At 71.3% G+C, this 57,671-nt stretch carries 43 protein-coding genes and 2 pseudogenes (2 of these 45 cut by a window edge); 32 read left to right on the forward strand and 13 right to left on the reverse strand.

Annotation, left to right across the window (positions count from 1 at the left end; genetic code table 11):
- The 16 genes from ABZ321_RS21475 to ABZ321_RS21550 all read left to right on the forward strand — a co-directional run.
- Nucleotides 1–2,028, forward strand: partial view of a PQQ-binding-like beta-propeller repeat protein gene (locus ABZ321_RS21475; protein ID WP_354893715.1) — the 3' portion only. It extends 183 nt beyond the left edge of the window; 2,028 of the gene's 2,211 nt are visible here — the last part of the coding sequence; its start codon lies beyond the left edge, outside the window; its stop codon occupies nt 2,026–2,028.
- A 1,763-nt stretch (nt 2,029–3,791) separates the two neighbouring features.
- Nucleotides 3,792–4,640, forward strand: coding sequence for an ABC transporter permease subunit (locus tag ABZ321_RS21480; protein WP_354893717.1), 849 nt, complete (start codon nt 3,792–3,794; stop codon nt 4,638–4,640).
- 117 nt (nt 4,641–4,757) lie between these two features.
- The gene (locus ABZ321_RS21485) at nt 4,758–5,549 is read left to right on the forward strand and encodes an ABC transporter ATP-binding protein (RefSeq protein ID WP_344513355.1); all 792 of its coding nucleotides are present in this window, start codon (nt 4,758–4,760) and stop codon (nt 5,547–5,549) included.
- Nucleotides 5,549–6,358: an ABC transporter permease gene (locus ABZ321_RS21490; RefSeq protein WP_344513353.1), complete on the forward strand. Its 810-nt coding sequence runs from the start codon at nt 5,549–5,551 to the stop codon at nt 6,356–6,358. The genes ABZ321_RS21485 and ABZ321_RS21490 overlap by 1 nt, the downstream gene beginning before the upstream one ends.
- Before the next feature lie 51 nt (nt 6,359–6,409).
- Nucleotides 6,410–7,561, forward strand: coding sequence for an ABC transporter substrate-binding protein (locus ABZ321_RS21495; protein ID WP_344513351.1), 1,152 nt, complete (start codon nt 6,410–6,412; stop codon nt 7,559–7,561).
- A gap of 122 nt (nt 7,562–7,683) precedes the next feature.
- Nucleotides 7,684–8,475 (forward strand): IclR family transcriptional regulator, encoded by a 792-nt coding sequence (locus tag ABZ321_RS21500; protein ID WP_354893722.1) that lies wholly within the window; start codon nt 7,684–7,686, stop codon nt 8,473–8,475.
- A gap of 50 nt (nt 8,476–8,525) precedes the next feature.
- Nucleotides 8,526–10,010, forward strand: coding sequence for an NAD-dependent succinate-semialdehyde dehydrogenase (locus ABZ321_RS21505; RefSeq protein ID WP_354893725.1), 1,485 nt, complete (start codon nt 8,526–8,528; stop codon nt 10,008–10,010).
- A complete protein-coding gene (locus ABZ321_RS21510; RefSeq protein ID WP_354893728.1) occupies nt 10,007–10,834 on the forward strand; it encodes a nitrilase family protein in 828 nt (275 codons plus the stop codon). Before ABZ321_RS21505 ends, ABZ321_RS21510 begins: the two co-directional genes overlap by 4 nt.
- A 90-nt stretch (nt 10,835–10,924) precedes the next feature.
- Nucleotides 10,925–11,488: an amino acid synthesis family protein gene (locus tag ABZ321_RS21515; protein ID WP_344513343.1), complete on the forward strand. Its 564-nt coding sequence runs from the start codon at nt 10,925–10,927 to the stop codon at nt 11,486–11,488.
- Nucleotides 11,485–12,852 (forward strand): aminotransferase class III-fold pyridoxal phosphate-dependent enzyme, encoded by a 1,368-nt coding sequence (locus tag ABZ321_RS21520; protein ID WP_354893731.1) that lies wholly within the window; start codon nt 11,485–11,487, stop codon nt 12,850–12,852. Before ABZ321_RS21515 ends, ABZ321_RS21520 begins: the two co-directional genes overlap by 4 nt.
- A 15-nt stretch (nt 12,853–12,867) precedes the next feature.
- Complete coding sequence (gene hydA / locus ABZ321_RS21525) at nt 12,868–14,286, forward strand: dihydropyrimidinase (protein ID WP_354893734.1); 1,419 nt, start codon at nt 12,868–12,870, stop codon at nt 14,284–14,286.
- Between the two features lie 17 nt (nt 14,287–14,303).
- On the forward strand, nt 14,304–15,311 hold the full coding sequence (locus tag ABZ321_RS21530; RefSeq protein WP_354893737.1) for an LLM class flavin-dependent oxidoreductase: 1,008 nt from the start codon (nt 14,304–14,306) through the stop codon (nt 15,309–15,311).
- Nucleotides 15,308–16,024, forward strand: a complete 717-nt coding sequence (gene npdG, locus ABZ321_RS21535) for an NADPH-dependent F420 reductase (RefSeq protein WP_344513334.1) — start codon at nt 15,308–15,310, stop codon at nt 16,022–16,024. Before ABZ321_RS21530 ends, npdG begins: the two co-directional genes overlap by 4 nt.
- Entirely contained in the window at nt 16,021–16,851 is an 831-nt protein-coding gene (locus ABZ321_RS21540; RefSeq protein WP_344513332.1) for a nitrilase-related carbon-nitrogen hydrolase, read from the forward strand. Before npdG ends, ABZ321_RS21540 begins: the two co-directional genes overlap by 4 nt.
- Before the next feature lie 769 nt (nt 16,852–17,620).
- Nucleotides 17,621–18,037: an MscL family protein gene (locus ABZ321_RS21545; RefSeq protein WP_344514000.1), complete on the forward strand. Its 417-nt coding sequence runs from the start codon at nt 17,621–17,623 to the stop codon at nt 18,035–18,037.
- A gap of 9 nt (nt 18,038–18,046) precedes the next feature.
- A complete protein-coding gene (locus tag ABZ321_RS21550) occupies nt 18,047–18,493 on the forward strand; it encodes a transposase (protein ID WP_354893741.1) in 447 nt (148 codons plus the stop codon).
- Between the two features lie 234 nt (nt 18,494–18,727).
- On the opposite strand, the gene ABZ321_RS21555 is transcribed toward ABZ321_RS21550, so the two are convergent.
- Complete coding sequence (locus tag ABZ321_RS21555) at nt 18,728–19,516, reverse strand: hypothetical protein (RefSeq protein ID WP_354893744.1); 789 nt, start codon at nt 19,514–19,516, stop codon at nt 18,728–18,730.
- 541 nt (nt 19,517–20,057) lie between these two features.
- Between ABZ321_RS21555 and ABZ321_RS21560 the strand changes: the two genes are divergently transcribed.
- The 4 genes from ABZ321_RS21560 (at nt 20,058) to ABZ321_RS21575 (ending at nt 28,628) form a co-directional block, all read left to right on the forward strand.
- Nucleotides 20,058–20,654 carry a hypothetical protein gene (locus tag ABZ321_RS21560; RefSeq protein WP_354893747.1) on the forward strand — a complete coding sequence of 199 codons (597 nt, stop codon included), beginning with the start codon at nt 20,058–20,060 and terminating at the stop codon, nt 20,652–20,654.
- 104 nt (nt 20,655–20,758) lie between these two features.
- The gene (locus ABZ321_RS21565; protein WP_344513990.1) at nt 20,759–22,822 is read left to right on the forward strand and encodes a flotillin family protein; all 2,064 of its coding nucleotides are present in this window, start codon (nt 20,759–20,761) and stop codon (nt 22,820–22,822) included.
- 2 nt (nt 22,823–22,824) lie between these two features.
- Nucleotides 22,825–27,753: a DNA repair ATPase gene (locus tag ABZ321_RS21570; RefSeq protein WP_354893750.1), complete on the forward strand. Its 4,929-nt coding sequence runs from the start codon at nt 22,825–22,827 to the stop codon at nt 27,751–27,753.
- A 191-nt stretch (nt 27,754–27,944) separates the two neighbouring features.
- A complete protein-coding gene (locus ABZ321_RS21575) occupies nt 27,945–28,628 on the forward strand; it encodes an STAS domain-containing protein (RefSeq protein ID WP_344513986.1) in 684 nt (227 codons plus the stop codon).
- A gap of 120 nt (nt 28,629–28,748) precedes the next feature.
- On the opposite strand, the gene ABZ321_RS21580 is transcribed toward ABZ321_RS21575, so the two are convergent.
- From ABZ321_RS21580 to ABZ321_RS21605, 6 genes are all read right to left on the reverse strand, one after another.
- Nucleotides 28,749–29,627 (reverse strand): NAD(P)H-binding protein, encoded by an 879-nt coding sequence (locus ABZ321_RS21580; protein WP_354893753.1) that lies wholly within the window; start codon nt 29,625–29,627, stop codon nt 28,749–28,751.
- A gap of 232 nt (nt 29,628–29,859) precedes the next feature.
- On the reverse strand, nt 29,860–30,903 hold the full coding sequence (locus tag ABZ321_RS21585; protein WP_354893756.1) for a 2-hydroxyacid dehydrogenase: 1,044 nt from the start codon (nt 30,901–30,903) through the stop codon (nt 29,860–29,862).
- Entirely contained in the window at nt 30,900–32,315 is a 1,416-nt protein-coding gene (locus ABZ321_RS21590; RefSeq protein ID WP_354893759.1) for an FGGY family carbohydrate kinase, read from the reverse strand. Before ABZ321_RS21590 ends, ABZ321_RS21585 begins: the two co-directional genes overlap by 4 nt.
- On the reverse strand, nt 32,302–33,081 hold the full coding sequence (locus tag ABZ321_RS21595; RefSeq protein WP_344513978.1) for a DeoR/GlpR family DNA-binding transcription regulator: 780 nt from the start codon (nt 33,079–33,081) through the stop codon (nt 32,302–32,304). The genes ABZ321_RS21590 and ABZ321_RS21595 overlap by 14 nt, the downstream gene beginning before the upstream one ends.
- Nucleotides 33,078–33,695, reverse strand: a complete 618-nt coding sequence (locus ABZ321_RS21600) for a histidine phosphatase family protein (protein ID WP_354893762.1) — start codon at nt 33,693–33,695, stop codon at nt 33,078–33,080. Before ABZ321_RS21600 ends, ABZ321_RS21595 begins: the two co-directional genes overlap by 4 nt.
- A complete protein-coding gene (locus ABZ321_RS21605) occupies nt 33,692–35,170 on the reverse strand; it encodes an FGGY family carbohydrate kinase (RefSeq protein ID WP_354893765.1) in 1,479 nt (492 codons plus the stop codon). Before ABZ321_RS21605 ends, ABZ321_RS21600 begins: the two co-directional genes overlap by 4 nt.
- A 234-nt stretch (nt 35,171–35,404) precedes the next feature.
- Between ABZ321_RS21605 and ABZ321_RS21610 the strand changes: the two genes are divergently transcribed.
- From ABZ321_RS21610 to ABZ321_RS21650, 9 genes are all read left to right on the forward strand, one after another.
- Complete coding sequence (locus ABZ321_RS21610) at nt 35,405–36,406, forward strand: inorganic phosphate transporter (protein ID WP_344513972.1); 1,002 nt, start codon at nt 35,405–35,407, stop codon at nt 36,404–36,406.
- On the forward strand, nt 36,331–37,032 hold the full coding sequence (locus ABZ321_RS21615; RefSeq protein WP_354893769.1) for a DUF47 family protein: 702 nt from the start codon (nt 36,331–36,333) through the stop codon (nt 37,030–37,032). The genes ABZ321_RS21610 and ABZ321_RS21615 overlap by 76 nt, the downstream gene beginning before the upstream one ends.
- Nucleotides 37,033–37,258: 226 nt before the next feature.
- Nucleotides 37,259–38,599 (forward strand): ABC transporter substrate-binding protein, encoded by a 1,341-nt coding sequence (locus ABZ321_RS21620; RefSeq protein WP_354893772.1) that lies wholly within the window; start codon nt 37,259–37,261, stop codon nt 38,597–38,599.
- 12 nt (nt 38,600–38,611) lie between these two features.
- Nucleotides 38,612–39,298, forward strand: coding sequence for a glycerophosphodiester phosphodiesterase (locus tag ABZ321_RS21625; protein ID WP_354893775.1), 687 nt, complete (start codon nt 38,612–38,614; stop codon nt 39,296–39,298).
- Nucleotides 39,298–40,092, forward strand: coding sequence for an inositol monophosphatase family protein (locus ABZ321_RS21630; protein WP_354893778.1), 795 nt, complete (start codon nt 39,298–39,300; stop codon nt 40,090–40,092). Before ABZ321_RS21625 ends, ABZ321_RS21630 begins: the two co-directional genes overlap by 1 nt.
- Nucleotides 40,089–41,054 (forward strand): sugar ABC transporter permease, encoded by a 966-nt coding sequence (locus ABZ321_RS21635; protein ID WP_344513963.1) that lies wholly within the window; start codon nt 40,089–40,091, stop codon nt 41,052–41,054. Before ABZ321_RS21630 ends, ABZ321_RS21635 begins: the two co-directional genes overlap by 4 nt.
- The gene (locus tag ABZ321_RS21640; protein WP_344513962.1) at nt 41,051–41,866 is read left to right on the forward strand and encodes a carbohydrate ABC transporter permease; all 816 of its coding nucleotides are present in this window, start codon (nt 41,051–41,053) and stop codon (nt 41,864–41,866) included. Before ABZ321_RS21635 ends, ABZ321_RS21640 begins: the two co-directional genes overlap by 4 nt.
- Entirely contained in the window at nt 41,863–43,416 is a 1,554-nt protein-coding gene (locus ABZ321_RS21645; protein WP_354893783.1) for a hypothetical protein, read from the forward strand. Before ABZ321_RS21640 ends, ABZ321_RS21645 begins: the two co-directional genes overlap by 4 nt.
- Nucleotides 43,417–43,429: 13 nt before the next feature.
- Nucleotides 43,430–46,057 (forward strand): phospholipase D-like domain-containing protein, encoded by a 2,628-nt coding sequence (locus tag ABZ321_RS21650; protein ID WP_354893786.1) that lies wholly within the window; start codon nt 43,430–43,432, stop codon nt 46,055–46,057.
- Between the two features lie 85 nt (nt 46,058–46,142).
- Here ABZ321_RS21650 and ABZ321_RS21655 read toward each other — a convergent pair whose 3' ends face one another.
- The 3 genes from ABZ321_RS21655 to ABZ321_RS21665 form a co-directional block, all read right to left on the reverse strand.
- Nucleotides 46,143–47,093 carry a cation diffusion facilitator family transporter gene (locus ABZ321_RS21655; protein WP_354893789.1) on the reverse strand — a complete coding sequence of 317 codons (951 nt, stop codon included), beginning with the start codon at nt 47,091–47,093 and terminating at the stop codon, nt 46,143–46,145.
- A 153-nt stretch (nt 47,094–47,246) separates the two neighbouring features.
- Nucleotides 47,247–50,033, reverse strand: a complete 2,787-nt coding sequence (locus ABZ321_RS21660) for a tetratricopeptide repeat protein (protein WP_354893792.1) — start codon at nt 50,031–50,033, stop codon at nt 47,247–47,249.
- On the reverse strand, nt 50,030–51,109 hold the full coding sequence (locus tag ABZ321_RS21665; RefSeq protein ID WP_354893794.1) for an effector-associated domain EAD1-containing protein: 1,080 nt from the start codon (nt 51,107–51,109) through the stop codon (nt 50,030–50,032). The genes ABZ321_RS21660 and ABZ321_RS21665 overlap by 4 nt, the downstream gene beginning before the upstream one ends.
- A gap of 202 nt (nt 51,110–51,311) precedes the next feature.
- Here ABZ321_RS21665 and ABZ321_RS21670 point away from each other — a divergent pair, with 202 nt between their 5' ends.
- Both ABZ321_RS21670 and ABZ321_RS21675 read left to right on the forward strand, forming a co-directional pair.
- Entirely contained in the window at nt 51,312–52,415 is a 1,104-nt protein-coding gene (locus tag ABZ321_RS21670) for a trypsin-like peptidase domain-containing protein (RefSeq protein ID WP_344513951.1), read from the forward strand.
- Between the two features lie 194 nt (nt 52,416–52,609).
- On the forward strand, nt 52,610–54,433 hold the full coding sequence (locus ABZ321_RS21675) for a DUF4118 domain-containing protein (protein ID WP_354893798.1): 1,824 nt from the start codon (nt 52,610–52,612) through the stop codon (nt 54,431–54,433).
- Nucleotides 54,434–54,586: 153 nt separating this feature from the next.
- Here ABZ321_RS21675 and ABZ321_RS21680 read toward each other — a convergent pair.
- From ABZ321_RS21680 to ABZ321_RS21690, 3 genes and pseudogenes are all read right to left on the reverse strand, one after another.
- A pseudogene (locus ABZ321_RS21680) lies at nt 54,587–54,961 on the reverse strand (MaoC/PaaZ C-terminal domain-containing protein); the annotation flags it as partial.
- Between the two features lie 63 nt (nt 54,962–55,024).
- A pseudogene (locus ABZ321_RS21685) lies at nt 55,025–55,429 on the reverse strand (MaoC family dehydratase N-terminal domain-containing protein); the annotation flags it as partial.
- 23 nt (nt 55,430–55,452) lie between these two features.
- On the reverse strand, nt 55,453–56,469 hold the full coding sequence (locus ABZ321_RS21690; RefSeq protein ID WP_344513948.1) for an LLM class F420-dependent oxidoreductase: 1,017 nt from the start codon (nt 56,467–56,469) through the stop codon (nt 55,453–55,455).
- Nucleotides 56,470–56,796: 327 nt separating this feature from the next.
- Here ABZ321_RS21690 and ABZ321_RS21695 point away from each other — a divergent pair, with 327 nt between their 5' ends.
- Nucleotides 56,797–57,671: the 5' portion of an ABC transporter substrate-binding protein gene (locus tag ABZ321_RS21695; RefSeq protein WP_344513946.1), read on the forward strand. The gene runs 343 nt beyond the window's last position; 875 of the gene's 1,218 nt are visible here — the first part of the coding sequence; the start codon lies at nt 56,797–56,799; its stop codon lies off the right edge, out of view.

Below are 57,671 nucleotides of genomic sequence, written 5' to 3' on the forward strand. Positions count from 1 at the left end.
TCCCTGCCTGAGCGCACCGAGTGGGTGGGCTGGGTGTACCAGCAGATCGCCGCAGCGGACCCGCAGCTCGTCTGCCACGTCGGGGACATCGTCGAGCACGGTTCGGCGGAGGAGTACGACACGTACCTGTCGACCGTCCCGGTCGCCCTGCGGCCGCGAATCCGGTACGTGCCGGGCAACCACGACTGGCGGTGGGACAGTACCGCCGGCGAGCGCTACGGCGCGCTCTTCGGACCCCGCCGCTACTCCTTCGACTTCGCCGGAATGCACTTCGTCGCCCTGGACCCCAGCCACCTGCTGCAGGAACCGGGCGGGTTCGGCGAGTCGGGCATCAGCTGGCTCACCCGGGACCTGGACCGGGTGCGGCCGGGTGTGCCGATCATTCTGCTCTGCCACTTCCCGTTCGGCGGCGACAACTACTACGTCAGCGACCAGGAACGACTGCTGGAGCTGCTGGACCGCTACAACGTGCGGGCGATCTTCGCCGGGCACATCCACACCGAGGAGGTGCAGCGGTTCAACGGCCTGACCCAGCTGGCCGTCGACGACACCCGTGGTACGCCGATCTACTACTGGGTGGAGCGGGTGGTCAGCACGGCGGGCCCGATGCTGACGGTGACCGCCGTGCAGCGAGGCGCCGACGGCGCCCCGGTGTCGCGGCCGGTGCTGGAGATCCCGCTCGCCGGCCCCCGCACGGCGGTCGAGGAACGACCGCAGTCGGTGCGGCTCGCCCAGTCCGGTGCCGCGCTGGCGGTGTCGGTGCGCCTCAACCCTCATGCCCGCGCGGCCAGCGTGCAGGCACAGCTGTTTCCCCAGCACACGTACGGGCTGAAGGACGCCGGCCAGTGGCGTGACCTGCCCGGGGACGCCTCCGGCCGCGGCTATGCCGGCACCCTGGACATCGCCGCGCTACCACCCGGCGAGCACCGGATGACGGTCCGGGTCACCAACCCGGAGGGCGCCTGGTACGAGCAGAACCGCACCTTCACCCTGCCCGACGCCGACCGGAGGCTGCGCTGGCACGAACAGCTCGGCGCCCCGGTGCAGGCCGGGCTGGCGGCCGGCGACGGCCTGCTGGTCGCCGCGACGGTCGACGGCACCGTGATCGGGGCGCGGCCCAGCCGTGCCAAGCTGGGGCGCCGCTGGCAGACCCGGATCGGGCCGGTGCACGGCCGGCCGGCGTTCGCACCCGACGGCCGAACCGTCTACCTGCCGTCGGATGATCACCACTTGTACGCGCTCGACCCGGCCAGCGGCAGAACGCGGTTCATGTACGACGCGGGAGCCCCGGTGCTCGGCAGTCCGCTCGTGACCACGATCGGCGGCCGCCACGTGGTGATCTTCGGCGCGGGCGAGGCACGGCACGCCATCGACGCGGCGACAGGCGCCCCGGTGTGGACCGTGTCCGGACAGGGCATGTTCACGGGGCGCGCGGCGAGCGACGGCACCCGGGTGTACGCGGGTGGCGGCCTCGGCTACGCGTACGCGCACGACGCCCGCACCGGTGCGGTGCTGTGGGAGTCCTCCACCAACACCCGCACCACCGCCTACAGCCGCCTCATCTACGGCCCCTGGGCAGACACCCTGATGGTCCTGCCCAACGGCCTGGTCCTGGTGTCCACAGTGGCCAACGCGTTCGCGCTGGACCCCGCCACCGGCGAACAGCGCTGGTCGCGGGCCGGCTCGTTCATCTATGCCCCGAAGGCGCAACTCGCCGGCGGTGACCTGCTGATGTTCGACGACGGGGCGCGCACCGCCGCCCGGGTGGACCCGTCCACCGGCCAGGCGCGGTGGACCGCGGACCTGGTCGCCCGCCCGGTCAACACCGGCGCGGCGGTGCACAACGGCGTCGCCTGGGTGCCCGGCACGACGGGACTGCTGGTCGGCGTCGACGTGGCCAACGGGGCGATCCGGGCCCGCCTGCAACTGACCACCACGGCGTACTGCTACAGCCCGCCGGTGGTGGTCGACGGAACGCTGCTCGTCGGTGACCAGGACGGCCAGTTGTACGGCGTCGCCGTGGACTGAAACGACCCGAGTGGCTCCCCGCATCCAGGCGCGGGGAGCCGCTCGCTCCGTCAGGTACCTGGAGCCGGGACAACCGCTGGCGAGGACGTGCGATGGACGATGTGGCGATCAGGGACCTGCTGGCCGCCCGGTGGACAGACGGCGCGCGGTGCTACCGGAATGCGGGCCAGTGCTCCGGCCTTCAGGCCGGGGGTGAAGGCCCGCGCTGGGAGGGCCGCCAGGCCCGAGCAGTGCCTTAGCCGGGACGGTTCTTCTGTTATAAAATCATCCTTCTTGAAGAAGATGAAAATGCGATGCGAGTGCGACTGGCCAGACTGTCGGACCTGCGCCCCAAGCAGGAGATGTACACCCATTCGGCGTGCTTGAAAGAACGGCTTCCCGGCGGTTTCGATGTCTGGTGGGAGTAGGAATACATCCACCAATGAAGGATTGCTCCGGGGAGGCCCAGTGGCTGGGCTTCCCGGACGTCGAGTCCCTGAGAAGGTGCTTGAGATGGGTGTCGCACGGCGTGTCCGGCTGGTTGACGGTTCTGCCGGGGACGCCCCCTGTCGGGTGCGGTTCGCCGATGTCGGACGCCGCTGCGGGATGCCGCTGAACTGGCGTGACACCTGCAGCGGGGGGCGGATCTCCACCGACTGGCTTTGTTCGCATCGAGGGTTCAGGGGTTCGAGTCCCCTGAACCGGAGGTAGTGCTCCGCCGCTCGGGCGCTTCACCGCGAGCACTCAGGGTTACCTGGACGGTCGAGTCGGCTTCATGGCGAGCACCGCGATTGTTGCGACTGCCTCATGCGTGTCTGCCCACACGAAGTCGATGGTCTCGAGTAACGCGTAGTCCACCGACTTGTAATCGGAAGGTTGGGGGGTTCGACCCCATCACCGACCCGGGCACTACCTCCGAATGGGTGGTGTCCAGCGGGGCTCACGCCGACCTGGACCGGTGTGCCGCCGGGCTGGAGCCTGCTGGCCAACCCGGCCACCGCGCAATGGGTGCACGCTGACGACGAAGGCAGCCAGGTCGTGCTCCAGGGGGCCTCCGGGCAGACGGCGATGTTCACCCGCACGGCGCCGGGCTACTACCAGGCGCCGCCGGCGTGACAACCGCCTCGCCGACATCCGCGACGCGCTCGCAGACGCCGCTGTCGCCGTCGGCACCCCGGCCGGCACCGCTGTCGCCTGCCCGGCCGGCAGCACCGGACTGTCGGTGACCCCGGTCGACACGCAGATCTGCTACGACAGCACCGGGCGCGTCGCCACGGTCATCCAACCGGCAGCCCGGGGGAGGACGTGGCCCCATCGCCCCATCGCCCCACCGGCCGGCCCGCGGCGCCCCCACACCGGCCGGCCCGCGACCCCGTCGCACTGACCTCGGTGGCCCCAAAGGTGCCCCGGCCGAAGAACGGCACCCCCTCGGCCGATCCCCGGCCCAGCCGAACGGCCGACGCGAAACACGTCCGCACCAGGCGGAAACTCGCAGGTCACCCACGGTAGGAAGGTCCGCCGAAGCGCGTGAGATCCGCGTTGCCGGATGCATTGACGTGGCCTGAGTCACGGCTCTATCGTGAACCACCAGTTCACTCAGTGATCCGATCCAACGGTTCACTGAGTGAAACACTACCGCCGGACGACGGCTCCCGAGAGGTTTCGGAGAGTGCCTGCACATGACCGCGACAAAGATCGTTCCGCCGCCGCCGTCGGCCGAGACGGGGCGCGCCCAGCGCGGGCGGCAGCAGCTGGCGCAGGGTCGGTCCCTTCGCGGACCTAACGTGAAGAAGCACGTCATCAACATCGTCGGCTCGATCGGCGTCCTCGCGGTGCTGGCCGGGCTCTGGGAGGGTTACAAGGCGCTGGGCCAGGCGTTCGACGACGTCATTCCCGGCACCCGGATCGGCTTCCCGGTGGCCACCGACGACCTGTCGATGCCCCACCTCTCGGCGATCGTGGGCTCGCTGGTCGAGCCGGCCCGCCGCGGCGACCCGACGACCCTGGCCGCATACCTGATCGGCGAGACGACGGTGACGCTGCGCGAGGCCCTCTACGGCCTCGTCGCCGGCTCCGTGCTCGGCCTGCTGCTGGCGATCGTGTTCCTCAACGTCGTCCCGGTCAGCAAGGGCCTGATGCCGTGGCTGGTGGCCTCCCAGACGGTGCCGCTGGTGGCCATCGCCCCGATGATCGTGATCTGGGGCGGCAAGGCCGGCGCCCCGCCATGGATCGCCGTCACCGGCATCGCCGCCTACCTGGCCTTCTTCCCGGTCACCATCAACACCCTGCGCGGGCTGAAGTCGCCGCAGAAGGTGCACCTGGAGCTCATGCACAGCGTCGGGGCCAAGCGCCGCCAGGTGCTGTGGTGGCTGCGCATCCCAGCGTCGCTGCCGTTCGTGTTCTCCGGGCTCCGGCTGGCAGCCACGGCGAGCGTCGTGGGCGCCATCGTCGGCGAGCTGTCCGCCGGCACCGGCCGCGGCATCGGCCGGTCGATCCTGACCTTCGCCTACTACTACTCGAACGGCCCCGAGAAGCTCTACGCCGCTGTCCTCGTCTCGGCGGTCGCCGGCATCGTCTTCGTGCAGCTGCTGGGCCTGATCGAGCGCTTCGCGCTGCGACACCGCCATGCGTGAGCACAAGCAGAAGCCTTTGGCTCGGACCGCCTCACCTGCGGATCGTTTCTCCCGCCAGACATCCCGACGCCCGTGGGGCAAGACCGCACCGAACCTCACAATTGCCTGGAGTAGCTGATGACTGAGCCCGCCATCATCTCCGTCCGCGGAGTCAACAAAGAGTTCAACAGCGGCGGCAAGCGCTCGGTGACCGCGCTTCAGAACATCGACCTGACGATCGAGCGCGGCGAGTTCGTGTCGCTGCTCGGCCCGAGCGGCTGCGGCAAGAGCACCCTGCTGCGCGTGCTGGCCGACCTCACCGAGCCGACCAGCGGCACGGTGACGCTCAACGGCAAGACGCCCCGCGCCGCGCGGACCGACCGTGATTACGGGATGGTCTTCCAGCAGGCCGGCCTGTTCGACTGGCGCAGCGTCCAGCGCAACGTGGAGCTGCCGCTACAGGTCGCCGGGGCCGGCAAGCAGGCCCGCCGGGCGAAGGCGCAGGAGATGCTGGAGCTCGTCCGGCTCTCCGAGTTCGCCAAGCACTTCCCGTGGCAGCTCTCCGGCGGCATGCAGCAGCGGGTGGCGATCGCCCGCGCGCTCTCCGCCGACCCCGCGATCCTGTTCATGGACGAGCCGCTGGGCGCGCTGGACGAGATGAACCGGGAGCGGCTGCAGGGCGAGCTGCTGCGGATCTGGGCCGACACCCGGACCACGGTCGTGTTCGTCACGCACAGCATCTCCGAGGCGGTCTTCCTCTCCTCGCGGATCGTCGTCATGTCGGCCCGCCCGGGCCGGATCGCCGCGAGCATCGACGTGGACCTGCCGTACCCGAGGACCTCGGCCACCCGTAGCACCGAAGCGTTCTTCGCCAAGGTGACCGAGGCCCGCACGGCCCTGCACAGCGAGCTCGCTGAGCAGGCTGCCTGATGGCCGTCACCCAGGCCGTCCAGCCGTCCCGGCTGCGGGCCCAGCTCGGCCGCGTCCTACCGGTCGTCGTCACCGCCCTGGTGATTCTCGGCGCGTGGCAGCTCGCCGTCATCGTGTTCGACGTCCCGTCGTTCATCCTCCCGACGCCGACCGCGATCCTGTCCGCGTTCGCCGGCCAGTTCGGCACGATCATGTCGGCCTCCCGGATCACCGTCGAGGCGGTCCTGCTCGGCCTGCTCATGGGCGTGGTCTGGGGCGTCGTGCTGGCGCTGGTGCTGAGCCGGTTCCCGAGCATGTCCGGGCCCGTGCTCACCGTGGCCGTCATCATCAACTGCGCTCCGATCGTGGCCCTGGCCCCGATCTTCAACAACTGGTTCGGCGTCACCAGCCTGGTCTCCAAGGCCGGCGTCGCCGCCGTGATGGTGTTCTTCCCCGTTCTGGTCAACACGACCCGGGGCCTGCTCCAGGTCTCACCCCTGCACCTGGAGCTCATGCAGTCGCTGGCGGCCAAGCCCCGGCACGTGGCGCTGATGCTGCGACTGCCCAACGCGCTGCCCTTCCTGTTCAACGCGTTGAAGCTCGGCTCCACCCTCGCCGTCATCGGCGTGATCGTGACCGAGTACTTCGGCGGCCCGAGCAACGCACTCGGCGTCTACATCGCCTCGCAGGCGTCGCTGCCCCGGTTCGACTACGCCTGGGCCGGAATCCTCGTGGCGAGCGTGCTCGGCCTGGCCATGTTCGGCGTCGTCTCGCTGCTGGAGCGCCTCCTCATGCCCTGGCACTCCTCGCTGCACGACGAGAACCCGTAGGCGCCACACCCCCTCAGAAGCCCCCAAACTCTTCTCTGCTTTGGAGTCACCATGTTCCTTCGTAGACGGCCGGGCCGGTTGGCAGCCGGTCTGAGCGCCCTCACCGCCACCGCGCTGCTCGCGACCGGCTGTGGCGGCATGTCCGACAGCGGCACGCAGGCCGCGTCCGACGCCGGCAAGGACTGCCAGTCGAAGACCAAGGTCCGCGTCGTGCTCCAGTGGGTCGCCCAGGCCCAGTTCGCCGGCTACTACGCGGCGAAGGACAAGGGCTTCTACGACGCGGCGTGCCTGGACGTGACCATCCAGGAGGGCGGCGTCAACATCGTCCCCCAGCAGGTCCTCTCCTCCGGCAATGCCGAGTTCGCGGTCAGCCACGTCACCAAGACGATGGCGACCCGCGAGCAGGGCGCCGACCTCGTCAACATCGGCCAGGTCTTCCAGCGCGGCGCGTACCTGCAGGTCGCCTGGGCCGACTCGGGCATCAAGACCCTCGCCGACCTCAAGGGCAAGAAGACCGGCAGCTGGGGCTACGGCAACGAGCTGGTGCAGTACGCGGCGATGCGCGGCGCGGGCGTCGAGCCGACCAAGGACACCCAGATCATCCAGCAGCCGTTCGACATGTCGCTGCTGCTCAAGCGCGAGGTCGACAGCGCACAGGCGAAGACGTACAACGAGTACGCCCAGCTGCTGGAGACCAAGAACCCGAAGACCGGCAAGCTGTACCAGCAGTCGGACTTCACCGCGATCAGCCTGCAGGACGCCGGCTACACCAGCCTCGAGGACGGCATCTACAGCCGCGGGGACTGGCTCAAGGACCAGGCCAACCAGGACACCGCGGTGAAGTTCCTCAAGGCGTCGTACCAGGGCTGGGCCGCCTGCCGCGACGACCTCAAGGGCTGCGTCGACATCGTGCTCAACCACGGCAGCGCGCTGGGCGCCGGTCACCAGACCTGGATGCTCACCGAGGTCAACAAGCTGGTCTGGCCGTCGCCGAACGGCATCGGGGCGATGGACCAGAAGTCGTGGGACTCCACCATCGACATCGCGATCAAGGGCGGCGTGCTCAAGAACAAGCCGGACAGCAGCGCGTTCCGCACCGACCTGTCCGACAAGGCCCGCGAGGAGCTCAAGGCGGCCGGCGCGGACGTCGTGGGCAGCTCCTACAAGCCCGAGACGCCGACGATCACCGAGGGCGGCAAGTAGCCGCGGGGGTGCCGGACGGGGGTACGGCCTCGTCCGGCACCGTGGCGGCCCGCCGCGCCTGCCAGGATGGCATCGAAAAGAATTGCCGCTGACGATGGCATGCGGATAACGGGAGGAACTCGATGGCATCTGGTGAAGCCGGCCTGGTCCGGCGCACCATCTGGCTGCTGCGCGCGGTGGCCGCCCACCCCGAGGGCGTCGGCCTCAGCGAGGTCGCGCGCGAGGCGGGCATTCCGAAGGCGACCTGCTACCGGGTGCTGACCGTGCTGGAGCGGGAGAGCTGGCTGACCCTCGACCCGGTGACACGGCGCTACCGCGTCTCCCTCGGCCTGCTGTCCATCGTGGGCGGCCTGCTCGACGGCGGCGGTGCCTATGGCCACATGCGTGACGTCCTGCGCGGCCTGGCGGAGGAGACCCGGGAGACGGCGGGCTTCGACGTCCTGCTCGCCCCGAAGGTGATGGTCGTGGCCCAGGTGCCGGGACCCTCGCTCATCGGCCAGACCCTCAAGCCCGTGCCGCGGACGCAGCCCGTGTGGGCCACGTCCACCGGCAAGGTGCTGCTGGCCGCGCTCGACCCGGCCGAGGTCCGCGCCGACTTCGCCGAGGAGTTCGCCGCGTCCGCGCCGCCGGAGGTCGGCGACCTGGACTCGTTCATGGGCTCGCTGGCGGCGGTCCGCGCCCGCGGGTTCGCGTTCGCCTACGACGAGCTCGAGGTCGGCGCGGCCTCCGTGGCGGCGCCGGTGCGAATCCGGGGCACCACGCCGTACGCGGTCTGGATCGGCGGCCCCACCTACCGGCTCACCCGCGAACGGATCGACGAGGTGGCGGAGTCGGTCATGAAGGCCGCCCGGCAACTCAGCGAGCTGCTCAGCAATACCGACATCGAGCTGCCCAGTGGGCTAGGCCGGCTGTAACGCCGGCGATGGACCGGACCGGGGACGACCGGCCGGTGGAGGAGGAAGCAATGGCCTCATTTGACGAGGCGCTGGCCGCGGCGACGGCGGCGGCCGGCCGGGTGCCGAAGGGCCTGTACATCGACGGCGAGTGGCGGGCGGCCCAGGGCGGCAAGGCTCTGGCGGTCGAGGACCCGGCGACCGGCTCGGTGATCGCGGAGGTCGCCGACGCATCCGTCGCCGATGCGCTCGACGCCCTGGCCGCCGCCGACCGGGCCCAGCACGCCTGGGCCGCCACGGCACCGCGCGAGCGCGGCGAGGCGCTGCGCCGGGCGTTCGAGCTGATGGTCGAGCGCCGCGACGACCTGGCCGGGCTGATGACCCTGGAGATGGGCAAGGCCTTCGCCGAGTCGCAGGCCGAGGTCAGCTACGCGGCGGAGTTCTTCCGCTGGTTCGCCGAGGAGGCCGTCCGCATCGACGGCGGCTACCTGCCGGCCCCGGCCGGTGGCTCCCGGGTGCTGCTCATGCGCCAGCCGGTCGGCCCGTGTCTGCTCATCACCCCGTGGAACTTCCCGATGGCGATGGGCACCCGCAAGATCGGCCCCGCGCTCGCGGCCGGCTGCACGGTCGTGGTGAAGCCGGCCAAGCAGACCCCGCTGTCGATGCTGGCGCTGGTGGCGATCCTTGAGGAGGCCGGCGTCCCGCGGGGCGTGGTCAACGTGTTCACCACGGCCCGCTCGGGCGAGGCCAGCTCGGCGCTGCTCGACGATCCGCGGCTGCGCAAGGTGTCGTTCACCGGCTCGACCGAGGTGGGCCGGACCCTGCTGGGCCAGGCCGCCCGGCGGGTGCTGCGCACGTCCATGGAGCTCGGTGGCAACGCGCCGTTCCTGGTCTTCGACGACGCCGATCTCGACCTCGCCATCGAGGGGGCCGTCCAGGCCAAGATGCGCAACGTCGGCGAGGCCTGTACCGCCGCCAACCGCTTCTATGTCCAGCGCTCCGTCGCGGAGCGGTTCGTCAGCGGCCTGGCCGAGCGCCTGGGCCGCCTGCGCGTCGGCCACGGGCTCGACCCCGCGACCGAGGTGGGCCCGCTCATCGACGGCAACGCCGTGAAGTCGGTCGGCGAGCTGGTCTCCGACGCGACCGCGGCCGGCGCCCGGGTCGTGACCGGGGGAGCGGCCGTCGGCGGCGACGGCTACTTCTTCGCCCCGACGGTCCTGGCCGACGTGCCCGGCGACGCCCGGACGGTCCGCGAGGAGATCTTCGGCCCGGTGGCCCCGATCGTGGTCTTCGACGCCGAGGACGAGGCGGTCGGCCTGGCCAACGCCTCCGAGTACGGCCTCGCCTCCTACGTCTTCACCGAGAACCTGGGCCGCGGCCTGCGCGTCAGCGAACGCCTCGAGAGCGGCATGGTCGGTCTCAACCAGGGCGTCATCTCCAACCCGGCGGCGCCGTTCGGCGGGGTGAAGCAGTCCGGCCTCGGCCGCGAGGGCGGCCGGGTCGGCATCGACGAGTACCTGAACATCAAGTACACGGCCGTCCGGGCGAACTGGTGACCGGCTTCGTCCTGGCCGGCGTGCAGTGGGAACCGGTCCTCGGTGACGTCGAGGGCAACCTCGCGGCCTCGTCGGCCTGGATCCGGCGGGCCGCGGCCGAGGGGGCCCGGCTCGTCGTCCTGCCCGAGGCGTCCTCGGCCGGCTACGTGTTCGAGGACCGGGCGGAGGCGGCGAAGTACGCGGAGCCGATACCCGACGGCCCCACGAGCACCGGTTGGGCCGCGCTCGCGGCGGAGCTGGGGATCTGGATCGTCGGCGGCCTGACCGAGCTCGACGGGGACCGGGTCTACAACTCCGCGGTGGTGCTCGGGCCGGACGGCCACCTGGGCACGTACCGCAAGGCCCACCTGTGGAACGACGAGAAACGCATCTACGACCCGAACACGGCCGGCTTCCCGGTGTTCGACACCCCGCTGGGGCGCATCGGCGTCGGCATCTGTTACGACGCCTGGTTCCCCGAGATGTTCCGCAGCGCGGCCGTACAAGGTGCGGATCTTCTCGTGCTGCCGTCGAACTGGGTGCCCGTGCCCGGGCAGCCCGACACCGGGCCGGCGATGGCGCACCTGATGTGCATGACGGGCGCACACAGCAACCAGTTCTTCGTCGCCGGCATCAGCCGGATCGGCGTCGAGCGCGGGCAGGAGTTCGTCGGGCGGTCCGTGCTCGTGGGCCCTGACGGCTGGCCGTTGGCCGAGCCCGCGAGCCGCGACCGCGAAGAGCTGGTGCTGGCCGAGGTCGACCTCATCGGCACCCGTCGGCAGCGCCGGGAGAACCCGTTCAACCAGCCTCTGGCTGACCGGCGCACCGACCTCTACTCGAGCTGAGCCTCGAGTCCTCGCGGCTCTTGACAGCCCCCCGCAGTGTCTACAGTATTTGAACCGACGGTTCGTTCAATGAACCACAGAGGAGTAATCGTGATCAGGGTCCGGAAGATCGTTCGCCACCTCGAGGAGACCTGGCTCGAGAACGGTCAGGACGTGCAGCCCCGCCACCGCGTCGCGTTCGTCGGGGTCGTCATCGAGAACCCCTACCCCAGCGAGTACGTGCAGGATCTGGTGACCCTCGCCGACGAACTGGGCGAGGAGATCGGCAGCCTCATCGGCCCGGCCTGCGTCGAGCTGCTGGGCGACGAGGTCGAGGCATTCGGCAAGGCGGCGCTCGTCGGCATCGACGGGGAGCTCGAGCACGGCTCGGCGCTCATTCACAACCTGCGGTTCGGCAACATGTTCCGCAACGCGGCCGGCGGCACCGAGCTGCTCCCGGCGGCCGAGAAGGTCGGGCTCACCGGCAGCCCGATCGACATCCCGCTCAAGCACAAGCTGGACTCGAAGACCCGCTCGCACCACCAGACGGTGACGCTGCAGGTCGCCGACGTCCCGCGGCCCCGCGAGATCTTCGTGATCGTCGCCGCGGCCAACGCCGGCCGCCCGCTCGCCCGCCTCGCCACCTTCGGCGCCGAGGTCAAGGCCGGCGCATGACCATCACCGAGCACCAGATCGACACCGGCGCCTGGACCGCGGAGCGCGTGAAGGCGGTCGACAAGGAGTACGTCATCCACTCCTGGTCGGTGCAGGGCTCGCTCGACCCGATCCCCGTCGCCGGCGGCTCGGGCTCGTGGTTCTGGGACTACGACGGCCGCAAGTACCTGGACTTCCAGTCGCAGCTCGTCAACCTGAACCTGGGCCACCAGCACCCCCGCCTCGTCGAGGCGATCCGCGCCCAGGCCGAGGAGCTGTGCTACATCGGCCCCGGCTTCGCGGAGCGCTCGCGGGCCGAGCTCGCCGAGATGATCGCGAACCTGACCCCCGGCGACCTGAAGATGAGCTTCTTCACCACCGGCGGCGCGGCGGCCAACGAGAACGCGGTGCGGCTCGCCCGCCACGTGACCGGCCGGCACAAGATCGTCGCGCGGTACCGCTCGTACCACGGCGCCACCGCCGGTGCGATGTCGCTCACCGGCGACCCGCGCCGGTGGGCCGCGGAGCCGGGCATCAGCGGCGTGGTGCGGATGCTCGACCCGTACACGTACCGCTGCCCGGCCGGGCACCCCGACCCGTGCCCGGTCTGCTCGGGCGGGCCGCACCTCGAGGAGCTCCTGCAGTACGAGAACCCCGAGACCGTCGCCGCCGTCATCGTCGAGCCGGTCACCGGGACCAACGGCCTGCTCTACCCGCCGGACGGGTACCTGCAGTCGCTGCGCGAGGTCTGCGACCGGTACGGCATCATCCTGATCTTCGACGAGGTCATGGCCGGCTTCGGGCGCACCGGCGAGTGGTTCGCCTGCAACCACTGGAACGTCACGCCCGACATCCTCATCACCGCCAAGGGCCTGAACTCGGGCTACGTCCCGCTCGGCGCGATGACGGTGAACGAGCGGATCTCCGACTGGCTGCGGACGAACATGTTCTGGGGCGGCATGACCTACGCCGGTCACCCCCTCGCGTGCGCGTCCGGCGTGGCCTCGCTGCGGATCATGCAGGACGAGGGCATCGTGGACAACTCGCGGGCGATGGGCGAGCGCCTCGGCGCCGGCCTGGCCCAACTGGCCGAGCGGCACCCGAGCATCGGCGACATCCGCGGCCGCGGCCTCTTCTACGGCGTCGAGCTGGTGAAGAACCGCGCGACCAAGGAGCCGCTCGTCCCGTTCAACGCCAAGGGACCCGCGGCCGCCCCGGTCGGCAAGCTGCTCAAGGCCGCGATGGAGCGGGGCGTGTACCTCACCGCCAACTTCAATGTCCTGCGCCTCACGCCGCCGCTGGTCATCAACGCCGCCGAGATCGACCTGGCGCTCGGCGTGCTCGACGAGGTCCTCGCCCTCGCCGACGAGCACTACCAGGGCTGAACTGGAGAGATTGCCATGGGATCGACACTGATTCGCGGCGGTACGGTCGTCAACGCCGACGCGGCCATCCGCGCCGACGTGCTCGTACGCGACGGCCGGATCGTCGCGCTCGGTATCGGTTCGGACTGGACCGCCGACACGGTCATCGATGCGACCGGCATGCTCGTCATCCCGGGCGGGATCGACGCGCACACGCACCTGGAGTACCCGATCGACGGGTTCACCACCAGGACGGCCGACGACTTCTACACCGGGACCGTCGCCGCCGCGCACGGCGGCACCACGACGATCCTGGACTTCGTCAAGAAGGAGCCGGACCGGTCGCTGTACGACACGTACCTGCGCCGCCGCGACGCGGCCCTGGAGCGCTCGGTCGTCGACTTCGGTCTGCACGCCATCGTCCCGCCCCGCGCCCAGCAGCCCGACGTGCTCGACGACCTGCGCCGCCTCGCCGGCGAGGGGGCGGCCAGCTGGAAGTTCTTCATGGCCTACCCGGGCACCCAGATGGTCGACGACGGCGAGCTGCTGGAGGGCTTCGACCTCGCCCGTGAGCTCGGCGTGCTGCCGATGGTGCACGCCGAGAACGGGCACATGGTGGCCCGCGAGACTCAGCTGCTCATCGACCGCGGGGACACGGCCGAGCACTTCCACGCGACCGCCCACGGCCACGACTCCGAGGCCGAGGCCGTGCACCGCGCGATCGTGCTCGCCGAGTCGGTCGGGGCGCCGCTGTACGTCGTGCACGTCTCCAGCGCCGCCGCGGCCGACGAGATCAGCCGGGCACGGGCCGACGGCCGCCGGGTGTGGGCGGAGACCTGCCCGCAGTACCTGCAGGTCGCCTACGAGGACTACGAGGGCCTCGGCGAGAAGGCAGCCGCCTACCTGTGCTCGCCGCCGATCCGCGAGCGCAGCAACCAGGAAGGCCTGTGGAAGGCGCTCGTCACCGGCGCGATGGCGACGGTCGCGACCGACCACGCGGGCTTCTGCCTGCACCAGCCCGACGACCTGCCCCCGCAGAAGCTGCGCAGCCCCGGCTACTTCCCCAAGGTGCCCAACGGGGTGCCCGGCATCGAGGACCGGCTCATGGTGCTCTGGGAAGGCGGCGTGGCGAGCGGCCGCTTCGACGCCTGCCGCTTCGTCGACCTGGTGTCGACCCGGCCGGCCAAGCTCTTCGGCCTGTTCCCCCGCAAGGGGATCGTCGCCGTCGGGGCCGACGCCGACCTGGTCGTGTGGGACCCCGCCGCCGACCACGTCATCACCACCGAGAACACCCACATGCGCACCGACTACAACCTCTACGACGGGATGCGGGTGACCGGCAAGCCGGTCCACGTCCTGTCCCGCGGCGACCACCTGGTCGACGCCGCCGGCTCCTTCTCCGGCGCCGCGGGCCGCGGGGTCTTCGCCGAGCGCGGCGCGCCGCACCTCTTCTGAACGGAGCGTTCTTCGCAATGAAAATTCCTCTTGGCATCCATGTCGGCGAGCGGCTCAGCCTCGAGCAGACCTACTGGCAGGCCGAGTTCGCCGACCAGAACGGCTTCGAGTCCGTCTGGGTCGCCGAGGGGCGCCTCGCCCGCGACGGCATCGTGCCCGCCGCGATCATCGCGAGCCGGACCCGCCACGTGAAGATCGGCACCGGCGTCGTCAACAACAAGAGCCGCAACGCCGCGCTCATGGCAGTCACCTTCAAGACCCTCGACGAGGTCGCGCCCGGCCGCGCGATCCTCGGCATCGGCGCCTGGTGGGAGCCCCTCGCGACCAAGGTCGGGCAGCCCCTCGTCAAGCCGATCGCGTCGATGCGCGAGTACATCACCGTCCTGCAGTCGTTCTTCCGCAACGAACTCGTCGACTTCGAGGGCGACTTCGTGCAGATGCGCGGCGTGCGCTTCGACAGCATGTACCGCGAGAACAGGCCCGTCGACATCCCCATCTACATCGGCGCCGTGGGCCCGAAGATGCTCGAGCTGGCCGGGGAGATCAGCGACGGCGTGCACATGGACTTCCTGCTGCCGCCGTCGTACCTCGTCGGTGCGAACGCCGCCATCGAGCGCGGCCTGGCCAAGCGCACCGACGGCAAGACGTCGATCGACCTCACTCAGATCGTCTCGTGCAGCATCAACGACGACGACCCGCAGGAGGCCATCGACGCCTGCAAGGCCTTCCTGACGCTGTACCTGTGCCAGCAGCCCCACATCGCCGAGCACTGCGGCGTCGAGCGCGAGCTGGTCGACCGGCTCCAGGAGATCGCCGGCTGGCCCGCGACCCCCGAGGACATCAAGCGCGCGATGCAGCTCGTCCCCAACAGTCTGGTCCAGAACGTGACTGCCTGTGGCTCGACAGACGACGCGTTCGAGAAGCTCATGTCGTACCACGAGGCCGGCGTTCGCAGCCCGATCATCTCGACGCTGGGCGACAAGGAGCAGACCCTCACCCGGCTCGCCCAGGCGGCCAAGGCATGAGCGTCACCACGATCGCCGTCATCGGCGGGACCGGTCCCCAGGGCCGCGGCCTTGCCTACCGCCTGGCTCGCGCCGGACACTCCATCGTGCTCGGCTCCCGAGACGCTTCGCGTGCCTCGGCGGCCGCGGTGGAGCTGGGGCATGAGCTCGAGATCGGCTCCGTGGAGTTGCGTCGGGTGGCCGGGAACGTCACCGGTGCGTCCAACCTCGACGCGGCCGCCTCCGCCCCCGTCGTGCTGCTCGCCGTGCCCTACGACGGACACACCGAGCTGGTGTCGTCGCTGGCCGCTGCCCTGGCCGGGAAAATCGTCATCAGTTGTGTCAACCCGCTGGGCTTCGACAAGCAGGGCCCGTTCGGCCTCGACGTCCCCGCGGGCAGCGCCGCCGAGGAGGCCGCGTCCCTGGCCGGCGGCGCCACGGTGGTGGGCGCGTTCCATCACCTCTCGGCCCCGCTGCTGCTCGACCAGGACGCGGACCTGAGCCACGAGGACGTCCTGGTCTGCGGCGACGACCGCGAGGCCAAGGAGCTCGTCATGGGCCTGGCCGCGGACGTGACCGGCGGCCGGGGCGTCGACGCGGGCCGGCTGCGGCTGGCCCGTCAGCTGGAACCGCTGACCGCCGTGCTCATCTCGGTGAACAAGCGGTACAAGACCCGCTCCGGGGTGTCCATCACCGGCCTGACCCAGGCCTCCCACGAGAGGGTCCCCGCGTGAAACTCGCCGCACTGCAACTGCAGGCCTCCAACGACCGCACGGAGACGATCGGCCGCGCCGCCGACCTGATCGACGACGCCGCCGGCCAGGGCGCCCGGATCCTGCTGCTGCCGGAGCTCTTCGCCGTGCCGTTCGTCCAGCCGGAGCCGGACCTCGACTACTTCGAGCTGGCCGAGCGCCTCGACGGCCCCTCGAACCAGATGGCCGCCGAGCGCTCGCGGCAGCACGGCATGACGATCGTCTCGTCGATCTTCGAGGCCGCCGAGGTGCCGGGCGTGTACTACAACACGGCCTGCACCTACGTGGCCGGCGAGCTCAAGTCGGTGTACCGCAAGTCGCACCTGCCGTTCTCCAACGGTTTCCCGGAGAAGTTCTACTTCCAGCCCGGCGGCTCGGAGCCCGAGGTCGTCGACACCGGCGAAACCGGCGTCGGCACCATCATCTGCTACGAACGCCACTTCCCGGAGCTCAGCCGGATCGTGGCCCTGCGCGGTGGCTCGGTGCTGTGCGTGCCGGTCGCCTCGGCCAGCGCCCCCATGCGCGAGGTCTTCCAGCTGGAACTGCGCGCGCACGCGGTGTTCAACGGCCTGTTCGTGATCTGCTCGAACCGGGTCGGCAAGGAGGGCGTCAAGGACTACTTCGGCCTCAGCGCCGTCTACGGCCCGGACGGCGACGTGCTGGCCGAGGCGGCGGACGGCGCCGACGGGCTGGCGGTCGCGGAGGTCGACCTGAGCCTGATCGACCGCACCCGGCGCAAGCGGCCGTTCCTGCGGGATCGGCGGCCCGAGCTGTACTCGCGCCTGACGAAGATGGGCCCGACAGCCTGACCCCAAGCCGGTGCGGCGCATGCGATGTCGTGCTCATTGCATGCGCCGTGCCGTTCCACCCACCCACCCCCGACCACGGCCGACCGATCCGCCAGGACACCGCAGCGGCCTGGCTCGGAATCAGCCATTATTCGCTTCGTCTGGGGTGTGGGCGGAACCTCCAACGGATCGGTGCATGTCGGTGCCGGATGGCGGTGGGCTGTTTCACGCGGATCAGCGGCCCGCCGCCAGTGGCCAGCGCCCGGCCGTTGGCCGTTCCCGCCTGCTCTGAACGCGGTCGGCGGGGTCATGCCCGGCAGGAGCCCGACAGGAGCCGGGCATGTGCTCGTTCAACGCAGCTGTCGACGCGCGGTCATCGCTGGTCGACACCCGCTGGCGTCGCTGAGCGTGGTGGCTTCAGTTGAGGCGGCGCGGACGCCGTCAGGGCCGTTGATGAGACGCTCCCCCCGCGGGGTGAGGTAGTGGTGGTTGAAGTCGTTGACCAGGTCGACGACCCAAATTCTGGGTGCGCGGTGTTCGACCTAACTTCATGCATCTGGTTCGTGCGTCTGGCGAAAGGTTCGGTCTCCTGGCAGCGTCCGCCAGGGAGGCGCTCCCTGCCCGACGCGCTGCGCGCCGAGGTGGCCGAGCATGCCTGGCCGCGCGGGCCGCCGTGGCTGCCTTCGTGGCGCGCTGACCTGTTGGTTTGGTTGGCTTGGGCAGGTCGGCTTGGTTTAGGTCGGCGCCGGCTCGGTAGAGAGGGCTCAGCGGCGGCCTCGGGGGAGTGCGGATGTTGAAGGGCTTCAAGAACTTCCTGATGCAGGGCGACCTGATCATCATTGCTGTGGGTCTGGTGGTCGCGTTGGCCTTCAGTACTTTGATCAAGGCGTTCACCGACAGCGTCATCACGCCGTTGGTCAACGCACTGGCAGGCGGCGGCACGACGGGGAAGGGTATCGGCTGGACGGTGAACGGCCAGCGGATCGACCTCGGGGCCTTCATCGGCGCTCTGATCTACTTCATCATCTTCATGGCCGTCATCTACTACCTGATCGTGGTCCCGTACCGGGCGTACATGCAGAAGCGTGGCAGAACGGTGTTTGGGGACCCGCCTCCGACGAAGACCTGCCCGAGCTGCCGGATGGAGGACGTGCCGGCGGCCGCGGTCCGCTGCCCGCACTGCACCACGGACCTCGCCACGGCCTGACCTACCGGCGTGGTCGAGGTCGCGACAGTTGAGGAGATCGCCGGGTGGACCGACGACCCAGGGTGCTGTCGGGCCGCCGGAGTGCCTGCGCAGGTGGGGTTCGTCACCAAGCCGCACCAAGGGCTGGCGATGCTGAAGCGGGCTCTGGCCGACCCGGCGGTGGTGTTCTCCTGGTTCGCCGCCGACTCCGGCTACGGGCGCGACCCGGCGCTGCGCCGCTTCTGCCATGACCAGCAGGTGCCCTACGTGCTGGCGGTCCCGGTGGACCTGCCCCTGCTCGACGTGCGCGGGCAGCCGCTGCGCCCGGACGCGGTGCTGGCGTGCACACCGGCCACCGTGTGGCAGCGGCGGTCTTGCGGCGATGGCAGTACAGGAAAGCGTTCTACGACTGGGCCGCGCATGCCGTGGTGGTCAAGGACCAGCCGCCGGCCGATGGGTACGAGCACACCCTGCTGATCCGCCGGGCCACCACCCCGAAGGTCACCAATATTCATGTGTGCGAGCTCGTCGCGACGACTGGCGCGCGGCCGGTGCTGACCAGACCACCATTTCGCCCGGTGCCAGTGAGGCCGGCGGTGTTTCATTGCTGAGCGAGCGCCTACCGGCGCGGATGCTCTCCGCGGATGTCATGTGGATGACGATGGTGGCCGCCGCGTATCGCGATTCGGCGGCCACCATGGCCTCGGCATGTCAGCCGTTGAGTCCGGCGTAGATCTGCTCGGTGGCCTCGACGACCGGGCTCGGCTTGGCGATTTTCACGGCAGTGCCGACGGCCGAGTACGTCGTCGTCATGGTGTCGGCCTTTTCTTCACCGTGCTCCGGCACCATGTACGACAGCGCGGTGAGCTTGCCCTGGGCGTCGAGGGTGGCGGTGAATGGAATCGCTTTGGCCTTGTCGGCGAGCGCGGCGACCGATTCGGCGCCGATGCCACCGACGCCCTCGCCGACCTTTGTCGCGTCGAACGTGCCGGTAATCTTCGTGCCGTCCTTCTTGGCGGTGACGATGGCCTTCGCGATGAGCGTCAGGCCGGTCGGGTCCTGCGCAGTGTTGATGAGCAGCTTGTTGAGTGACTGCAGCTTCCCCGGTTCGAAATGAATCCACTTGTTCGCCGCACCCGGGATCTGGACGCCGTCGAGCTTGGCGTAGTAGTCCTCGCCGACGACCGTGACGCTGACCTTGAGCTTGGCGGCCGGGATGTCGGCGACCTGGGCGATGTTGCCGGCCGTAGGGTCGACCGACCCTTTCACCTGCGGGCCGCTCTTGGCCTTGGTCAGGAACGCGTACGGCTTGGTGGCGAGGTCGGCGATCGCCGCCTCGAACTCGGCGGACCCGGCCGTCGGCTTGGCCGAGGCCGACGCGGCGGGTGCCGCTGCGCCCGTGGTCGCCGGTGTCCCGTTCGCGTTGGACGACGGAGAAGACTCGCCGCAGCCGGCCAGCAAGGTCGCCGCAGCGACGAGCGGAACCGCGATACGGTGCAATGCGCGCAAAATAATGCTCCCCTGGATGGTAGTCGCCGGTCAGGGTACGACAGTCTCGCCAGGGCGTACGACGGTCACAGCTCGGTGCCCCGGGCACTCCGCGGGTGCTGTCGGCGGCGCGGGTTTCATCCGGACTCACGATGTACTTCGAGGACGACACGACGGTCGAGCGAGGTGGCGTCCTCCTCCCGGCAGGGGCACCTGTACATTCCGGCCGTCGTGCGGCGCCGATGCCGGATCGGCAGCGGTCCGTTGATCAATGGGTCTTCCCGGCGCGGGGCGCTTCGGCATATGATGACGCACGGTGCGCCGGGAAGTCTGGTCGGCAAGTCATTGACGCTGACCAGGAAGGCCCACGATCGTGGATTTCGCCGCCGCGCACACTCATTCCGCAGTGCCGATGCTTCCGCCTGTCGTTGGCGGCGGTGCGATGTCCGGTGTCCAGACCCTGACCCCGCCGGGGCGGCCACGTCCGGCCGCCGACCCGCGATGACCGCCCGTGCAGCGATCCGGGCGTGCCCGGGGGCGGTGACGCGGATCCATGCGTGACTTCGTCAGCGCGGCATTCGCGTTTCCCACGGCTGTGTTCAGCGTGCTGCTGCTTGTCGTCGCCGGGTACTGGGTGGTGGTGTCGCTCGGAGCGCTGCACGTCGAGTCGCTCGACACGGGCGGCGACACCGGCGGCGACGATGTCGGCGTGTTGGATGTCGCCGGTCTCGGCGGCGTGCCGATCACCGTTGCCGTCTCACTGCTGATCGCGTTCGGCTGGTTCGCCAGTCTCGCCGCCGCGACGGTGGTGCACGGCCCGTTCGCGCCGGCTGTGGTGCTGGTGGTCGCCGTCGGCGTGGCGTGGCTCGTCACCAGGCTGGCCGTCCTCGCGCTCCGCCGGTTGTTCGCCGCGGCGCCCGGCCCGTCCCGTGCCGATCTGCTCGGGCGCCCCTGTGTCATCCGCACCGGATCGGTCACGTCGACCTTCGGTCAGGCCGAGGTGACGGCCGCCGACGGATCGTCGGCGATCGTCCAGGTGCGCCAGGCCGGCGACGGTGGGCTGCGCGCCGGCAGCGCCGCGTACATCTACGGCTACGACGATACCGGCGAGTTCTTCTGGGTCGTGGAAGACCCCAGCACCCTCGCCTGACACCGCTGCCCAATCCTGCCCGGCCCTGCGCCGGCGTCGCCCGACGCCGGGTGCTCGAGGCTTGCCAGTTCCTGTTTGTCCCGCCCTACCAATGGGGGTTGTCGATGAATGTCATCACCACTGGACTCGCGGTGCTCGTCGCCGTCGTCGTGCTCATCGTGGTCGGCGTCGCGCTCATGGTCGCCCGGTTGTTCCGCAAGATCGACCAAGGAAAGGCGTTGATCATCTCCAAGGTACGGCGGGTCGATGTCACCTTCACCGGCGCCGTCGTGCTGCCGGTGCTGCACAAGGCCGAGGTCATGGACATCTCGGTGAAGACCATCGAGATCGAGCGCTCCGGGCACGAGGGCCTGATCTGCCGGGACAACATCCGGGCCGACATCCGGATCACATTCTTCGTGCGGGTCAACAAGACGGTCGAGGACGTCATCAAGGTCGCCCAGGCGATCGGCACCGGCCGCGCGAGCGACCAGGCGACGCTGCAGGAGCTGTTCAACGCGAAGTTCTCCGAGGCGCTCAAGACGGTCGGCAAGCAACTGGACTTCGTCGACCTCTACACCAAACGCGACGAGTTCCGCGACCAGATCATCCGCGTCATCGGCACCGACCTCAACGGCTACAGCCTCGAGGACGCCGCCATCGACTTCCTCGAGCAGACCCCGATGAGCCGCCTGGACCCGGCCAACATCCTCGACGCGCAGGGGATCCGCAAGATCACGGAGCTCACCGCGATCGAACACGTGCGCACCAACGAGCTCCAGCGCGGCGAGCAGAAGGAGATCAAACGCCAGGACGTCGACGCACGGGAGGCGATCCTCGAGCTGGAGCGCCGGCAGGCCGAGGCGGAGATCCGCCAGGCCCGCGAGGTGGCGACGCTGCAGGCCCGCGAGGACGCGGAGGTCGTGCGGGTCAAGGCGGAGGAGCGGCTGAAGGCACACGGCGCCGACCTGCGCACCGACGAGCAGCTCGGCATCCAGCGGGAGAACCAGGCCCGCGAGATCGCTGTCGCACAGAAGAACCGCGAACGGGTCGTCGCGATCGAGAGCGAGCGGATCGAGAAGGACCGCATGCTGGAGGTCATCGCGCGGCAGCGCGAAACCGAGCTGTCCGCCATCGCCAAGGACAAGGAGCTCGAGGTCGAGAAGCGCGGCATCGCCGAGGTCGTCCGCGAGCGCATCGCGGTGGAGCGGACCGTTGCCGAGCAGGAGGAGCAGATCAAGCGGCTCCGGGTGGTCGAGGAGGCGGAGCGCACCCGCCAGGCGATCGTCATCCAGGCCGAGGCGGAGGCGCAGGAGAACCTCGTCAAGGACATCAAGGCCGCCGAGGCGGCGGAGGCGTCAGCGAAGTTCAAGGCCCGCGAGGAGCTGGTCCTCGCCGAGGCACGCCAGCAGACCGCCGAGCTCGACGCCCGGGCGAAGATCCGGCTCGCCGAGGGCGTGCAGGCCGAGGCCGCCGCGACCGGACTGGCCGACGTGCAGGTGCGCGAGCGCAGCGCGGACGCGATCGAGAAGGTCGGCAGGGCCGAGGTCGCGGTCGAGCGGGACAAGGCCCTCGCCACCGCCGAGGTGGGCAGGGCCACCGTCGGCGTGGAGCGCGAGCGGGCGCTGGTGAGCGCCGAGGCCATCCGCGAGAAGCTCAAGGGCGAGGCGGAGGGGCTCACCGACAAGGCCGCGGCGATGGCGGCGCTGGACGACGCGTCCCGCCGGCACGAGGAGTACCGGCTGCGCCTGGAGATGGAGAAGGACGTCCGCCTCGCCGGCATCGACCTGCAGCGGCAGGTCGCCGAGTCGCAGGCGCTGGTGCTCGCGGCCGGCCTGGAGAAGGCCGACATCGACATCGTCGGCGGCGAGAGCATGTTCTTCGACCGGCTCCTGGGCTCGATCGCCATGGGCAAGAGCGTCGACGGCTTCGTGCAGCACTCCGACGTCATGGGCACGATCGCCGCGCCCTACCTCAACGGCGAGGCCAGCCTGGGTGACGACCTGGTCCGGCTGCTCGGCTCGATGGGCACCATGGACATGAGCAACCTGACGCTGTCGGCGTTGCTGCTGCAACAGATCAACGCGGGCGGGTCCGACGCGGCGAAACTCAAGGAACTGCTCAGTGCCGCGCAGCAGCTCGGTGTCGCCGACGCTTCGGTGACCTCCCTGGCGGCGGGCAAGCGGTGACGGTGACGCAGGAGTCGAGCGCACCCGCAACGCCCGCGGCGGGCCTCGACGAGGGCACCTTCGAGGTGCTCCGTGCCCGGCTCGCCGTCCAGGCGGCGGAGCTCACCCGGCGGGCCGAGGCGCTCAACGCCCGCCGGGTCGGGGTGTTCGGCGGTGCCGAGCTCCGGCTGCTCGGCACCGAACGGATCCGCACGGGCCACAACTGCGTGCCCCGCGACATCGTGTCCGTCGGCGGACTGATGCTCTTCGGCTACAACATGTCCGCCGGGGCCGCGCCGGCGGACACGGTCGGCCACGTCTTCTCCCTGCACGGCGTCGCTCGTGACGGCGACGGGTTCCGGTTCGAGGAGCCGGCGTGGGACGAGCTGCCCGGGCTGCTGCGCGACCCGCAGTTCGAGCGCGACCTCGGCGAGCTGTACCGCTACTACAAGCAGGCCCGCCTGATGCGGCTGCGCCGCCTGGACGACCGGTTGCTCGCGGTGTTCCAGACCGGGCCACGCATCGACGACACCCGGGTGCTGCGCTGGCGGGTCGCTGCCGACGGCGCGGTCACCTACCTGGACAACCAGGGCGAGCGCGACGACACGTTCCCCGCACCGCACGAGTTCACCTGGGTGCCGACCACCCGCGAACACCATGTGGCCGGCCGGCACCCGCACATCACCATCGAGGACGAGGTCTTCGTCGGGACGGTCGCCGGCACGCTCACCGTCAAGATCGAGAACGACACCGAGACCGGGGACGGCGTCTACGCGGAGCCGGTGGCCGAGCCGCTGCAGAGCCTCGCCGACGCCGAGGTCGCCTACGCCCGGGTCGGCGCGCTCAAACTGCTGCGCGTCCTGCCGTACAAGGAGACGGTCACCCGGTATCTGGTGTTCAACACACGTACCCGCGGCGTCGTGCGTCTCGACGGCATCGGCCAGGCCTGCCTGCGCCTGCCCGACGACCACGGCATCGTCTTCCCCGGCGGCTTCCACCTGGACACCGGTGACACGAAGACGTTCGACGGCGACGTGTCGGGTCTGGAGTTCGAGCGGGTGATCCGCTCGCCCAACGGCGAAGACGTACTGTTCGTCTTCCACGACAGAGCGGAAGGACGTTCGCTGCTCCTGCCGTACAACGTGATCCGCAAAGCGGTGACCAACCCCGTCTCCTGCCACGGATACTCGTTGTTCGACGACGGCACCCTCGTGGTGTTCCGCGCATTGTCCGACGCGCCGGCCCGGGTCCACACGATGCAGGTCTGGCGGACGCCGTACACCTCCGACGCATACGCTGCGACCCGACCGGCCGGCACCGGAACGCTGGCGCGGATCGGCAACGCCGACCTCGTGCGAGGGGTGTCGGACTGCCTGTCGGTGGCCCGCATGGTCGAGGACATGACGCCGACCGGTGCGGTGTTCGAGGCGATCATCGCCGCGTGCGATCGCATCATCGACCATCACCACTGGATCGGCGAGCCCGAAGCCGGTGACCTGAGGGGCCCGCTGACAGCCCTGCGGGCGACCGCCGCCGAGGTGCTCCAGGAGCACGAGAAGGTCCGCGACCTGCGCGATCGCGCCGCCACGGCCCTGCGAGAAGCCGCCGCCGGCCTTGCTTCGCTGATCCGCCGTTCGCGGGGGGAGACCCCGGCCGGCGCGGACGACTGGGTGCGCCGGCTCACCGAGCTACGCCAGGCACACGGCCGGCTCGTGACGCTGCGCGAGCTGCGGTACGTCGACGCCGGGCACGTCGAGGAACTGACGGGGCAGGTCACCGACGAGCTCGCCGCCGCCGCGCACCGGGCGGTCGGCTTCCTGCGGCGCGAGGACGCGTTCACCGGCTACCACCGCGAGGTCGAGCGGCTCGCCGGTGACGCCGCAGCCATCGCCACGGTCGCCCAGGCGGCGCCCGTGGCCCAGCGGCTCGACGAGCAGGGCGACGGCCTGCAGGTGCTCACCGAGGTGATCGGCTCGCTGGACGTCGCGGACACCACCGTGCGCATCGGCATCCTCGAACGGGCCGGCGAGGTGCTCGGCGGCCTGAACCGGGCCCGGGCGATCCTCGACGGCCGCAGGCGCGAACTGCTGGACAGGGAGCGGCGCGGCGAGTTCGCGGCCGAGCTCGGCCTGCTCGGGCAGGCCATCACCGGTGCGCTCGCCGTCGCCGACAGCCCGCGACGCTGCGACGAGCAGCTCGGCCGGTTGCTGGTACGGCTGGAGCAGCTGGAGTCGAGGTTCGCCGCGATCGACGAGTTCGCCGACCAGCTCGGTGCGAAGCGGACCGACGTGTACGAGGCGTTCACCGCGCGCAAGCAGGCGCTGCTGGACGACCGGTCCCGGCGGGCCGACCGGCTCGTCGACACAGCCGGACGCATCCTGGGCACCGTCGGCCGGCGGGCGGCGACCCTCGCGTCACTGGAGGAGGTCAACACGTACTTCGCCGCCGATCCGATGGTGACGAAGCTGCACGCCGTCGCCGGCGAACTGCGCGCGCTGGACGACCAGGTGCGCGCCGGAGAACTCGAGGGACGCATCACGGCGGCCCGCGCGGCGGCCGGCCGGGCGCTCCGCGACCGGCTCGACCTGTTCACCGACGGTGGCGACACGATCCGCCTCGGACGGCACCGGTTCGCCGTCAACACGTCCCCCGTGGACCTCACGCTCGTCCCGCACGACGGCGGCCTGACCTTCACCATCACCGGGACCGACTACCACGCGCCGGTGCGCGACGACGTCATCGAGGCCGCCAGACCGTTCTGGGAGCAGCCGCTGCCGTCGGAGTCGGCCGACGTGTACCGCGCCGAGCACCTGGCGTCCGCGCTGCTCACCGAGGTCGGCCCGCGGGCACTGCACGAGGCGGCGGCGACCACCGACGGCCTGTCGGAGCTGGTCCGGCGGGCCGCCGAGCAGCGCTTCGACGAGGGCTACGAGCGGGGCGTGCACGACCACGACGCCGCCCTGATCCTCGCGACGCTGCTGCGGCTGCACGCCGGCGCCGGGCTGCTGCGGTACCCGCCGGCGGCGAGGGCGGCGGCGCAGGTGTCATGGTCGCAGGACACCGCCGTCCTGCGCCGTGCGGTGTCGCTGTCGCGGGCCCGCACCCTGTTCGGCCGGTCCGCCGCGATCGACGAGCTGTGCGCCGAGCTCGGCGCGTCGATCGCGGAGTTCCACACCGCCAACGGCCTGCACCTGTCCGCCGGCGACGCCGCACTGGCGGGGGAGTACCTGTTCGAGGAGCTGAGCGGCCCACCCGAGGGGTTCGTCACCAGCGCCGCGGCGCGGGCCGTGCTGACCGCGTTCCACACCGCGCTGGGCGACGCCCGGCGGGACCTCGAGGACGACCTGCGGGCGCTCGGCGACGACCCGGCCACGCTCGCCGCCCGCCACCAGCTGGTCGCGGCGTGGCTCACCTCCTTCGCCGCGGGAACGTCGTTCGACCCGGCGGACCTGGCCGAGGCCGTGGCCGTGCAGCTGTGCGGACCGCGGCTGCCGCGGTACGACTCCTCCGCGGCAATGACCGCCGAGGTGCCCGGCCTCCTTGGCGCGCACCCGCGGATCGTGGGCCGGACCCTTGCCGTCCGCCTCGACGAGCTGCTCGCCCGGACCCGGCGGATGCGCACCGAACGGATGCCCGCGTTCCGGGCGTACCAGCGGCGGCGCGCCGAACTGGTGACCGCGGAACGGGACCGGCTGCGATTGACGGAGTACACGCCGAAGGTGATGAGCGGCTTCGTGCGCAACCGGCTCATCGACGAGGTCTACCTGCCGCTGATCGGGGACAACCTCGCCCGGCAGCTGGGCGCGTCCGGCGACGGCAGGCGCAGCGACCAGCTGGGACTGCTGCTGCTCATCTCGCCGCCCGGCTACGGCAAGACGACCCTCATGGAGTACGTCGCCGACCGGCTCGGCCTGATGTTCGTCAAGGTCAACGGCCCGGCGCTCGGCCGCGACGTCACATCGGTCGACCCGGCGCAGGCCCCGAACGCCACGGCGCGCCAGGAGGTCGAGAAGATCTCCTTCGCCCTGGAGATGGGCAACAACGTGCTGCTGCACCTCGACGACATCCAGCACGTCTCGCCGGAGCTGCTGCAGAAGTTCATCTCGCTCTGTGATGCGCAGCGGCGGATGGAAGGCGTGTGGAACGGCCGCACCCGCACGTACGACCTGCGGGGCAAGCGGTTCGCGGTGTGCATGGCCGGCAACCCGTACACCGAGTCGGGGCAACGCTTCCACGTGCCGGACATGCTCGCCAACCGCGCCGACGTGTGGAACCTCGGCGACGTCCTGTCCGGCCGGGACGAGCTGTTCGCGCTCAGCTACATCGAGAACGCGCTCACCACCAACCCGGTGCTGGCACCGTTGTCGACCCGGGCCCCGGGCGACGTCGAGCTGCTGGTGCGACTCGCCCGCGGCGACGGACAGGTGCGAGCCGACCAGCTCGAACACTCATACGGGCCGGTCGAGGTCGACGAGATCCTGGCAGTGCTCCGCAAGCTGCTGCGGGTGCAGCGCGTCGTGCTGACCGTCAACCGCGCCTACATGGCCTCGGCGGCCCAGGCGGACGCCGCACGGACCGAACCGCCGTTCCGGCTGCAGGGCTCCTACCGTGACATGAACACGATCGCGGAGCGGATCGTGCCCGTCATGAACGACGCCGAGCTGGAGGCGGTGATCGACGACCACTACGCCGGCGAGGCGCAGACCCTCACCGGCGATGCCGAGGCGAACCTGCTCAAGCTCGCCGAGCTGCGCGGCCGGCAGAGCGCCGAGCAGGTCCGCCGCTGGGCCGACGTGAGGGACGCCTACGTGCGGCGGGTGGCGCTCGGCGGGGGCGAGGACGATCCGCTGGTCAGGGCGGTGGCGGCGGTCGGGCTCCTGGCCGACCGGGTCGGCGGCGTCGAGTCGGCGATCGACCGCGCCACCGCCACCGCCGGCAGGCCAGGGATTTGACGGCCGGGTTCGCGTGGCCGCCGCCCGACCGCACCGTCATCGCCGGCTCGCGACCCGGCGGGTCCGTCGCGGTGCCGCCGTCGCCGCTGCCGGCACCGCGGCGGTGTCATGGAACTGTCATGGTTCTGCGGGGAGACGGCCACATCGCGGCGTCAGGGTGGCATTGCCTGCCCCGACCAACGGAGGAACCGTTGACCGCACTGTTGAGCCGCGACGGCAAGAACTTCACGCTGGCCTGCGACCGCTGTGGTCAGATGGTCACCGGTCTGGCGCCGTCGATGGGCACGTGGGACGTGGCGTGGAGCCTGTTCGGTCAGGACGGTTGGCGTGGTGCCGACCTGGCGACGGGTCCGCACGCCTGCGGTCGCTGCGACGGGCAGGTGGACGATGCGGGGATGGTCGAGCAGGCGTTCGATCGGCAGACGGACGTCCCTGTCGGCCGGGCGTTGCGGCGGATCGTGCTGCACCGCCTGCCTGACATGCTCGTGGTCCGGCCGGCCGGCGGACTGGACCTCGTCGCCAACGTCGGTCTGCAGGAGCTGCTGCGGACCGGTGTGGAGCCGGGCGGTCACGTCTTGTTCGACTTCACCCGGGTGACGAGCGTCGACTCCGGGACCTTCGCGGTGCTGGTCAACGCGCACCGGCGGGCCGTCGCGCACCAGGCGCGGATCGCTGTCGCCGGGGCGCGGGCCGACGTCCGTGCGGCGATCGAGTTGCTGTGTCTGCACCGTGTCCTGCCGATGTTCGACGACCAGCGCGACGCCATGCGGTGGCTTCGTGGCGAGCGTCGCGCGGGTTCGCACGGCCAGGCGCCCAGGAGCAGCGTGCGGGCCGCCGATGTGGACGCGGCGGTCGGCCCGCCGTCCGGGTCGTAGTCGCGGCGTGCGCTCGCCGGCCCGACGGACGCGCTCAGGTGGGCACGGTGACAACCGGGCGGGGCCCGCGGGCAACGGCCGTGAACCGCGCGGTGGGTGGCGGTTCGCGACTTCGCGATGTCAGTGCCCTGCGAGTTCGGGTCGCAGGGTGTCGTACGCCCATGCGGCGAGGGTGGTGGGAGTCGTGGTCCGCGCAGTCCGCGACTGCTCGGGGACGAATCCGTCGCGCAGCCCGGTAGACATCCCGATCACGGCGTCGGTGAGTCCGGCCGTCATTCCGCTCGCGTGCAACAGCTCGCGCATGGCGTCGTCGGAGATCTGCTCGACCGTCACCGGACGCCCGACGGCCGCGCTGACGATCTCGGCCGCTTCCGCCCAGGTGAGATCTGCGGGCCCGTGCACCGCCTGCACGACGCGGCCCGACCAGTCCCTCGACAACAACCGGGTGACGGCCACCTCGGCGATGTCCTGCGGCGCGACCCACGCCATCGGCTGGTCGACCGGCAGGATGATCGGTATCCGTCCCGCGCGGATCGCCTCGAGCTGCAACTCGAGGTTGGTGAAGAAGAACCCGCAGCGCAGGTGCGTCACGGCAGCACCGACGGCCTCCAGGGCAACCTCGGTCGCCGCCAGCCCGTCGATCTCTCCGGCGCCGTGCCGTAGCTCAGCACCGACGCTGCTCTGGAACACGGTCCGGCCGATCTGGTTCTCGGTGACCGTCCGGACCACGGCGGCGGTCGCACGGGTGTAGTCGCCGAACGGATCCTCGCTGCCGGTGCTCGGATCGACCCAGTACAGCGCCTCGACCCCTCGAGTCGCGGCGACCACCCCGTCGGCGTCGTAGAGGTCGACGCCCGCCACATCGGCCTCCGCCCGCACCGCCGACGCCAGCCGCTCCGGTCGGCGGGCGAGGAGCAGGGGCCGCAACCCGGCCCTGATCAGTATGGCGACCACGTGCCGCCCGACGTTGCCCCCGGGCGTGGCGACAGCGATCCGCACAAGTCCTCCTCAGCGTCAAACTTCCACCGCGCGCCCATGTACCGCCGCGGCGGTTGGCCGATCGTTCGCGAGGTCCTCAGGATCCCCTCTCCCGGCACTTCGTGGTCTACACGTACCCCGGAACGCGGGATGCACGCGCGTTCGTGGCAGCGGGTCTCTGCATGCCCCGGTGTTCGCGCGTACCCCCGTCACGCCAGCCGGTGGCGGTGCGGTCCGCCGGGGCCCGAGCTGATCACCGGCCGTCTGGCTCGGCCGCGGCGGCTGCGGCGGCCGGGTGGGCCGGGGGCGTCGCGGCACCGGCGAGCCACGTGGCGAGCGCGTCGGCGGCCTGCTCCGCCGCCCGGCGGGCGGTCTGCACGGTCGCGCCGGCGAGGTGCGGGGTCAGGACCGTGCCGGGTGCCGCCCGCAACGGCGAGTCCGCCGGCAGCGGTTCGACGTCGAACACGTCGAACGCGGCGGCCCGCAGCCGTCCCGACGTGAGCGCCTCGGCCACGGCCCGGTAGTCGAGCAGGCCGCCACGCGCGGAGTTCACCAGCACCGCGCCGTGCGGCAACTGGGCCAGTTCCTTGGCGCCGATCATGCCGCGGGTCTCGGCGGTGAGCCGGGCGTGCAGGCTCAGCACCTGGCTGCGGGACAGCAGCTCGTCCAGCGTGACCGCTTCGGCGCCGTCGAGGGTGGTGGGGTCGGCGTACGGGTCGTGCACGATCACGGTCGCGTCGAACGCGCGCAGGATGCGGGCCACGCGCCGGCCGATGGCGCCGTAGCCGATCAGGCCCGCGGTGGTGCCGCCGAGCTCGGAGCCGACGGCGTCGAGCGCGTAGAGGTCGGAGCGCCACTGGCCGGCGAGCACCGACGCGTGGGTTTCCGGGATCATGCGCAGCGCCGCGAGCATGAGCGCGACGGTGTGCTCAGCGGCGGCCACCGCGTTGCGCCCCGGCGTGCTGCGGACCTCGATGCCGCGGGCTTCGGCGGCGGCGAGGTTCACGTTCACCGGGCCGCCGCGCGTGACCACGATCAGCTTCAGCGCCGGGGCGGCGGCCAGCACCCGTTCGGTGAGCGGCGCCATCTGGGTGATCACCACATCGACCCCGGACAGCAGGTCGATGAGCGCGTCCTCGATGTCCGACGCCTCGTCGACCTCGTTCACCCGGCCGAACGGCGTGTGCGGCCACGGTCCGGTGTGCGTGACGATGTCGAGGTCGGCGAGTCTGTGGAGGGCATCGATCACGAGCGCGGGGGTGACGAAGTGGTCGCCGGCGACGAGTACACGGGTCACGGGGTGGTCCTCCAGGTCGAGCGGGCGCTGGCAACAGCGGACAGGTAATGGGCGTATCGGTCGTCGCGGGAGCGGCGCGGGGTGAACACGGCGGTCGGCGGTGGTGGCGGCAGCTCGGCGATGCCGACGGTGCGCAGCGCCGCCTGGACCGCACCGCGGGCACCGACCTCATCGCCGAGCAGCACCCGGACGGGCCGGCCGAGGACGTCGGCGAAGATCTGTGCCCAGGCGCCGCTGCGCATGCCGCCGCCGCAGGCGAACAGTTCGCCGTCCAGGCCCGCGGCGGTGAGGCAGTGCCGCGCGCTGTACGCGATCGCTTCGCAGGTCGCGAGCACCAGGTCGGCGACCGTGACGCCGGTGTGCAGCCCGTCGATGCGGGCCCGGGCCGCGGGCGCCACGAACGGCGCCCGTTCTCCCGCCTCGGCGAAGAACGGCAGCACCGACAGGCCGGTGGAGTCGCCACTGGACAGCAGCGCAGGCAGGTCGTCGAGGGTCGCTCCGGTCAGGTTCAGCACCCAGTCCAGTCCCGCCGTGCCGACCATCGCCGGCAGCGCCCGCAGCCACCTCCCGGGTTCCCAGGTGGTGAGGGTCAGGCCGGCGGGTTCGCCGGTGCCGACGCGATCGGTGAGCACCTGGCAGGCCAGGGTGGTGCCGACGGTCAGCAGGCCGTCGCCGATCTGCGCGACGCCGGCTCCCAGCGCGGCGGCCGGCAGGTCGTACGGCGCCGCGACCACCGGTGTGCCGGCCGGTATCGCGCCGATCGTGGTGCGCAGCCCCTCGACCGGGGAGGCCAGGACCGGTGGGAGCAGGTCCCGGCGGTGGGCGAGGCCCAGCGCGGCCAGCAGCGCGGGATCGTAGTCGCGCGTGCCCGGGTCGAGGAGGGGCACCGAGGACACGTCGGTCGCGCGCAGCCCGGTCAGGCGTTGCACGATGACGTCCTTGCAGTACGCCGCGGTGGCCGCCCGGTCGAGCGTGGCCGGCTCGTTGCGGTCGAGCCAGGCCAGCAGCGGGCCCGAGCTGCCCGCGAACGGCAGGTTGCCGGTGCGGTCGTACACCTGCTGCAACGCCCCGTCGGTCGTCCACTCGGCGACGACGTCGGCGGCGCGCGCGTCGAGCCAGGAGATGGCGGGCCGGACGGGGTGCCCGGCGTCGTCCACGGCCCAGAGTCCGTCGCCCTGTCCGGTGATCCCGATCGCGGCGACCGGCCCGGGTTCGAGCTCGTCCAGGACGGCGGCGACCGAGGCGGCGACCGCCGCGGCGTCCTGCTCGTACCGGCCGGGGCCGGCCCGGTGCAGCGCCGTGGGGCGGGCGGCGCGGCGCAGGGCGGTGCCGTCCGCCGCGAACACGACCGCCTTGGTGACGGTGGTGCCGACGTCGACGCCGACCGCGTGGGGAGCATCAGACGGCTTCATATCTGACACCGTTTTCGCGCATCTCCAGCAGTGCCTCGGGCGGCGCCTGCTTGTCGGTGAGGACCAGGTCGATGTCGGACAGCGGGGCGAGCCGGTGCAGGGAGGCCCGGCCGAGCTTGGTGTGGTCGACCATGAGCACCGATCGCTGGGCGGCGCGGATCATGGCCCGCTTGACCAGGACGATCTCCTGCTCCTGGTGGTAGGCGTAGCCGCCGGACACGGCCGACGTCGAGGCGAAGAGCAGGTCGACGCGCAGCGCCTCGATCGCGTCGATGCAGGGCACGCCGAGGAAGGAGTCGTGGGTCGGGTAGTACTCCCCGCCGAGGGCCAGCAGCCGGATGCCCCGCATGGTGCTGAGCAGTTTGATGGTCTCCAGGAAGTTGGTCATCACGGTCAGTGGTGCCGCGTCCTCCAGGAGCCGGGCGAGCTCCAGCGTGGTGGTCGAGTCGTCCAGCATGATGGCCATGCCCGGTTCGATCAGCTCGCGGGCCCGTTGCGCGATCGCGAGCTTCTCGGCCTTCGCGGCACGCAGCCGGAAGGACACGTTGCTCTCGAACACGCTCGACGGCTGGGCGCTCACGCCGCCGCGGAACTTGCGCACGACGCCTTGCCGCTCCAGCTCGTCGAGATCGCGGTGGATGGTCATCAGGCTGACGTGGAACAGCTCGGCCAGGTCGTTGGCCGACACCGAACCGTGCTGCAGGACGTGTTCGACGATCTCCGCCTGCCGCTGGGCCGGCCGGCTGCGCTCCGTGGGGTCGGTCATGGCTGCCATCCTTCAGACACCGGCACGTTGTACGCCAGCAGGGCCACCGGCACGCCGTCCTCGGACAGCCGCAGCGTGGTCACCGCGACCGGATCGAGCGCCGGCAGCCGGCGGCGGTACTGCGCGAGCGGCAGGCCTAGCGCCGCACACACGACCAGCCGGATGATCGTGCTGTGGGCCACCACCAGGGCGCTGCCCTGCGGCACCCGCGCGGCCAGCGCGGCGAGCCCGGCATGGAACCGGTCGACGGCGAGGGCCGGATGCTCCCCGCCGGGGAAGTGGTGCGTGACGGGGTCGACGGTGAACCGCTCGGCGACGGCCGGGTCGAGCTCGGCGAGGGTGTGCCCCTCCGCGATGCCGAAGTCCAGCTCCCGCAGCCGCGGGTCGGTGGCCGGGACGAGGCCGGTCGTCGCCGCCACGGCGGCCGCGGTGTCCACGGACCGGCGCAGATCCGAGCAGGCGAGGGCGGCGTACCCGCGACCGGCGGCCCAGCGGGCGAGCGTCTGCGCCTGCTGGACGCCGACGTCGTCGAGCGCGATGTCGCTGCGTCCGGTGTACCGGTTGGGCGCGTGCCAGGCCGTTCGCCCGTGGCGGGCCAGCGTGACGGTGTTCATGCCGCACCGCCGGAGGCGCCGACGAGCGGGACGTCCTTGGCGTAGCCGGCGAGCGTGGCGTCGATCCAGTCGCGCTCGACCAGGGCGTCGAGGAAGCGGGCGTAGGCGTCCGCGAACCGTCCGGTCGCGCCGGGCCGAGGCGTGAGGACCGTTCCGGGGCGGATCATGCGTTCGGCCGCCGCGACGAGCGGGCCGTCGCCGGCGGCGGCGAGGACGGCCATGCCGAAGGCCGGCTCGGCGCTGGCCGGCAGGATCAGTTCATGGCCGAGGATGTCGGCCCGCAGCTGGCACCAGTACCGGCTGCGGGTGGCGCCGCCGGTGATGTAGTACGGCCCGTCGACCCGTGCGCCGAGCCGGCGCAGGTGTGCGTATGCGAGCTTCTCGACGTAACCGACGGCCTGCAGCACGGCCGCGTACCGGTCGTCGTCGTCGACGAGGTCGCCCGCCTCGAACGCCTCGGCGTCGGGCCGCACGAACGGGAACCGCTCGCCGCGGCCGGCGAGTGGGTAGACGATGCCGCCGGCCGGTTCGAACCGCGCCGCGGCCGCGTCGCGGCGGGTGCGGTCGGCGGCGGGGAAGCGCCGGTCGAGCAGGCCGGCGCCGACGCTCGAGGCGCCGCCCGGCAGCCAGCCCTGGTCGGGGTGGCGGTGCGAATACACGGCGCCGGCCGGATCTTCGAGCCGGTGCTCCGTGACGCCCTTGAGCACGAGGGTGGTGCCGAGCACGGCGTTCCACGAGCCGGGGACCAACGCGCCGGCCGCGATCTGCGCGGCGCAGCCGTCGGTCATCCCGGCGCGCACCGGTGTGCCGGCGGCGAACCCGGTGTGCGCGGCGCCGGTTGCGTCGATCCGGCCGAGCAGCGTCCCCGGCCGTACGACATCCGGAAGCACCCCGGAGGGCGACGCCGCCGGCCAGTCCAGCGCGGCCGGGTCGTAGCCGGTCTTCAGCGCGTGACTCCAGTCCGTGGCGACCCGGTGCCCGACCAGGCGCGCGGCGAGGAAGTCAGGGCAGTGCTCGAGCCGGACCCGGCCGGTGGCGAGGCCCGCGCGCACCGGTGCGCTGCCGTGCTCGGCCAGCCAGGCGAGCTTCGCCGGTGGCCAGGAGGGCTGCCCGGGGCCGGTCCAGCCCTCGGCGGCGCGTGCGTCGTCGTACATGAGCGCCGGCGTGAGCGCCGCCGCATCGGTCAGCAGGAACGTCCCGGATGTGCCGCAGATCGCCATGCCCCGCACGAGCCCCGCCGGCCGGGGGTGCACCCGTGCCGCGTCGGCGAGCGCCGCTCGGCCGGCCTGGCCGAGGACCTGCCACCACTGCTCGGGATCCTGCTCGTGGCGGCGGCCGGACCGGTGGCTGTCCAGCCGGCCGGCGCCGCGCCCCACGATGACTCCGTGGTCGTCCACCAGCAAGACTCGCAGGCTTTGTGTGCCGACGTCGACGCCGGCCCACAGGCCCGAGGTAGAAGTGTGCTCGATTCCCATGCGCTGTCGCAGCTTCCCGTCGTGCGAAGTGAGCGTTCGGTTGATGTTAAGATAACAGCCACTTATCGTATCGGCTAGATCCAGGTGGCCGATTCGATGTCTTGGCAGGTCAAGCTCGGTATGTGACCAGCCAGGTCGGGCTGGACCCGGCCGCCTGCCCTCGCGACGCTGCGAGATTTTCACATCAACAGTTCACTACGGGCGTGCTTCGAGGCGCCGGAACGGATGGTGCGGGTGTCGACCGCTACGGCTGTCGCTCTCGGCGTCGCCGCGCTGTTCGCGGTGTTCACCGGCTTCAACGACGCGGGTGTCCTGGTCGGCATCGGGGTCGGGGCGTCAGGGCTGCGCCCGCCCGGTGCGCTCGCGCTGCTCACCACCGCCGTGCTCGTCGCGCCACTGCTGGTCGGCACCGCGGTGGCCACGACCCTCGACGGACGGCTGGTGCCGTCCGCGGCGCCGGGTCCGGCGTTCAGGGTGCAGATCCTGGCCGGCATCGGCGCGGCCGTCGCGGTCACCGTGCTGCTGGCTGCCCGTCGCCTGCCCACCAGCCTCACGCTGGCGCTCATCGGCGGCATCGCGGGCGCCGGCACCGGCGGCGGCCTCGTCCGTGGCGGTGGCGACGCCGTGGACTGGGCGGTGGTGGGTGCGGTGCTCGCCGCGGCGGCCGCGGCGCCGCTGATCGGTGCGCTGGTCGCCCTGGCCGCGGCGCGGGTCGTCGCCGCGCTGCCCCCGGCCGGGCGTCCCGGCGGGGCCGCCGGCCGCCTGCGCCGGCTGCACCTGGGTGGATTCGCCGCGGCCTGCGTCGCGTACGGCGCCAACGACGGCCAGAAGATGCTCGCGGTCTACGCGGTGCTGCTCGGCGGCGGGCCGGACCGCCACGCCCGCTCGCCGGCCGCGTTGGCGCTGATCGCGGTCTGTTTCATGGCGGGCGGCCTGCTCGGGGTGCGACGCCTGGGCGGCGCCGGGGGCGGGCTGGTCGCGGCCCGGCAGGACGGGGTGGTGGTGACCGAGCTGTCCAGCGCCAGTGTGGTGCTCGGCACGGCCGCCGTCGGTGCGCCGGTGAGCATGACCCAGTCGATGTCCGGCGCCCTGGTCGGCGCCGGACTCTCACGAGGAGCGAGGAGAGTGCGATGGCGGAAGGTTCTGCGACTGAGCCAGGCGTGGCTGTTGACCCTGCCGGCGGCGTTCGTCGGAGGGGGCGTCTGCGCGGCGGTGGTGGTGTCGCTGGTGTCCTGAGCGGGCTGGCCCGGCTGGCGCGGGACCTGGCCGGTGCCGACGACCGGTCGCTGGTCGGCCTCGTCGCCGCCCAGGTGTGCTGCGCCGAACGCGGCGTCGAGGTGGCCCGCCGGGTCACGGCGGGCACCGTGGAACCCGCCCGGGCCCGGCGTCTCATCGGCGTGGTGGAGCACGACGGCGACGCGCACCGGGCGGCCCTGATCGGCCGGTTGCGGCGCATCGTGGCGTCCCCGATCGACCGGGAGGATCTGTTCCGGCTCTCCCGCAGCATCGACGACGTGCTCGACGCGACACGCGACTTCGTCCGGGAGTTCGACCTGTTCGGCGCGGCGCCCGACCCGCTGTACGGACCGGTGCTGGACCGTCTCGCCGGCGGGCTCGCCCGGCTCGACGCCGCGGTGAGGCTGTTGCCCGACGCGCCCCGGCAGGCTGCCGAGGCCGCGTCGGAGGCGAAGAAGCCCGGCGTCCGCCCGGCGTACCAGCAGGCGGTCGCCGCGCTCATGTCTGATGCAGGAGCACCGGCCCTCGTGCCGGTGCTCCTGCTCGGCCGGCTCGACGTGGCCGGTCAGCGGCTTGCCGCGGCTGCGGACGCCCTTGCCGACGGCGTCATGAAGCGCTTTCAATAGCAGGCGGAGTGAAGTTCACATGAAGATAACGCGTCATGTTCGGGGTGCTTTCTGCGTGCTCTGTCCTGATCGACATACCGCTTCACCTCGGAGGAGGGACCCTGTTTGGGTGCGGTCGTGATGATGGTCTTGTGAAAACAACACTGCTGATGTTAAATCACTCCAACGCCGCTGACACCCCGGGCTGCGAAGCTCACCGCAGCGCCGCGGCGCATCAGGAGGAGACATGGTACGGAGACGCATTTTTGCGGCCGCCGCGGTCGCGACGCTGTTCACCGGGCTCACGGCCTGCGGTGACGACGCGGGCGACAGCAGCGGCGGTGAACAGACGGTGACGTTCTGGCACTCGATGGCCGGTGCCAACGGCGAGGCGGTCAACCACCTCGTCGAGGAGTTCAACAAGGCCCACACCGGCAAGGTCAAGGTCGAGGCGACGTTCCAGGGCAAGTACAACGACTCGCTCACCAAGCTCAAGGCGTCGGTGCAGTCGCGGCAGACGCCGAACCTCGTGCAGGTCTTCGAGATCGGCACGCAGCTCATGGTCGACACCAAGGCCACGGTCTCGTTCGCGGACGTCGCCGGACCGGCCGGGATCGACACCGCCACCGTCGAGCCCGGCATCGCCAAGTACTACACGGTCGGCGGCAAGCTGCAGGCCCTGCCGTTCAACGCCTCGGCGCCGGTCCTGTTCTACAACAAGACCGCGTTCAAGGACGCCGGGCTCGACCCGGAGAAGCCGCCGGCCACCATCGGTGAGCTGGCCGAGGCGTCGCGCAAGCTGACGGTCCGCGACGGGGGCAAGACCACCCGCTACGGCGCGGTCGCCTCGATCGACGGCTGGCTCGTCGAGCAGATGCTCGCCGCGGGCGGTGTGCAGTACTGCAACCAGGACAACGGCCGGTCCGGGCGCGCCACCGCCGTCAACTGGGACACCCCCGAGCTGCGCGGGATCGTGAACACGTGGGCCGGGCTGGTGAAGGACGGCAGTCTGCTCAACGTCGGGCGCAACAACACCGACGCGTCCGCGGCGTTCCAGGCCGGGCGTGCGGCGATCCTGCCGTTCACGTCGGCCAACCTGCGCGACATCATCAAGGGCTCGAAGTTCGAGGTCGGGGTCGCCAACTACATCAGGCCGGACGGCACCACCGCGAGCGGCGTGTTCAACGGCGGCGCGGCGGTCTGGACGATGGCCGGGCACCCGAAGGCGCAGCAGGCGGCCGCGGCGGAGTTCCTCAAGTACCTCGCGTCCGCCGACGCGCAGGGCTACTGGGCCTCGCAGACCGGCTACATCCCGGTGGTCAAGGCCGCGGCCGACAGCAAGGAGTTCAAGGACACCGTCGCCACCTACCCGGACTTCGCGAAGCCCGGCGCCGAGCTGCGCGCCGCCGCGACCACCCCGGCCAGCAGCGGTTGTCTGCTGGGCGTCATGCCGCAGGCCCGCGACAAGATGAACGACATCGTCGAGTCGGTCATCCTCGGCAAGTCCAGCGCCGACCAGGCCATCACCGCCGGGCAGACGGCCATTGCGGAGTCCATCGCCACCTACAACAAGTCCGTCGGACAGTAAGGGGCCCAGACCGTGCCGATCCTCGTCGGACACCGCGGCGCCCCCCTGCGTCGCACCGAGAACACGATCCCGTCGCTGCTGCTCGCGGCGGAGCTGGGCGCCGACGCGGTCGAGTTCGACGTCCGCGCCAGCGCCGACGGCCACCCGATCCTGCTGCACGACCGCACGCTCCAGCGGTTCTGGAACGACCCGCGCATGCCCGGGGCGGCGAGCCTCGCCGAGATCCAGGCGCTGCGCACCGAGGTGACCGGCGAGCGGATTCCGACGCTCGCCGAGGTCGCCGAGGTGGTTGCGCTGCGACTCGTCGTGGACAACAAGAACCCGGACCTGGTGCCGACGGTGGCCGCCGAACTGCGCGCCGCCGGTGCGCTGGAGCGGTCGTGGTTCATCGGCGAGCCCGAGGTGCTCACCGTCGTGCGCGCGCACCAGCCGGAGGCCGAGATCGTGCTGTCGTGGGTCGGCCCGGACCTGCCGCCGGACACACTGCTGGACGCGGTCCGGCCGCAGGCGCTCAACCTGCGCTGGGACAGCCTGACCGAGGAGTCCGTCGAGCGGGCTGCCGCGCGCGGGCTGCGCATGTGGACCTACTGCGTCGACGACGCGCAAGCGGCGGCCCAGGCCCTCGCCTGGGGCATCGCCGCGGTCATCTCCAACGACCTGCCCGCGGTCACGCCGGTCCTCGCCGGAGCGAGCGCCTGATGGCCGCACCGGACAGCGAGCTGAAGACGCTGCACGAGTTCGCGGTGGAGCTCGCCCGCGCCGCGATGCGGACGATCGCCGGGAGCAGCCCGCAACCGGCGACCGCCGGGACCAAGGCCGACGCCGCCGACTGGGTGACGCCGTACGACCGCGAGGTCGAACGGCTCACCCGCGACGAGATCGCCCGCAGGTTCCCGGACCACCGGGTCGTGGGGGAGGAGTACGGCGGCGGTGCCGGCGACGGATTCATGTGGTACGTGGACCCGATCGACGGCACCACCAACTTCGTCCACGGGCTGCCATGGTCGTCGTTCAGCCTGGCCGGCTTCGACGAGACCGGCGTGGCCGTCGGTGTGGTCGCCGACCCGGCACGCGGCGAGATACTCAGCGCCGTCCGCGGTGGCGGCGCCTTCGCCGACGGTCTTCCCGTCAGCTGCCGCCCGGTGAGCTCGCTCGCCGGCGAGGTGCTGCTGACCGAGTGGTCGAAGAACCGGCCGTGGCCCGGCATGTTCGCCGTGCTCACCGAGGTGTCGGACCGGTTCGCCGCCACCCGCATCATGGGCTCGTGTGCGCTGGCCCTGGCCAGTGTCGGGGCCGGGCGCGCCGCCGGAGCGCTCATCCCCGGCCGGTACGACCTCTGGGACGTCGCGGCCGGAGCGCTGATCGCCAAGGAAGGCGGCGCGCTCGTCCACGGAAGGGACGGTGTGAGCGGCGGGGTGCCCGAGGACGGCATCCTCGCCGCCGCGCCGGGCGTCGCCGACGAGGTCTGGCAGCTGTGGCGGGCGGCCGCATGACGGCCGTCGGCACCACCACGACCGGCCCGGCATCCGCCGCGGTGGCCCCGGAGCCCGGTCTGCAACCCCGGCGCCGGCCCCACTACCGGCCGGCCGAGATCGCCGTGGCCGCGGCGTTCCTCGTGCCGTCCACCATCGTCTTCGTCCTGTTCGTGTTCTACCCGCTCGTGCGCACCGTCTGGCTGAGCGTGCACGGCAGCGACATCTTCGGCAACGCCACTGACTTCGTCGGGCTGGACCGCTACGCGGACTTCTTCGGCGATCCCAAGCTGCGCAACGTCCTGCTCGTCACGGTGCTGTTCGCGGTGTGCACGGTGCTGCCCACCCTCGTGCTGGGGCTCGGGCTGGCGCTGGCGTTGCAGTCCAAGGTCAGGGGCATCGGCTTCTTCCGGACGCTGATGGCCACGCCGTTCGCGTTCTCCGCCGCGTCGGCCGCGGTCGTGTTCGACGTCTTCTACAGCCCGAGCATCGGCGTCTTCAACGGCCTGCTCAGCGAGTTCGGCGTGTCCGGCATCGACTGGCTCACCGACCCGGACACGGCGCTGCCCAGCCTCGCCGCGGTCAGCGTCTGGCGCGACCTCGGCTATGCGGTCCTGGTCTTCTCGGCCGGCTTGCAGGCGATCCCCGAGGAGTACCTGGAGGCCGCCCGCCTCGACGGCGCCGGTCGCTGGCGGGTGCTGACCGGGATCGTCCTGCCGCTGCTCACCCCGACGATCTTCTTCATGCTCGTGGTGTCGACGATCGCCTCGCTGCAGACCTTCGGCGAGATCAACATCCTCACCGGCGGTGGTCCAGACGGCGCCACCACCACCCTGGTCTACGGGCTGTACAAGTCGGCGTTCGCGTTCGGCGCGTCGGACTACGGCCTCGCCTCGGTGCAGGGTGTCGTCCTGCTGCTCCTCGTCACCGCGATCACCGCGATCCAGTTCAGGGTCCTGCAGCGGAAGGTGTTCTACTCATGAGCCGGTTGCGCAACGCCGGCACGATCGCCGGGCTGGTCGTCCTCGTCGCCGTGGTGATCTTCCCGCTGTACTACGCGGTCGCCGGATCATTGATGAGCCGCGACGACCTGACCCGCTTCCCGCCCGCGCTGCTGCCGACCAGCCTTCACGTGAGCAGTTTCGGTGCCGTGCTGGACGCGGTGCCGCTGGCCCGCCAGTACGGCAACAGCATCCTGGTGTCCCTCGTCGTCGTTCTCGGCGTCCTGCTCACTTCGGTGCTGTCCGGCTACGTGTTCGCGTTCCTGCACTTCCCGCTGAAGCGGCTCGCGTTCGGCATGTTCCTCGCCACGATGATGGTGCCGGCCGAGTCGATGATCATCCCGAACTACCTCACGATGGCGGACTGGGGCCTGGTCAACACGTTCCCGGCACTGTTCCTGCCGTTCCTCGCGGCCGGCTTCGGGACCTTCCTCATGCGGCAGTTCTTCCTGAGCTTCCCGAAGGAGGTGTACGAGGCGGCGAAGGTCGAGGGCTGCGGACACCTCCGGTTCCTCTGGCAGATCCTCGTCCCGCTGTCCCGGCCGGCGATCGGCACCCTGGCCATCCACTCCTTCATCAGCAGCTACAACCACTACTTCTGGCCACTGCTGGTCACGAGCACACCGAAGATGCAGACGCTGCAGATCGGCCTCGCCCAGCTCAACTCGGTCGAAGAGCGGGCGCCCGACGTCATCTTCGCCGGCGTCGTGCTCGCCATCATCCCGATGCTGGTGATGATCTACATGTTCCAGCGGCACATCGTGCGGGGCCTGACAGCGGGGGCGGTCCGATGACCACGACCCGGGGGAAGACGGCACCGACCCTCGTGCCGGGCGAGGTCGCCGGCACGGGCAGCCACGGCCTGTACCACCGGCTGCGGCAGGTGCCGGGCGAGGCCCACACCCTGCGCACCGACTTCGTGCCCGGGCCGGCCCCGTCCGGCGGCAGCACCGTGATCGCCACCCTCGCCCACCTGACCGATCTGCACGTCGTCGATCCCGGGTCGCCGGCCCGCCTGGACTTCGCCATGCGGACCGGCGCCGGCGCCGCCGGCTGGGCCGGGCTCGTCGACTGGGTGTTCCGGCCGCAGGAGGCGCTCGCCCCGCACGCCGCCGCGGCGATGATCCGCACGCTCGCCGCGCTCGACCTCGATGCGTGCGTGGTGACCGGCGACAACATCGACAACGCGCAGGCCAACGAGCTCGCCGCCTACCTCGCGCTGCTCGACGGCGGCACCGTCGAGGTCAGCCCGTTCGGCTACCACGGTCCCCAACGGCTGGACTGGGACGACCCCTGGTACTGGCGGCCCGACCAGGGCGACGACCGGTACAAACGCCTGTGGGGGTTCCCGACCCACCCCGGCCTGCTGGAGGCCGCCACCGCACCGTTCACCGCCGCAGGCCTCGGCCACCCGTGGCTCGCCTGCCTCGGCAACCACGACCTGCTGATCGGCGGCACCACCGCGGCCCGGCCGGACCTCGCGGCGATCGCCACCGGGCCCCGCAAGCCGGTCGGCCTGCCGGACGGACCGGATCTGCCCGATGCCCTGGGCACGTTCCTGACCGATCCGGCCGCGCTCTTCGCCGGGCCGTCCCGGCCGGTGCCGGCACTCGCCGGCCGGGCCTTCATCACCCCGGCCGACTTCGTGCGCGCCCACCGGCACCCGGGCGCGCGCCCGGCAGGGCACGGGTTCACGGCGGCCAACCACCGCGACGGCACCGCCCACTACGCCTACGACCCCGTGCCCGGCGTGCGGATCGTCGTGCTCAACACCGACAACCCGCACGGGCACTGGGACGGCAGCATCGACCGGGCCCAGCTCGACTGGCTCGCCGAGCAGCTCGCCGCCGACGGTCCGGACGACCCGCTCATCGTGCTCGCCTCGCACCACGCGACGAGCTCGCTGCGCAACGGCTACGGCGTCTGCCCCGACCACCCGGGCGAGCGCGCCTACGCCGGCGAGATCCTCCGCCTGGCGCTCGGCTGCCGCAACGTGGTGCTCTGGCTCAACGGCCACCACCACGCCAACCGGGTCGTCGCGCACCACCGCGGCGACGGCGGCGGCCTGTTCGAGGTGACCACCGCGGCGATCGCCGACTGGCCGGTGCAGGCGCGGGTCCTGCAGATCGCCCGCGAGCGGTCCGGCGGACTCTGCATCACCAGCACACTCATCGACCACGACGCGCCCGTGGTGCCGGCCGCCGGGCAGGACACCACCGACCGGCTCGCCGCGCTGCACCGCGAGCTGGCCTACAACGACGCCGTCCGCGCCGGTCGCACCGGTGCGGCCGGCGGCGCGCCGGACCGCAACGTCCGGCTCCGTCTCCCCGCACCACCACGCTGAAGGGAGCACCGCCTTGCGCCGACCGTTTCTGGCGCTCGTGCTGGTGATCGGCATGGTTCTCGGCACGGCCTCGCAAGCCGCCGCCGCGACTGTGACCGTCACCAGCGGCTCGATCAAGGTTCTGTTCCTCCGCCCGAACCTCGACCCAGTCCCCGATGCCGACTACGCCACCCCCGACCCGAACAAGAACGGACCCCAGTTCACCCAGTACCAGACCACCGGCCTGCGGGACGAGATCGACACCCTGGTCCAGGCCAGCGTCGCCGGATCGACCCTCTACGCGTCGCTGTACACCTTCACCGACCAGGCCATCACCGACCACCTGCTGGCCGCGCACGCCCGCGGGGTGAAGGTGCGCCTGCTCATCGAGGCGTGCACCGACGGCGACCCGGCGGTGTGCAACCAGTCCGCCCAGGTCGACTCGCTGGTCTCCGGCCTGCCGGCGTGGTCGTCCAGCGCGACCGGCTCATGGGCCAAACGCTGCTTCGCCTCCTGCGCGGGCGGTGGCACCGGCATCAACCACAACAAGTTCTGGGTGTTCAGCGCCCTGTCGGACGGGCGCACCGACGTCACCCTCATCGGGTCGAACAACCCCACCAACCCGCAGCAGCAGATGTACCAGAACCTCGTCGAGGTCTCCGGCAACGCCGCGCTCGCCACGGCCTACCGCGACTACGTGAACCGCAAGCTCGCCGTGACCGGCAGCAGCAAGGTCTACGAGACCGGCCACGTCGACGCCGGGCCGTTCCGGCTCTGGTACTCGCCACGCAACTCCCCGAGCACCGCCGAGGACACCACGATCACCAACTCGTTCAACCCGCAGAGCACCCGCCACGACATCTTCGCCGCCGCGATCGACGACGTGCAGTGCTCCACGACGAGCACGGACGACGTGATCCGGCTCGCGATGTGGGGGTTCCGCGACGCCCGGCCCGAGGTCATCGACGCGCTGGGTGACAAGGCCGACGCCGGCTGCACCGTCGAGGTCGCCACCGGCGAGCACCAGGACATGATCGACGACCTGGCCGCACGCGGCATCGGTGTCTACTCGATGAACCCGGGCGGCTGCCGGCAGTCGTTCTTCGCGGTGGGCTCGGCCGTCAACGCCGAGTGCTCCGACGGCAGCATCCACTCCAAGTACCTGGTGGTGCAGGGGGTTTCCCGCAAGGACAACCAGACGCATCGGTACGTGTACACCGGCTCGCAGAACCTCACCAACGGCGCGCTGAAGAAGAACGACGAGACGTTCATGCGGATCGACGACACGACCGTCTACAACGGTTTCGTCGCCGACTTCGCCGCCATCAAGGAAGCGGCGGTGAAGATCGCGCCGTCGCGGTACCCGAACGCCACCTTCGCCACGGCGAACCAGGTCGCCACCGGCGACCAGTTCGAGCCGGCGGTCGCCTCGTACCGCGACGCGAACGGGCGCCACGTCAGCGTGGTCGCGTTCAGCTCCGGCTCGCTGACCGGCACCGGCAACGAGATCCGGCTGGGTCGCTTCGTCGACGGGGTGCGCCAGTCCGACGTCGTCGTGCGCACCGGCGGCAGCACGAACTGGAACTACCGCACACCCGACGTGGGTCTTGCCGCCAACGGCGACGCGGTGCTCGTGTGGGCCGACGACAGCAACGGCAACGGCGGCTACGAGATCCGGTCCCGGCGCGTCCACCCGGACGGGACGATGACCTCGATCGTCAACGTCAACACGCAGGCCGCCGGCGACCAGAGTGAACCGTCGATCGCCGTGCTGTCCGACGGCCGGTTCGGCGTCGCCTGGCAGGACACGACCACGGCCGGGGTGAGCTCGATCCGGTACGCCTCGTTCAGCGCCGCCGACGTGCGGCTGTCACCGGTGAGCGGCGGATACGACGTGCCGGTACAGGCGGTGGCGGGTGGGACCTACCGCAAGCCCGACCTCGCGATCAACGACTCCGGCACCGCCGCGGTCGCCTGGGAGGACGACGAGGACGGCAACGGCGGGTACAGCATCCGGGGGAAGACAGGCACGCTCGCCGGATCGTTCGGCACCGTCGTCGCCGTCCACACCGGCACACTGTCCGACGGCCAGCAGCTCGAGCCCTCGGTCGCGATCGGCGCGTCCGGGATCTGGTACGTCGCCTGGACCGACGAGCACACCGGCCGGACCGGCTACGACGGCAACCCGCAATCGCTGATCTACGTGCGCGGCTTCACCGGAACGACCGCCGCGTTCGCCGCCCGCACCGTCAGCGGGCCGATCTACCGGTGGACGGCCAGCACGGCCGGCGTGTACAGCGTGACGGCCCAGACGGCGTACCAATCCGACCGGGTAGGCCGCCAGTCGCGTCCGGACGTCGCCGTGGACGGCGCCGGCAACGCCGTGGTGACGTGGCACGAGACCGGGCAGGCGACCGGACTCACCAGTGCCAGCAGCGGCACCGAGGTCTGGGCCCGCGGCATCGGCTCGACGGGCGGGACGAGCAACCTGTTCCCGGAGCACCGGCTGAGCGTCTTCACCGCCAACCGCCAGGACACCCCGGCGATCGGGGCCGACCAGGACGGCTACCTGACGGTCGTCTACGTCGACGACTGGGACGGCAACGGCGGCACCCAGCTGATGATCCGTTACGGCCTGCGCAACTGCGCGCAGACCTGCTGACAACGGTGCTGGTGGGGAGGGCGGCGCCGCCCTCCCCACCAGCCGCCGCGCTCGGGCACAGCTGCCGGACCAGACGCCGGGCGTGCTACACAGACGGGTCGGCCGGCGGCTGGTAGATGTCAGGTTCGACGAAGATCAGGGTGGCGATCGGCAGGACGGCGCGGATGCGGGCCTCGGCGCTGTTGATGGCGTCGCTGACTTCCTCCGAAAGCCGCCCGGGCGGGACGGCGACCTTGACCGCGACGAGGAGCTCGTCCGGGCCGAGGTGCATGGTCCGCATGTTGATCACCCGGTCGAACTGGGGTTCGGCGATCAGCGCTTCGCGGATCTTGCGGATGTTGGCCTTGGAGGCGGACTCGCCGACGAGGAGGCTCTTGGTCTCCATGGCGAGGATGACGGCGATCACGACGAGCAGCGCGCCGATGACGAACGTGCCGATGCCGTCGAAGACCGGGTTGCCGGTCAGCACGGTCAGCCCGACGCCGAGCAGGGCGACGACGAGACCGGTGACGGCGCCGGCGTCCTCGAGCAGGATCGTCGGCAGCTCGGGGGCTTTGGCGTGGCGGATGAACTGCCACCAGGTCTTCGACCCGCGGACCGCGTTCGCCGCCTTCGCCGCCGTGTACAGCGCGTAACTCTCGAGCCCGATCGCGATGACCAGCACGACGACCGCGACCAGCGGGGTGGTCAGCTCGTGCGGGTGGACGATCTTCTGGTACCCCTCGTACAGCGCGAACAGCCCGCCGAGGGTGAACAGGACGATCGAGACGATGAACGCGTAGATGTAGCGTTCCCGGGCGTAGCCGAACGGGTGTGCCTCGTCGGCCTCACGCCGGGAGCGGCGGCCGCCGACGAGCAGCAGCGCCTGGTTGGTGGTGTCGGCGAGGGAGTGCACCGCCTCGGCGAGCATCGACGAGGAGCCCGTGATGAACGCGGCGACACCCTTGCTGACCGCGATCCCGAGGTTCGCCGCGAGCGCGGTCACCACCGCCTTGGTACTGCCGCCGTCCGCTGCCACCGCGCTGAACTCCTCCATGTCTGCCTGGGGGTCTGCCTGGGGCTCCGCCGGACGCCGCCAAGGTCGACCGACAGTCTGGCATGCCCCCGCCGATCGGCGACACGGACAACGTCACAGGGTCGACGCCGGCACCGGCACGGCAGCCCATGCCGGTGGCGACCGCGGAGAGCGTCATGCGTCGCCTGTCGCGGCCCGCATCTCGGCGAGCCGGCGACGAACGGCGTCCACCAACGGACTGTTGACGCCGAGCACCTGCTCGGCGAGGGGGAGCAGCTGCTCATCCATCGCGATCGCCTCGCCGACGCGACCCACCCGCCAGTAGGCGACGGCGAGGTTGTAGCGGGCGATCAGCGCGCCGGGGTGGTCGTCGCCGAACTGCCGGCGGCGGCCGGGAAGAACCTGCTCCCAGACCGCGACCGCTTCCTCGATCCGCTCGGCGTCCCAGTATGCGGTGGCCAGGTTGGAGAGGGTGGTCAGGACATCGGGGTGGTCGTCGCCGAGCAGCCGGCGGCGGCCGGCGAGCACCTGTTCGAGCGCGGCGACCGCGTCCTCGATCCGCTCGGCGTCCCAGCGGGCGACGGCCAGGTTGGAGAGGGTGGTCAGCACATCGGGGTGGTCGTCGCCGAACAGCCGGCGGCGGCCGGCGAGCACCTGCTCCCATACCACGACCGCGTCCCCGGTCCGCTCGGCGGCCCAGTAGGCGATGGCCAGGTTGTGGCGGGTGGTCAGCACCTCGGGGTGGTCTTCGCCGAACACCCGGACATAGCCGATGAGCAGCTGTTCGAAGGCCGCGGCCGCCTCGGCGGCGTGACCCTGCAACCGCCGGTAGTTGGCCGCGCCGCCGGCGATGCGCAGCGCGCCGACGTTGGTGTGGACGGCAGGCAGGTGGCTCAGCACCGCGTCGAGGTGCGGCAGCAACGCGTCCCACCGTTGCCAGCTGTCCACGGTGTCGATCGGCTCGGCCGGCAACGCCGCGGTCAGCACCCGCACCGCCTCGTCCAGGCCGCCGCCCGGCGTCTCGGCGCGGATGACGGCCTGGACCAGCCGGTGCACGCGGACCGTGCCCGCATTCCAGGTGACCATCTTGTACGACGTCAGCAGCGTCAACGCCTCGTCCAGGTCGGCCGGGTGCTCGGACAGCGCCATCAGCACGTCCTCGGGCACCGCGTCGGGCGCCATCCAGGCCAGCACGCGCATCACGCGGTCCGCGAGCACCGACCGGCTCCGGACCGCGTTCAAGGTCAGGTGCAACGGTGCGGCGGCGGCCGGGTCCGCGGCGTTGTCGTACGCGTCCAGAGCGAGCTCGCCGCGCAGCAGCGACCAGTACTGTTCGAAGGTCAGGCCGTCGTGCTGCCTGATGTACGCGCCCGCCTGCTCCAACGCCAGCGGAAGGTCACCCAGCTGCGCGGCCAGCCGGCCCGCCCCGGCGGTTGCCGGCAGGCCCGTCAGCGCGACCAGCAGCTCGACGCTCGCGGGACGATCCAGCACCCCCAGCGACAGCGGTGCCAGGCCCAGCGAAGCCCACCGGGCCAGTCCCGGGTCGCGGCGGGTCGTCACCACCACATGGCCCCGGCCGGCCACGTCGCCCAACAGCTCGGCGACGTCCTCCACGTCCTCGACGTCGTCCAGCACCAGCAGCCAGTTGCTGTTCGACCGCAACCAGCCGACCGCCCACGCCTGCGCATCGGCAAGTGTGCCGGCCGGACCCAGCCGCCGCGCGAACGTGGCCAGCCCGAGCCGCACCTTGTCTGCCGTGCCCGCGCTGACCCAGCACACCTGCCGGTAGCGGCCCGCGTGCTCCAGCGCGTAGCGCAGCGCCAGTTCGGTCTTGCCGATGCCGCCGAATCCAAACACCGACGCCTGGCCCACCACCACCCCGACGGCGGCGGGCAGCCGCCGGGAGAGCTGCGTCAGGTCACGGCCGACGAACACGTCCGAGGCCGGTGGCAGGTCCCTGAGCCCGCCGGAGCGAGCTGTGTCGCGGCCCGCCCGGCGGCGACACAGGCAGATCCGCAGCTGCGGCAGGCTCCGCCGCAGCTGTGCGACGGTCCGCGACAGGCCGTACGCCTGCCGTGTCTCGTCGAGGACCAGCAGCACCGGGGTTCGCGTGAGGCCTGCGGCGTCGATGATCGTGGCGAGGTCGTCGCTCCAGCCGCGAGCCTCCTCGTCCGTGATCCCGCCCGGCGACGCCAGCCGCCGCTCCCAGTCCAGCAGGATCGGTGCGCAGCGATCTGCCGCCCGCGGGCGCTGCGCGAGGATCTGCCTCGCCGTTTCCAGCAGCACCGGCGGCAGCGTGGGCGGACGGACGTCCGGACGGCTCAGGTCGAGGTACGCGATGGGCAGGCCGGCCCGGGCACGGTCGAGCAGGAAGCGGGCGGCGGCCACCGAACCACCACCACCGTCAAGGACGGCGAGGGTCGACCCGGGTGTGGGGTGGACCAGGTCGCGGAGCACACGAAGGTGCTCGCCGTCGTCAGGTTGCCGGCCCGCGGCGAGCGCTTCGACGGGTTGCAGCAGCAGGAGCCACTCCAGCCGGGCCGCGAGCGAGCCCGGGTCCGGCAGGTCGTCGAACCCTGCGGGTCTGAGCCAATCGCAGACGGTCCGGACGCAGACGAGCGCCGGGAGGTCCAGCTCGTCGATTGCGGGTCGACGGCCGGTGAGGTACAGCTCTAGGAAGACCTGGATCGGTTCGGCCGGGCGCTGCGGGTTGGCGGCCAGGGCGTCGAGGATCCGCCCTTGCTGCCGGAGCCGGCGCAGCACCTGAACGCGCACGTCCGTGCCCAGGGTCCACCGCCGCTGCAATGCGGCGTCGACCGTCACGTCCGAGTCCAGCAGCAGCAGGTCAAGGTCGCCGGGCGGGCCCGGGACAGGGGTGATGGCCGGTGGTGAGTACCAGGCGAGGACCGCGGCCGCCTCGTGCAGCCCGCCGGACCCCGTCGTCGCCACCCCCTCGGTCATGCGCGCACCGACGGCCCGGCGGCATCCGCGAGCGCCCGGCTCGCCCGATCACCGAGCACCCGCAGGTAGTCGTGCTGCTCCGGGTGCAGGTCCGCGAGGACACGGGCGGCGGCGTCGGCGAGGAGCTGCTCGGTCCAGGGCACGCCGAGCTGCTCGTAGGCGTCGCGGAAGAACTGCGCGACCTCGTCGGCGCCGATCTGCTCCAGGGTCTCGATCGACGCGTGCTGCCCCACGGCGACGAGGGAGTCGTCGAAGCCGAGGAGCACCAGCCGGAACCCGGTCAGGAACCGGTCGACGCGCCGCGCCAGCTCCTTCACGAGATCGATGGTGGCCTGCATGGCGACGACGTGGTTGAAGCCGTCGATGACGATCCACGGGTTGCGCTCGTCGCGCATGGCATGCGACTCGAACTCGTCACAGAAGAGCAGCACCCACTCCGGCCACGGCGTGCCGGCGGGGGCGGTGGCCAGCTCGGCCGGGTAGCCGAGCATCCGCACGATGCGCTGGGCGACGTCGTGGGGTGTCACAATCCGGTCGCGGCCGAGCAGCCGCGGGATCGCCTCAAGATCTACGTGGGCGATCCGGAACGCCGGGCGCACCATGTGAAGGTACGCGATGAGCTGCGTCGTATGGGACTTCCCGGTCCGTCGCGGGCCACCGACCACGAGAATCCGCCGGCCGGTGGGCTGGCAGAGCTCCCGGAGCGCCGCCCGCAGCCGGGACCGGTCGATCAGCACGTGACCGCCGCTGAGCCGGCACGCCGCGAAGTGGTCGGCGAGCGCGACCGGTGGGGCCGGCGACACCCGGTCGAGGGTTTCGCGCAGCAGGTCGTCGCTCGGAACGAGCGCCGAAGCGGTGCTCAGCAGCTCGATCAGCCAGCCGTCGGCGAACGCCGCCTTCACCACCGCCAGGACGTTGCCGCGGTAGTCGTTGCCCTTGACCTCCAGCTCGTCGAGCGTGCGGTCGCACGACATGACCAGCTCTTCCAGTCGCTGCCGGTCTGCGAAGGCCACCAGTAGGCCGTCGCGCACGGCAAGGAGTTCGCGTGGTTGGAGGTTCGGCCGGGCGAAGGTCATCGCCGCCGGACCCGCTGCTTCGGCATAGGAGGCCAGCCTAGGTCAACCGCTCGACCGGGCTCAATCACGCGACCGCGCAGCATTGCCTGGCCCATCGGGTCGGGAAGGCTGGCGGCGCGGCCCGTGCGGTGTGCCTTCGTGGTATCACTGTGCTGGTTCTGGCATACGCCACGGATCCTCCGGACAGACAGGCCATTCGCTGATGCCCCCAAGCCGGTTGACCGGTCCGGAGATGATCGAGCTCCGGAATCTGCTCGCCGACGCGTTTCCGCGTTCGCGGTTCCGGGAGCTGCTGCTCGGCAGGCTGGACCGGCGGTTCGACGACTTCGTCGGGGCCGAGGTGGGGTACCGTGCGGCACTGCTGGACATCGTCCAGGATGCCAACGCCCAACTGTGGTGGCGTGACCTGCTCACCGCGGCCCGGCAGGCCCTGCCGACGGACTCGGACCTGCTGGCGTTCGCGGCGCGGTTCGAGCTGGCGCCGCAGACCGGCACCGGCGGCGCGTCGCTGGAGCTCAGGATCCGCCAGTCCAACTCGATGTACGACCTGGCCACGTGGCTGGCCCGGCTCGGCGAGATCGAGGGTCAGGTGTGCCGCGTCGAGGTGTCCCGTCCCGGCGGGCTTGGCACCGGCACCGGATTCCTCGTGGGGCCCGACGTCGTCCTGACCAACTCTCACGTCGTGAAAGCCGTGGTCGACGGCGTCGTGGCACCGGCCGCGGTCCGGCTGCGGTTCGACTACCGGTATCTCGCCGACGGCGTCACGCCCGCGCCCGGGACCGTGCACCGGCTCGCCGCGGACTGGCTGATCGACCACAGCCCGCACAGCCGGCACGACGGAGAGGTCCCGCCAACAGGTGAACCGTCCGCCGACGAGCTCGACTACGCCCTCCTGCGGCTGGCCGGCCGCGCCGGCGAGGAGCCGGTCGGCGGGCCCACCAACGACGGCGAGTGGACGCCGCGGGGCTGGCTGAAGATGCCGGTCGCCGACCACGACTTCACGAAGGTCCGCGCCCTGTACATCGTGCAGCACGCCGACGGGGCACCGCTGCAGGTGGCGATCGACTCCGAGGCGGTCCTCGGCGTGAACAGCTCCGGCACGAGGGTCCGGTACGCGACGAACACCGAGCCGGGGTCGTCCGGCTCGCCGTGCTTCGGGCCGGACTGGCAGTGGGTCGCGGTCCATCACGCCGGCGACCCCCGTTACCCCGCCTTCGGGGTCGCCGGGTACAACCAGGGCATCCCCGTGGCCGCGATCCGCGCCGCCACCCGCAAGCGCGGCACCGACACGGCGTTCGGGCCATGACGGTGCCGCGCTCAGCTGCGTCGGCTCGTCCTCGGATGGGCCGCGGACATGGCCTCCGGTGGCGTCGCCGGGCCGGAGGTGGCGCTACTTCGGAGTAACCTGGTGAGAGGGTCACCATGCCTTTCGTGAGCGCGTCACCGCGCGATTCGGGCTACCTCACCGACCGCTGGCGTTCAGCGCGTGATGGGATGCGGATGAGGGCGCCCCTGACGCGGGTACGCCTGCTGTCGCTCGTGATTCGTGCGCAGCCGCCGCCGTGGCCGCTCGGGTTGCTCATCGCGGCGGTGGTGATCGCGACCGAGACCTTCGCGCTGATCCCGTTGCGCGGCACGGTTCGCGAGGATTCCCGAGGAATGATCTACCTCGTCGGGGTGCTGGTCGTCTCGATGGTGTGCGGTGCGACGACGGGCGCGCTGACGGCGGTGGCCAGCACCGCCGCGTACAACTACTTCCACGTGCCGCCCTTCGGCGAGTTCCAGCTCTCCACCGGCCAGGACCTCCAGGACGTGGCCGTGTTCGTGGCGGCTGCGCTGCTGGTCAGCGGTCTGGCGAACCTCGTGCGCAGACACGCCGCCGAGATCTCCGACCGGCGCCAGGAGGCCGATCTCAGCGCCGACCTCGCCCACGTGCTGCTCGGCGCCGAGCACCTGCACCCCGCGCTGGACACCGCCGCCCACCGGATCGCCCAGACATTGCGGATTCCCTGGGCCGAGATCGCAGTCGGCGGGTGTGCCGCCGACCCGGACCGCAGTGCGTTCCCGCTGTGCACCGGGCAGACCACGCTGGGCACCTTGCTCGTCCCGGCCGTCCTGTCAGAACCCGTCCGGCGGCGCCTGCGGGAGCGGGTCGTGCCCGTCCTCGCCTCGGTGCTCGGCGCGGCGCGGGAGCGCGAGACGAGCCGAGAGCAAACCGCGAACCTGGCCGAACAGCAGGCCGCGTTGCGCCGGGTGGCCACGCTCGTCGCTCGGGGAGCCGCCCCAGCCGAGGTGTTCGACGCCGTGGCCGAGGAGATCGGCCACGTCCTCGGCCCGTACCCCACGGCGTTGTACCGGTACGAGTCCAACGGCACCGTCACCAGAGTGGCCGCCGCCAAGGAGCTGGACCTGGCCGAGCAGACGTTCCCGGTCCGGGGCGAGTCGCTCCTGCCGATGGTGCTGCGGACCGGCGCCGCGGCCCGGATCGCCTCGTACGACAACGCCGCCGGACCCAACGCCGAGATCGCCCGCCGCGCAGGCATCCGCTCGGGAGTCGGTGTCCCGATCGTGGTCGAGGGCCGTATCTGGGGTGTGGCCATCGTCGTGACGATGCGGCCCGAGCCGTTGCCGGGCGACACCGAAACCCGCATGGCCGACTTCACCGAGCTCGTCGCGACAGCGATCGTCAACGCCGAGACCAACGCGGAACTCACCGCGTCCCGGGCCCGCATCGTCGCCGCCGGCGACGAGGCACGCCGCCGCATCGAACGCGACCTGCATGACGGCGCGCAGCAACGGCTCGTCGCGCTCGGCCTCCAGATGCGCATGGTGGAGGAGACCCTGCCCGCCGGGTCCGCTCGGCACGACCTGTCGCAGGCCGTGAACGACGTGACCAGCGTCCTGCACGACCTGCAGGAACTCTCGCGCGGCATCCACCCGGCCATCCTGTCCAAGGGCGGGCTCGGTGCGGCCGTCAGGGCCCTCGTCCGTCGCAGCGCCACACCCGTCGACCTCACCCTGGCCGTCCAGCGGCGGCTCCCCGAGCAGGTGGAGGTCGGCGCCTACTACGTCGTGTCCGAGGCGCTCACCAACACCGCCAAGCACGCCCAGGCGAGCCTGGTCCGCGTCGACCTCGAGGCCAGTGACGGCCGCCTGCGGATCTCGGTGCAGGACGACGGCGTCGGCGGCGCGAACCTCAAGAGCGGCTCGGGCCTCGTCGGCCTCCGCGACCGCGTCGCCACGCTCGGCGGCTGGCTGGAGGTCGCCAGCCCACCCGGCCACGGAACAGCACTGCTGGCCGAGATCCCGATCGACGGCGACTGAACGCCGGCGCCGGGCGATCCGCCGGACCCGGCCCGGCGTCCTCACCCGCCTTGCCGCGCAGCGCTGCCGCTACTGGCCGGCGTGGAACTCGCGTTCGCGGTAGGGAAGCGCAGTCGGCCGGGCCGATCCGTGCGGCGACGACCTTGCGAGCCCCTACAGGATGGTGAGGCGGGAGATCGCGACGAGGTCGGCACCGGCGTTCGCCTCGGCGACCAGTTGGCGGTGGCCGGCGTCGTCGGGGTCGCCGACGGTCGCGGAGACGGTGAGCGTGGTACCCCCGTCGTCGGGCACCAGCAGCGGCCGTTTGAACTGGGTCTCATGGTCGAGAACTCCGGTCAGGTCGCCGATCCATTCGGTGACCGCCCGTGCGGTCAGCGCCATGGTGAGCATCCCGTGCCCGATGACGCCGGGCAGTCCCGCCTGTCCGGCGGCGTGATCGCTGAAGTGGATCGGGTTGAAGTCACCCGACGCGCCCGCGTAGCGGACCAGGTCCTGCCGGGTGACCTTGAACTCGCGGTCTGGAAGCTGCTGACCGGGCGCGGTCCAGGGTCGCGCCGGCTCCGCGTCGCGAGGGCCGGGCCGGGGCCGGGTACCCCGTTCGACCAGCGTCGAGAATGCGGTGCAGACCGGCTCCCCGGCCGTGGTGGCGATCTCGCTGCGCGTGGTGACGATCTGGTGCACCCCGCCGGACTGAATCTGTTCGATGTGGACGGTCACGGTCAGTTCGTCGCCGGCCCGGATGTCCCTCGTGTGCCGGAATCGCTGGCGCCCGTGCACCACCCGGCTGTAGTCCAGCCCGAGTGCCGGGTCGGACAGCACGTGCCGGGTGGCGGGCAGGCTCAGCACGATGGGAAACGTGGAGAGGACCACTGGCTGGCCGTTCTGACCGGGGGTGGCTGCGGTGGCCAGGCCGAACTCCCGAATCTTCTCCCGACTGACCTGGTACGGCGCGGTGGGTGCGAACACCTTGCCAATGAACGCCTCGTTGAGCGGCATGTTCTTCTCCTGATCGGGGTCTGCTAGAGCGCGGTGGCCAGCCACGCGGCCAGGTCGACGTCGGTGGTCTTGAGGGTCAGCACGTCGACCCCGGCATCCGCCCAGGCCGCCAGCCGGTCCCGGATCCGTTCCCGGGGTCCCACGAGGGCGAGCTGGTCGATGAGCGCGTCCGGTACCGCGGCGGCCGCCTCGGTGCGGTGCCCGTCCAGGTACAGGTTCTGGATCTGCTGGGTGGCAGCTTCGTAGCCCAGCCGGGATGCCAGGTCGGCGTAGAAGTTGCGGCCGCGTGTGCCCATGCCGCCCAGGTACAGGGCGAACACCGGGCGCAGCGCGTCGTAGCAGGCCGTGAGGTCGGCTCCGGGCGCCATGTGCACCGTGGCCACGACCCGCAGCGGGCCCAGGTCCGCGGTGCGGCGGGCCAGCCCGGGGGCGAGCAGCTCGCGGTACACCTCGGGCCGGTCGGGGCAGTAGAAGGCGGGCAGCCAGCCCTCGGCGAGCTGTCCGGCCAGCGCCACGTTGCGTGGGCCGTTGGCCGCCAACAGGACCGGTATCCGCGGGCGGATCGGGTGCAGTGTGGCCTTCAACGGGCGTGGTCGTTCCCGGTCGGCCCGCGGGTACGGCAGCGGGTAGTGGACGCCCGGGTAGGTCAACGGGTCCCGCCGGGCCACCACCGCGCGCACGATGTCGACGTACTCGCGAGTGCGGGCCAGCGGGGAGTCGAACGCGACGCCGTGCCAGCCCTCCACCACCTGTGGGCCGGAGATGCCGAGGCCGAGCAGCAGCCGGCCCTCGCTGAGCTGGTCGAGGGTGAGCGCGGTCATCGCGGTGGCGGCCGGGGTGCGCGCCGGCATCTGCAGCACCGCCGTGCCCAGGCCGATCCGACTGGTCACCGCCGCCAGGTAGGCCAGCACGCTGACCGCGTCGGAGCCGTACGCCTCCGAGACCCACAGGGAGTCCAGGCCGGCCGCGTCGGCGCGGCGGGCCACAGCGGCGAGGTCACGCAGGCCGGCGGAGTGTCCAAGGCTGAGTCCGAGTTTCATGAAGTCCGACTCTGTTCTGTATATAGAACGATCATTGTCTTGATTGCGAGAACATTAGAGACGCCAAGGATGAGCGTCAAGGTTCGGACCAGCGCTCATCTCTGCTGCAAAAGCGGCGTTGAGGGTTGACACCCCCGGATGATCCATTCCATGATGTTCGACACCAACCCGTTGAACATCGTTCTACTGACAGACCGTCGGCGCCTCCTGACCGCTCTTCGGGACGCCGAGAGCCGGAACCTCCGGCTCGTCGCATCCATATCCAGCCCTGCGCGCATTTCCCAGCCAGGGCTTCCGGCCGCATTGCCCACCCCGCAGGGAGCGACCATGTCCCGTACCCGCGCGGCACGATGCCTGAGCATCGTGGCCACCTCACTCACGCTCGCCGCTTTAGCCACCGGCTGCGGCGACGGCAAGGACTCCGGCTCGTCGTCCGGAAAAGACATCGTCATCGGCATGGTCGAGGACACCTCGGGCGGAACCGCGGCCACATCGGCCGAGGCGAGCACGGGGATCTCGCTGGCCATCGACGAGATCAACAAGGCGGGCGGCGTCGGCGGGCGATCGCTCAAGCTGATCCGTCAGAGCGACGGCAGCCAGCCGAGCCAGACGCCGGCCGTGCTTCGCAAGCTCGTCAGCGACGGTGCCCGCGTCATCATCATGAACTCGTCGTCGGCGTCGGCCCAGCAGGTCAAGCCGGTCGTCGAGCAGGAGAAGATCGTGGCCATCTCGGCGACGAACATCGCCACCGCCATCGCAGAACCGCCGAACAACACGTTCTCGTTCATCCTGGCCAACCCGATCACCGACATCGGCACCGTCTACGCGGCGGCGTTCAAGAAGATCGGCGTCACGAAGCTGGCGGTCATCACCGACGACTCGCCCACCATGGCCGGCCTCAACAAGGGGCTGCTGCCCATCTTCGAGCAGTCCGGCATCACCATCGTCGCCAACGAGAAGGCGCCGCTCAACAGCACCGACGTGGCGCCGCAACTGAGCCGCATCGCCGCCGCCAAGCCCGACGCGCTGTTCGTGTCCTCACTGGGAGGGCAGCTGGAGGTGCTGTTCCACAACACCGCGCATCAGATCATGCCCGACGCGCCGCGGATCTCCCTGGCGTCGATCGGTAACCAGCCGGAGACCTGGAAGCTGGCCAAGCCCGGCGCGTTGCGGCAGCTCGTCTACGCCAGCGCCATCTCCGC

This window comes from Dactylosporangium sp. NPDC006015 (assembly GCF_040614215.1).
In the GTDB taxonomy this organism is placed as follows: Bacteria; Actinomycetota; Actinomycetes; order Mycobacteriales; family Micromonosporaceae; genus Dactylosporangium; species Dactylosporangium maewongense.

Excerpts from the sequence above, each read along its gene's own strand:
- ABZ321_RS21620 (WP_354893772.1), top strand. The coding sequence starts at position 37,259 with ATGGTACGGAGACGCATTTTTGCGGCCGCCGCGGTCGCGACGCTGTTC.
- ABZ321_RS21605 (WP_354893765.1), bottom strand. The coding sequence starts at position 35,170 with ATGGGAATCGAGCACACTTCTACCTCGGGCCTGTGGGCCGGCGTCGAC.
- ABZ321_RS21505 (WP_354893725.1), top strand. The coding sequence starts at position 8,526 with ATGGCCTCATTTGACGAGGCGCTGGCCGCGGCGACGGCGGCGGCCGGC.
- hydA (WP_354893734.1), top strand. The coding sequence starts at position 12,868 with ATGGGATCGACACTGATTCGCGGCGGTACGGTCGTCAACGCCGACGCG.
- ABZ321_RS21635 (WP_344513963.1), top strand. The coding sequence starts at position 40,089 with ATGACGGCCGTCGGCACCACCACGACCGGCCCGGCATCCGCCGCGGTG.
- ABZ321_RS21665 (WP_354893794.1), bottom strand. The coding sequence starts at position 51,109 with ATGACCTTCGCCCGGCCGAACCTCCAACCACGCGAACTCCTTGCCGTG.
- ABZ321_RS21565 (WP_344513990.1), top strand. The coding sequence starts at position 20,759 with ATGAATGTCATCACCACTGGACTCGCGGTGCTCGTCGCCGTCGTCGTG.
- ABZ321_RS21485 (WP_344513355.1), top strand. The coding sequence starts at position 4,758 with ATGACTGAGCCCGCCATCATCTCCGTCCGCGGAGTCAACAAAGAGTTC.
- ABZ321_RS21495 (WP_344513351.1), top strand. The coding sequence starts at position 6,410 with ATGTTCCTTCGTAGACGGCCGGGCCGGTTGGCAGCCGGTCTGAGCGCC.
- npdG (WP_344513334.1), top strand. The coding sequence starts at position 15,308 with ATGAGCGTCACCACGATCGCCGTCATCGGCGGGACCGGTCCCCAGGGC.
- ABZ321_RS21645 (WP_354893783.1), top strand. The coding sequence starts at position 41,863 with ATGACCACGACCCGGGGGAAGACGGCACCGACCCTCGTGCCGGGCGAG.
- ABZ321_RS21630 (WP_354893778.1), top strand. The coding sequence starts at position 39,298 with ATGGCCGCACCGGACAGCGAGCTGAAGACGCTGCACGAGTTCGCGGTG.
- ABZ321_RS21675 (WP_354893798.1), top strand. The coding sequence starts at position 52,610 with ATGAGGGCGCCCCTGACGCGGGTACGCCTGCTGTCGCTCGTGATTCGT.
- ABZ321_RS21640 (WP_344513962.1), top strand. The coding sequence starts at position 41,051 with ATGAGCCGGTTGCGCAACGCCGGCACGATCGCCGGGCTGGTCGTCCTC.
- ABZ321_RS21520 (WP_354893731.1), top strand. The coding sequence starts at position 11,485 with ATGACCATCACCGAGCACCAGATCGACACCGGCGCCTGGACCGCGGAG.
- ABZ321_RS21660 (WP_354893792.1), bottom strand. The coding sequence starts at position 50,033 with ATGACCGAGGGGGTGGCGACGACGGGGTCCGGCGGGCTGCACGAGGCG.
- ABZ321_RS21670 (WP_344513951.1), top strand. The coding sequence starts at position 51,312 with ATGCCCCCAAGCCGGTTGACCGGTCCGGAGATGATCGAGCTCCGGAAT.
- ABZ321_RS21500 (WP_354893722.1), top strand. The coding sequence starts at position 7,684 with ATGGCATCTGGTGAAGCCGGCCTGGTCCGGCGCACCATCTGGCTGCTG.
- ABZ321_RS21595 (WP_344513978.1), bottom strand. The coding sequence starts at position 33,081 with ATGACCGACCCCACGGAGCGCAGCCGGCCGGCCCAGCGGCAGGCGGAG.
- ABZ321_RS21590 (WP_354893759.1), bottom strand. The coding sequence starts at position 32,315 with ATGAAGCCGTCTGATGCTCCCCACGCGGTCGGCGTCGACGTCGGCACC.
- ABZ321_RS21545 (WP_344514000.1), top strand. The coding sequence starts at position 17,621 with ATGTTGAAGGGCTTCAAGAACTTCCTGATGCAGGGCGACCTGATCATC.
- ABZ321_RS21690 (WP_344513948.1), bottom strand. The coding sequence starts at position 56,469 with ATGAAACTCGGACTCAGCCTTGGACACTCCGCCGGCCTGCGTGACCTC.
- ABZ321_RS21490 (WP_344513353.1), top strand. The coding sequence starts at position 5,549 with ATGGCCGTCACCCAGGCCGTCCAGCCGTCCCGGCTGCGGGCCCAGCTC.
- ABZ321_RS21530 (WP_354893737.1), top strand. The coding sequence starts at position 14,304 with ATGAAAATTCCTCTTGGCATCCATGTCGGCGAGCGGCTCAGCCTCGAG.
- ABZ321_RS21600 (WP_354893762.1), bottom strand. The coding sequence starts at position 33,695 with ATGAACACCGTCACGCTGGCCCGCCACGGGCGAACGGCCTGGCACGCG.
- ABZ321_RS21655 (WP_354893789.1), bottom strand. The coding sequence starts at position 47,093 with ATGGAGGAGTTCAGCGCGGTGGCAGCGGACGGCGGCAGTACCAAGGCG.
- ABZ321_RS21560 (WP_354893747.1), top strand. The coding sequence starts at position 20,058 with ATGCGTGACTTCGTCAGCGCGGCATTCGCGTTTCCCACGGCTGTGTTC.